The following is a 56,885-nucleotide window of genomic DNA, read 5'->3' on the forward strand; positions in this document are numbered from 1 at the left end:
TTCACGGATGATGGCTTCGACCTTGCGGATGGTGCGCAAGCCCATGGGCATGTAGTTGTACAGACCTGCACCCAGCTTCTTGATGAAGCCCGCGCGCGTCATGAGCTTGTGGCTCACGATTTCAGCGTCAGCAGGGGCTTCCTTGAGGGTCGAGATGAAGAACTGGGAGGCTTTCATATGCGCAAAAAATACACCGCATGAATGAGGCATTGACAAACCCCACTAGGCTTAACGCCTGCACGATGCAATAATGAAACTAGTTGAAAAATTCGGAGTTGATTATGCTCGACCGGGAAGGCTTTCGTCCCAACGTCGGCATCATCCTGCTCAATCACCGGAACCAGGTATTCTGGGGCAAACGCATCCGCACCCATTCCTGGCAGTTCCCGCAAGGCGGCATCAAACATGGTGAGTCGCCAGAGCAGGCGATGTTCCGCGAGCTCCACGAAGAAGTGGGCTTGCTGCCCGACCACGTCCGCATCATCGCCCGCACACGCGATTGGCTGCGTTACGAAGTCCCTCAGCACTTCATCCGCAAGGATGCGCGAGGGCATTACAAGGGTCAGAAACAGATCTGGTTCCTGCTGCAGCTGACAGGCCGCGATTGCGACATGAACCTGCGCGCCACCAACCACCCCGAGTTCGACGCCTGGCGTTGGCACGAGTACTGGGTGCCGCTGGAGGCCGTGATCGAGTTCAAGCGCGGTGTGTATGAAATGGCGCTGTCCGAGCTGGCGCGCTTCCTGCCCAAGCCGCAAGGCCACCAGAACCGCTTCCTGCGCGGCAACATGCGTGGCAGCAATGGCCGGCGTCTGGATGGCAGCGATCTGGGTGTCGACAACCATGAAGCGGACGACACCAGCACCAGGCTGGTCCAGATCGAATTGAAATGATCATCACCAACGCAAACAGCCCCTGACGGGGCTGTTTGCTTTTGCGTGCTGCGTGCGGTGCAGCAGGTCGAGCGCGGCTTGCACCGCGCTCGCGGCAGGCATTACATGCCCATGCCGCCCATGCCACCCATGCCGCCCATGTCGGGCATGCCACCGGCAGGTGCATCGTCCTTCGGGGCTTCCGAGATCATGCACTCGGTGGTCAGCATCAGCGAAGCCACGGAAGCGGCGTTCTGCAGAGCCGTACGGGTCACCTTCGTGGGGTCCAGGATACCCATTTCGATCATGTCGCCATAGGTGTCGTTGGCAGCGTTGAAGCCGTAGGTGCCCGAACCGTTCAGCACGGCGTTGACGACCACGGAGGGTTCGCCACCGGCGTTGGACACGATTTCGCGCAGGGGGGCTTCGATGGCCTTCAGGACCAGCTTGATACCGGCGTCCTGGTCAGCGTTGTCACCCTTGATGGCGCCAGCAGCTTGCTTGGCACGCAGCAGGGCCACGCCACCACCAGCCACCACGCCTTCTTCCACCGCAGCACGGGTAGCGTGCAGGGCGTCTTCAACGCGGGCCTTCTTTTCCTTCATTTCGACTTCGGTGGCAGCACCCACCTTGATCACGGCCACGCCGCCGGCCAGCTTGGCCACGCGTTCCTGCATCTTTTCACGATCGTAGTCGCTGGTGGCTTCTTCGATCTGGATGCGGATTTGCTTGACGCGGGCTTCGATGTCGGCGGCGGCACCAGCGCCATCGATGATGGTGGTGTTTTCCTTGCCCACTTCGACGCGCTTGGCTTGGCCCAGGTCAGCCAGGGTGACCTTGTCCAGGGCCATGCCGACTTCTTCAGCGATGACCTTGCCGCCCGTCAGGATGGCGATGTCTTCCAGCATGGCCTTGCGGCGGTCGCCGAAGCCAGGAGCCTTCACAGCCACAACCTTCAGGATGCCACGGATGGTGTTCACGACCAAAGTAGCCAGGGCTTCGCCTTCGACTTCTTCAGCAATGATCAGCAGAGGACGGCCAGCCTTGGCGACTTGCTCCAGCGTGGGCAGCAGGTCACGGATGTTGGAGATCTTCTTGTCGTACAGCAGCACGAACGGGTTGTCCAACAGGGCGGCTTGCTTCTCAGGGTTGTTGATGAAGTAAGGCGACAGGTAGCCGCGGTCGAACTGCATGCCTTCGACGACGTCCAGCTCGTTGTTCAGGCTCTTGCCGTCTTCAACGGTGATCACGCCTTCCTTGCCGACCTTGTCCATGGCGTTGGCGATGATCTGGCCGACGTCCGCATCAGAGTTGGCAGAGATGGTGCCGACCTGAGCGATTTCCTTGGTGGTGGTGGTGGGCTTGGACTGCTTCTTCAGCTCGGTGATCAGGGCTGCCACAGCCTTGTCGATACCGCGCTTGAGGTCCATCGGGTTCATGCCGGCGGCCACGTACTTCATGCCTTCGCGCACGATGGCTTGAGCCAGCACGGTGGCGGTGGTGGTGCCGTCACCAGCGTTGTCAGACGTCTTGGAAGCGACTTCCTTGACCATCTGGGCGCCCATGTTCTGGAGCTTGTCCTTCAGTTCGATTTCCTTGGCCACGGACACACCGTCCTTGGTCACGGTGGGGGCGCCGAACGAGCGCTCGAGCACCACGTTGCGACCCTTGGGGCCCAGGGTGACCTTGACGGCGTTCGCCAGGATGTTCACGCCTTCAACCATGCGGTGACGGGCGTCTGCGCCAAAGATGACGTCTTTTGCTGCCATGTGAAATCTCCGAAATCAGTATGTAGGGGGTAGAAACAGCTTCCCTCAACGCTCAGTTGTGGCGGAGGAAAGCGTCGCGAGCGGTTGTCGGGCAAGGCGGACAGCGCGCAGCAACCGGAACGTACTTCTGTACGTGAGGATTGCGAGCACTGCCCAACGCAGCCCGGCGACCGCGCAGTAGCTTTACTTCGCCACAACAGCGAAGAGGTCTTCTTCGCGCATCACCAGCAGCTCTTCGCCATCGACCTTGACGGACTGGCCAGAGTACTTGCCGAACAGGACGCGGTCGCCCACAGCGACGTTCAGGGCGATGAAATCACCCTTGTCATTGCGCTTGCCAGGACCGACGGCGAGCACTTCGCCCTGGTCAGGCTTCTCGGCGGCGGCGTCGGGGAGGACGATGCCCGAAGCGGTCTTGGTTTCTTGTTCCAGGCGCTTGACGATCACGCGATCGTGCAGAGGACGCAGTTTCATGACTTCTCCTGTCTCTTGAGACATCGGTTTGACAAAGGCTCCCAAGTAAGCAATTGCTCACTTGGAAGCGGATACGGAAATTTTCGACACCCGTTGCCAGTGCCTTGTTAGCACTCATGAGTATCGAGTGCTAACGATTATAGGGACGAGATCGGAAGTTTCAAGAGGGGGGCGATAGCTGGCAGGTCAAGTGAATCCGGCGGCGCCTTATTCCCACAATGCGAAACATGCTGAACTGCGTGCTAGATTGACCTCGCTGTGCCGCCAAGGCTGCCCCACCTCGCCGCTTTGATTCGATCAAGACCTTGAGAGCAGGAGAGAAAGCATGTATGCACGAATGACGTACAACGCAGTCACGCACAACAGAAGTCGAGGCGGCTACATGCTCAGCCTCAGGCGCAATGAACCATCTCGCCGCCGGATATGGACATCCGTGACCTCGGTCAAGACCAGCGAGGACGCCGAACGGCAGGTGGCCGCAACCAAACGGTCCGTCACCAAGGATTGCTACTTCAACATCACGGACTTTGGCTCCAACGCTGGCCCGGCCAACGTGGTCGAGCAGATCAAGTTTTTCAAGTCGGTTCCCGGCATTCAGTTCAAGGACTGCAATGTCATTCTCAATGTGGCCAGCTCGGGCGACAACTGGCAGCAACGTCTGGAATTGATCGCCTCGATGTTCGATAGTGGCGACATGCCCAAGTCCTTCATGTTGGTGAAGGGCAGTCAGGGGCTCGCCTTGTCCAGCACCCCCACAGACATCCAGAAGCTGTCGGAACGCTACGCGAACATGTGCGACTGGACGCGCCGCAATGGGTTCGGCCTGACGCTCGTCGCGGACATCAGCGGGCACTCAGGCTATGTCCAGGATCAAGTACGCCGAAAGATCGACCTTGGCGCCACCACGATCAACACACACCCGACGGTGGACCCCTCCCTGGTCACGGCGCAATCGAGAAGTTATCTGGCAGAGACGATCGCCAACTCGGGCCTGGAGATCATCCTGGGGCAGTTGTGTCACACCAAGACCTTGTACACGAACTACAGCCGTGAAGGCCAAGGGCCACGCGTCAACCCAGCCAATGGCGCGGACCTCTACCCGGTCTCGCCCTTGTTGCAAGCGTGTGGCTCGACGGGTGGCTGGGATGCCTTGACTGAGCTGGGGGTTGGCAGTTCGACGGCGCTGTTGAAGCAGCTGGCGCCTCAACAAGTACCGACCAGGAGCTTTCAGTCCCGGATCGGGCTGGGTGTCGACGAGCAGGCCCTGAAGATCGTGGCGACCTTGATTGAGAACGAGCCCATCGACATCACCGAGGCCATGGACCGACTGCTGGGTGACCATGCCCCGGCGCACATTCCGCTGAGCGAGGCCATACTCAGAAGCATGGCCAGAAGGTACACCGAAGGCGCCGATGACACTGAATTCCAGTCGCCTGACAAGTTCTGAGCGCGGCCAGGCACCACGCCTGCGGTCTTTAACGCCTCACCAGCTGCAACGCCAGTTCATGCCCCACGGGCAGCTTGGGGTGCAGCACCTGGTCATAAGGCGGCTTGGGCCAGACCCAGCTTGACTCGGGAAACAGCACCCGCATGGCGTTGATGTCGCAGTGGTAAGGCGGCCCTTCGATGAGGCCTTCTTGCGTTGCAGCGGGGCGCGGCATCTGCATGAACAGGGCAAACAGGGTGCCGCCTGGCCGCACCCAGCTTGCCAGTTGCGCCGCGTAACGCAACCAGTTGTCAGGGTGGATGGCGCACAGGCAGGTCTGCTCGTAGACCGCATCAACGGGCTGTTCGGGTGTGTAGCTCAGCACGTCGGCCTGCTCGATGCGGGCTGTCACGCCGGCCAACTCGCAGTTGGCCCTGGCGCCTTCAACGGCGGCGGGTGTGTAGTCCAGCCCCGTCACGTCAAAGCCGCGTCGGGCCAGTTCGACCACTTCCCAGCCGTTGCCGCAACCGGGCACGGCGATGCGGCAGGGCTGCAGCTGGCCCTTGTCCAGCCAGGCCAGCAACTGGGCGCTCGGGGCGCCGCGATCCCAGCCTGTTTGCTTGCTTTCGAAGCGGGCTTGCCAGAACTCGGTGGTCGGGCCTGTCATGGTGCGGGGCTCCTGAAGCGGCGTTCAAGCCTTCTTGACGAACTCGGTCTTGAGCTGCATCGGGCCGAAGCCGTCGATCTTGCAGTCGATGTCGTGGTCGCCGTCGATCAGGCGGATGTTCTTGACCTTGGTGCCCACCTTCACGACCGAGGACGAGCCTTTGATCTTGAGGTCCTTGATCAGGGTGACGCTGTCGCCATCCTGCAGCACGTTGCCGTGGGCGTCCTTCCAGACGCGGGCCTCGGCGGCAGCTTCAACCGGCGCGAGGGCGCTCCACTCGTGCGCGCAATCCGGGCAGATGAACATGTCGCCGTCCTGGTAGGTGTATTCGGACTGGCATTTCGGGCAAGACGGCAGGGTGCTCATGGGAATTCCTCTTCTATGGTCGGGCGAAAGTCTAACTTGCCCCTTGCCCAGGCCGCGGCACCTGGCTTTACGCTTCTTTTCAGAGCACCCACTGAAAGGCACTTAACATTTGTCCCATGCCTGTATGGGAGAGGCAGACGCCACGCGCGTGAACAACCACACCGCCGTTTGGCCCTGTCACGATGAACCGCCAACCTTTGCCACAGGTAGCTGACCAAAGAGCCACACCGCAAAGCACACCCAGGCCCAAGTATCAGGCCCCGGTCACGCTGCTCAAGGCCACGCTCGTGGCGGCTTCCCTGACTGCGGCGCTGACCACCTGGTCGGTATGGGGGCGCGACTGGACCTACGGCATCAACACGACGGGCTCGGATCAGGTCAGTGCCGACGAATCGGACGCCCGTTTTGAAAATTACCTCAAGGCGCCCCTCGTGGTCTTGAGTCAGGTTGATCAACAAGACTGGCCAAAGGCGCTCGACAGCATGAACCTGCCCGACACACAGCGCAGGAATTTGCAGGCCGATCTGATGCCGGCGCCGCTTGCGCCACCGGCAGATGTCCAGGCCATGCCAGCCGTTCAACCAGGCCATGAAATCAAGCTCGTGTGGTTGACTTTGTGGGACACCGACAATGAAGACGGTGATGCCGTCACGGTTCAGAGCGCGGGTTACGCCAGAACCATCACCTTGACCAAGCAAGCCATCACGCTGGCCATCCCGGTGCTGCGCGACACCCCGATCAAGATCAAAGGGGTCCGCGATGGTGAAGGCGGCGGCATCACCGTGGGTGTGGCCTCCGGCAGCGCCCTGGCCTCCTTCCCCATCATGAGCACAGGGCAAGTCCTGGCTTTGCGAGCACGCCTGCCATGACGCGCGCACTGACTGCCCTGGCCACCCGCGTCATGCCACTGGCCTTCGTGGCCATGGCGATGGTCTCGGTATCGCAGTTCTGGATTCAGCATGGGCCCAAGCAAAGCACCATAGCTGCTTTTTACGACAGATCCATCGACACGATGCAGCAGCACGCCTGGGTGGTTCTGGCTTTGACAGGCCTGTTCTGGGCCGTGGCCATTGCAGGTTGGCTACATGAAAAAAACAGACCGCCCCTGCGCATCGAAAATGGAGGACTGCTGATGGATATCCTGGACAGATTGACCAATCGCCAAGTGCTTGAGAACAAGATTGCCGAAGAGCCTCAAGCCATCGTCATCGACTCCGACAAGCTGGCCAACGCGCTCAAGAGCAAGGTGATCGGCCAGGATGCAGTGTGTGAGGACATGGCCCAGCAGATCCGCCGAAGGCTGGCGCTCAAGCAGCGGGGCAAACCCGTGGGGATCTTCATGCTCGCAGGCCCGCCCGGCACGGGCAAGAGTTACTTGGCCAAGTGCCTGGCAACCGAACTGCAAAAGAAGCTGTTCCATTTCGACATGACGCAGTTCTCCTCGGGCGCCTATGCAGCAAGCCAGTTGTTTGGTGCGGCCAAGGGCTACGTCGGCTCAGACACTTATGGCAAGTTGACGGCCGCCTTGCGTGACACGCCGGATGCGGTCATCTTGCTCGATGAGTTCGAGAAGGCCCATTCCGAAGTGCACAAGAACTTCCTGACGGCGTGGAACGACGGCTTTGTCACCGAGGCCTCTGATGGCAAGCAGATTTCGTCGACCGAAGCCATCTTCGTGTTGACCACGAACGCCGCCACCGATGCCCTTCAGGCCTTGAGCGAAACCTACGCCAACGATGTGGACGAGTTGCGCCGCAGCTCCATCAACGCGCTGCACGAGGCGGGTTTCGCGCCTGAAGTACTCAACCGCATTGACCGCGTCTTTGTTTTCAAACCGCTGTCGGGTCTGGACATTGCACGGGTTACCGCACTTGAGATCGAAGTCATGATCAAAGGTTATGACCTGGACATTGCCGAAGGTGGGATCGACCCGGACATTCTGTTTGACATGATGAAGCGCCAGCAGCGCCTGGGTATGGGCGCGTCCTCACGTGACTTGCTGCGTGCAGTCGAAGAATCGATTGCCGACACGCTGATTTCGGCCAAACAGAAGGGCTACAAGACGGTCAAGCTGGTGGCCCGCGATGGCGTGGTCAAGGCAGAAGCGGCGCAGTGATGGGGCTGGTGGACCCACAAAACTTGCGCGCTTTCAAAGCGCTCTGGCGGCGCGCACCGCTGTGGCAGTTCTGCATGATGTCGGCGGCACTGGGGACCTTGCTGTGCGTGACGATACCTTTGTCGCACCCCCCATCGATCTCGCCGCCCCCAGCCAAGTTGCTGGACGACGGCAATTACACCGGAACCGGTGCGGGCCATCTGGCGTCCGCCCCACCCAGGCCCAGTGCACCGCCGGACTTGGCTTCCCCCGGTACCGTCAAGCCGCTGCCCCCCACCGCTCCCCCGCCAACACAGCACACCGTTCAGACCGCCTCACTGTCCATGGTCAAGGCCGGCCAGGACGACGCCAAACCCAATGCCTCCGGGCTCAGCGATGAACTGATGGGCCGACGCTTCAAACATGCCCTTCGTGTTGCGGGGTTCGATGTTGAACTGCCTGCGGGCGAATGGATCATGCTGGCCAATCAAGGGCTCAAGACGCCACAGGCGGCCGGGTCATCGTATTTCCTGGCACGGGTCGAACACCAGCGGCTGGCTGGCGTCGTCCGAGTCTTTGCGCTTCGCAGCAATGACAAGGCGGCGGGTGAACTCATTCCGATCAAGGGGTGCAAGGCAGACGACGCCAACTTCCTGCTCGTGTCGACCGATGATGCGCTCCCGGACGGCAACCATGGGTGCTGGAACATGTCGAACTTCTTCACGCCACCTTTGCAGCAATGGGCGGACCGATCGAACAAGATACTCCCGCTCGACCGCGCTGCTGCTGGGGACATGAGTGCCAAGGGCATCACCTATCCCCAGGACTTTGTGGCCGTCAAATTCGGCCGCTCAGAGGCCTGGGGGCTGCTGGAAGTGTCTTATCTGTTCAGCCCCGAGGTCGATGGCATCCAGTCCACCAATGCCCTGAGCTACCGCGATTCGGACTGGCACGCCTCCAACAAGCGCAAAACGCCGGCGCAAATCGCCTACCTGGACAAGATCAAGCGGTGGGGCGCAACGCATTGGCCCACCTTCAAGCAGCATTTCCAGGAAGCGCAATAGCCTGGCGGACCGACCGCGCCAGACTCACTTGGCCGGCGTCTTCATCAAGCTGTCCTTGAGCTTCTTCATGTTCTCCTGCAGCGGCGGATACGGGCCGAAGCGGTGCTGGTCGGCCGAGGCGCCGTCCACATAGGGTGGGAAGGCGGCATCCACGGGCTTGTTCCAGCGCGCAGGGAAATCACGCTCGGTGTGGGCCTTGAGCGGGCGCTCATGGCTGAGCACGAAGGCGGCCACGTCGTAGGCCTCTTCGTTGCTCAGCTTGGGCTGGTCGTACGTGGTGCCCAGCGGCATGTTGGCCTTGATGAAGGCTGCAGCGGTGAGCAGGCGGTTCATGCCAGCACCGTGGTTGAAGGAGTCCTTGCCCCACAGCGGCGGGAAGGTGTAGCCGGTGGCACTGCCCACCGCACCCGCGCGGATGCCCGCGCCTTGCTGGCCGTGACAGGCGGCGCAGTTGGCCTCGAAGATCTTGCTGCCCGCCACGGTGTCGGCGCGGCGATCGGGGGCTTTGAAGGCCGGCACGCCCTGCCCTTCCACCTTGCTGCCCACCGGGATGCCCCTGGACAGGAAGTGCATGTAGGTCACGAAGGCCTTCATCTCGACGCTGTCAAGCGGCAGGGCCTTGCCGGCCATGCTGCGCTCCATGCAGCCGTTGACGCGCTCTTCCAGCGTGCTGATCTGGTCTTCGCGGCCTCGGTATTGCGGGAAGATGGCGTGAGCGCCCACCCAGGGAATGGCGAACTTCTTGGTGCCCGAAGCCTCATGGCAGGACGCACAGGCCAGGTTGTTGCCGGCAAAGCGCATCTTCGGGTTCTTGACTTCGGGGCCGATGAAGGCAAAGGTGCGGTCGGTCAGGTCCTTGCCGTACCGGACCAGGCGGCCGTAGTCATCATCCGGCAGGCGGGAGACGTCATACGCCTCTGCGGGACCGACGCTGAACTTGGCAGGCGATGCCGCTGGCGCGGAAGCAGCGGGCGCGGACGCCGCAGACGGTGTCGAACTGGCGGTCTGGGCCTGGGTTTGAGCGTGCACGGTGCCCGCAGCCGCCAACAGGATCAGTGAAAACATCTGGGATTTCATGGGGTCTCCTCTGGGATGCGCCCTTCAAGCGCCCGGTCAGCATACCCGCCAGGGTATATAACGCACAACAGCCAGGCGAAGAACCATGCAATCTGCACGGTTTTATCGGGCGCGTGCAGGCCTCAAGCCACCGCATTGACCAGCGTCATGCCCAGGATGCGTCTGGCTTCATCCGGCGCGGCCACTGCCCTGCCGAGTTCCGCGGCGAGGCGCGCCACGCGGGCCACCAGCTGGGCATTGCTGGTCGCCAGCTCACCCTTGCGGTAATGGATGTTGTCTTCGAAGCCTACCCGCACATGCCCGCCCCACAAAATCCCCAAGGTGGCCATGGGCAATTGCGCGGAACCGATACCCGCCACCGTCCAGGTGGCACCGGCGGGCAGCTCGGACAGCAGGTACATCAAGGCCTGGGGTGTGGCCGCCATGCCGCCGGGCACGCCCATCACGAAATCAAAGTGAGCGGGGCTGGGCAACTGGCCTTTGGCCAGCCAGCGCTTGGCGGTGGCGAGCATGCCGCTGTCGAAGATCTCGAGTTCGGGTTTGACGCCTTGGGCCTGCATCTCAGCGGCGAAGCGTGCGATGTCATCGGGCAGGTTGAGGAAGACGTCTTGGCCGAAGTTGACCGAGCCCATCGAGAGCGTGGCCATCTCGGGCTTCAAGGACACGGGCGCCAGGCGCTCTTGCGGGCTCATGCCCACGGCGCCGCCGGTCGAGATCTGCACGATGACGTCGCAGCGCTTTTGCACCTCGGCCATGATCTGCTGGTAGATGGCCTTGTCTTGCGTGGGGGTGCCGTCGGGGTGGCGCGCGTGCACGTGCACGATGCTCGCGCCAGCGGCCGCGCACTCGGCTGCGGCGATGCCGATTTCTTCAGGTGTGATGGGCAGCGCGGGTTGCTGTTGGCGCGTGACTTCGGCACCGGTGAGCGCGGCGGTGATGATGAGCTTGTCCATGGTGCGGCTCCCTCCTTGGTCCTGATGGCGCCTGCTTGACCTAGTTGGCCGGGTCCGGTTTGCGCTGGCAGGCGGCCGGCACCACGCAAGTCCCCGAGGCGCGGCAGACCACCACGGGTTCGGGCAAGACATTGCACGCTGAAGGCTGGCCCGGCACATCGGCCGCGCTGATCACCTTGCGGGCTTCAAACACCATCTTGCGGGATGTCTTGCCCATGGCCACGATGCGGCCCTCGGCTTCGATGTAGTCCCCTGCCCTCACGGGCGCGAGGAACGCGACGCTTTCGTACGCCACGAACAGGCCTTCGTCGCCATCGCTGCGGATCAGGAGTTCGGTGGCCACGTCACCAAAGAGCTGCAGCATCCGGGCGCCGTCAACCAGGTGGCCGGCGTAGTGGGCATCGTGTGCGCCCATGCGCAGGCGGATCAGGCTGGTGAACGCGGTGTCTGAGATCGTTTCTGGGGTGGTGTCCATGATGGGCTCCTGCGGTTAGCGCGCATGGCGCCGGGCCCACTCTTCGACGATGAAGGAGGCCACGTTCTCGGCATAACAACCCGGGCCGAAGCCGGCGTCGTAACCCAGCTCCTTGGCCAGCTCGTGGCTGATGCGTGGGCCGCCCACCACCAGGATGAGCCGCTCGCGCAGGCCTTCGGCTTCGAGGATGTCGGACAGGCGGGTGAGGTTGTCGAGGTGGATGTTCTTTTGCGTGACCACCTGCGACACCAGGATGGCATCGGCCTGTTCTTCGATGGCGCGGGCCACCAGCGCTTCGGAGTCCACCTGCGCACCCATGTTGATGGCGCGGATCTCGTGGTAGCTCTCCAGGCCCTTGTGGCCGTTGAAGCCCTTCATGTTCATGATGGCGTCGATGCCCACGGTGTGTGCGTCGGTTTCGATGCAGGCGCCCACGACCACCAGCTTGCGCTTCATCAGGCTGGCGATCTTGGCGTTGACGGCGTCCTTGTCCAGCACCTCGAACTCGGGCCTGGCCACCTGGATGCGGCTCATGTCCACACGGTGGCGGCATTGGCCGTAGAGCACGAAGAAGGCGAAATCAGGGCCCATGGCTTCACTGTGCACCACCGATGGTTCATCCAGGCCCATCTGCAAGGCGAGCTGGCGCGCGGCCTCCTTGGCGTTGTCGCTCAGGGGCAAGGGCAAGGTGAACGACAGCTGCACGCGGCCGTCGCCCATGGTGTCGCCATAAGGCTTGACCCATTGCGGAGCAGTGGTGGCATGGTTCAGGGCATCGCTCATGATGTGTGCTCCTGCTTCGCACCAGGCAGCATGCGTGCCGGGAAGGGGTTGAAGTAGCCAGGCGCTTTCGGGATCACACCGTCCAGGCCCTTGCCGCCGGTGAGCGTGCGCGAGATGTCTGCGAAAGTGCCTTGGGCAATGGCGGCAGGCAAGCCGTCTTGTTCGATCTGGCCAAGCAGGGCCTCGGTTTCGGCCAGAACCTGCTGGGCGCGTTGTTCGATGCGGCCACCGGGCGTGAACTGGATCTCTTCATGAAGATCGCGCAGGTTGCCAAACACATAGCGTGCGTTCTGAATGGCCAGGAAGCGATCCTGCATCAAGGGGGTGTGGATGGCCTCGGTCATCATGCCCAGCAGGTGGATGTTCTGCTGTGTGAGCACGCTGGCAACGTTGAACAAGGCGTCCTGGATGTGGCCTTTGAAGATGTTGCCCGTCATGTGCTTGGTGGGCGGCATGTACTTCAGGCAGGCCTCGGGGAAGACCTGGCGCACCAGTTGCGCGTGAGCCAGCTCCCACAGGAAGCCGTTTTCCAGCGTGGGGTTGATCTCGAAGGCGTGGCCCAGGCCCATCTGGTCGGGCTGCAGGCCGCTGAGGTAGGCGAACTGCTCGTTGATCAGCTGCGAGGCCAGCACGGTGTGCGCGGCATCGTAGGCATCGGCGGTGGTGAGGTAGTTGTCTTCGCCGGTGTTGATGATGATGCCGGCATACGCGTTGACCATGCGCGAGAAGAACTGGTCCACGAAGGTGCGCTGCATGTTGATGTCGCGGAAGATGATGCCGTACATCGAGTCGTTGAGCATCATGTCCAGGCGCTCCATGGCGCCCATGGCCGCGATCTCGGGCATGCACAGGCCCGAGCAGTAATTGGTCAGGCGGATGTAGCGGCCGATTTTTTGCCCGACCTCGTCCAGCGCCGCGCGCATGAGCCGGAAGTTTTCTTGCGTGGCGTAGGTGCCGCCAAAGCCTTCGGTGGTGGCGCCATAGGGCACGTAGTCCAGCAGGCTCTGGCCGGTGGAACGGATCACGGCGATGACGTCGGCGCCTTGCTCGGCTGCGGCGCGGGCCTGCACGATGTCCTCGTGGATATTGCCCGTGGCCACGATGAGGTAGAGCCAGGGGGCGCGGGCTTCGCCGCAGCGGGCGATGGCGGCGTCGCGTGTAGCGCGGTTGGCGGCGATGCGCTCGCAGGTGCGGGCAGCCAGTTCATTGGCGGTGCGGCGTGCGGTGGCCTCATTGGCACGACTGGCGCTGCTGGAATGGCTGGAGCTGGTCAATGGGCTTTGCAGGCTAAGCTGACCGGCAGCCACGGCCTGGGCCACTTGCTGGATGCTCAGGCCGTGCTCGGCCATGGCGGCGGCCACGGGCAAGGCCGCACCCTGCTGCAGCAGGCCTTGCGCTTGCAAGTGGCTCACCAGCCGGTTGGGCAGCGGCACCTGGTTCTCGTCGACGCCGTCCACGCCCATGAGGCGCAGGGTGGCACGCTCCACCGAGGTGGTGGTGAAGCGCTGCATGTCATCGTAGACCTGGTGCGCAATGCGGCGCGCCATGTTGCGAGCCCGATCAATCTGGGCCTGGTCCAGCGTGAGGTGGCTCATGATCCCTCCTGACACAAAAACACGTCGGTGACGATGTGTTCATACAAGGCGGCGCGGGCTTCATGCAAGAAGGCGCGTGCGTCGAAGCTTCCACCAAAGGGCGAGAACGGGTTGAGGGTGACGCCCAGCAGGCGGATGTCGCGCATGGCCAGCAAGCGGCCTCCTCGCCGCTCGAAGGCAGTCACATCAGCCGCGTCGATAAAGAGCTTGGTGCCATCGGCCACGACCAGGGTCAGGCCCGGGTACTGATCCAGCAAGGTCAACACGGCACGCCAAAGCATCTGGCCCACGGCGCCGGAGACGGCGATCACAGCCATATTGGCCGGCCCGTCCCATGCTGGCCTGTCGACGCCTTCATGTGCGTGGCCATCGGTGCTGGGGCCGGCCTTGCCATGCGCCCCACCCTCCATCTTGGCCTGCAAAGCCAGCAAGGCCGAGCCCGCATTGAGGCTGGCAATCGGCTTGTTGAACAGGCACTGGCCACGGCGGTTCCACACGCCCACGCCACATTGCACGAAGGTGGCTTGAACCTGCTCAGCCATATCAGCAGGGGCTGGCGCAATGCCCAGGATGGCGAGGCGGTCCCGCGTCTTGCGCAGCACGTCGCCCATGCCGCCACCCAAGGCCGCACCGGTGGCCAGGATCACGCCGTCCGCGATGGCAGGCGAGGCATGCTGGCTGCGGCCCAGTGCACCATCCAGCAAGACCAGTTCGGCGCCGCATTGCTGGAGCAACGCGATCACGCGTTGTTGATCATGGCTGCGCGAAGGTCCGGCCACTTCCATGGCGCCCGCGTCCAGTGCCTTGACCAGCAGGATCTCGCCCATCGGGCTGAGGATGCCGGTACCGCCAATCTGCCGGGTACGCACCTTGGCGCGCACCAAGGTGTCTCGCGCGGTGGCGACCAGGCAACCTGGCGTGACATGCACAGGTGGCTTGGGGATGGCGAACACCTCGTCGCGCTCTTCGCCATCGCGGCCAATGGACGTGAGCCCCACCGCCACCTGGTCTTGCTGCGCTTGTTGCAGCAGGTGGTTAAGGCACACCGTCTTGCCCGTGTTCTTGCTCATGCCCATCACGGCCACGGTCTGCACGCCGCGCGTGCGCAGGCCTTGCCACAGTGGACAAGCACCAGTCACAGCTGTGTGATGCTGATGGGGAGTGGCAAAGGCGGTTTGCATGGCGGCCTCGCGCTTCACACGTACAAGGTCTCGAACAGATGCCGCAGCGCCGGCGACTCACGCAGCAGCGACAAGGCGTACTCGGCATTGCCACAGGCGTAGCCATTGCCCATCAGCATGTCCACGTCCTTGCCCACGCCTTCGGCGCCCAATGAGGCCGCGGTGAAACTGGTGGCCATGGAGAAGAAGTAGATGCGGCCCCGGTCCTTCGTGGCCAGGATGCTGCCCATCTCGGTGTGCGGCAGGTTCACGCAGTTGATCACCACATCGGCCAGGCGGCCCTGCGTGACCTCAGCTACGGCCTGCATCATGGCCACGGCATGGGTGGCGTCGACCTGCAAGGCATGGTCGGCCCAGCCCAGTTCACGCATGCGCTGGCAATCCTTCTCCAGCGGCGACACGCCGATCACGCAGCCCGTGGGGCCGGCGCGCTTCTTGGCCTCGTACACGCACAAGGTGCCGGACTTGCCACCACCGCCCACCACCACCACGGTGTCACCCTGCTGCACCAGTCGCGCGGTCTGCGCAGGTGCGCCCGCCACATCCAGAATCGCCAGCGCCACCTTCTCGGGGATGTCATCGGGCAGCCGGGCGTACAGGCCGCTTTCAAACAGGATGGCCTGGCCGCTGATGTCGACCTGGTCCTGGTCCACATGGATGCGGTGGATCGCGTCGATGCGCAAGGGCGTCAAGGACAGGGACACCATGGTCGCCACCCTGTCGCCAACGGCGAGATCGGTTTTGCCAAACAAGGCCGAGCCGATGGCCGCCACCCGCCCGATCAGCATGCCGCCTGAGCCGGTCACCGGATTGTGCAGCTTGCCGCGCTGGGCCACGATGTCCAGGATGCTGGCGGCGATGCGGTCGATGTCACCGCGCGCGGACTGCTTGATCTGCGTGAAGCTGGCCGCGTCCACATTGAGCGCATCCACATCGATGAGGATCTCGTTGTCGCAGATGACCATGGTGTTGTCGACCTGCCAGGCCGGTTGCGGCAGCACGCCTGGCGGCTGGATGACGCGGTGCGTGCCATAGGGACAGCCATGCTGACCCGGCTGCACTGGCGTTGAAGGCGCAGTTGCATGGGCCTTCCAAGCCGGCGCAAGAAGCTGGTCAACAGGATGCGCGTGAGCAGACATGGCGCGGCCCTCCTTCAATTGCTTTGCGAAGGCAGGCTGAAGTTCTGGCCCAGGCCCGGCATCTCCACGGTCTTGCCCGCGTAGTTGCGGCATTGGATGGTGGTGCCGCTGCCATCGGGCAAGGCCTCTTCACGCACATAGCTGGGGATGATGGGCAGCTTGCCCAGGCCGCCCATGCCATCGACGATGAAGGTGGGCACGGCGGGCCCGCTGATCCAGCCCCGCAGGCCTTCGTACAGTTCCAGCATGCGCCGGTGCGGCACGATGAAGTGGTGCGCACCCTCGACCATGTCGGTCGAGTACACGTAGTACGGCCGCACGCCCATCTCGATGGCCTGCATGAACAGCTCGCGCATGACCTCCACGCTGTCGTTCACACCCTTGAGGCACACGCTCTGCAGGCCCATCATGATCCCAGCCTTCTGGATCATCTTGACGCGCTGGCGCAGCAGGGGCGTGATCTCCTTGTGGTGGTTGATGTGGATGTTGAGCATCTGCACGCGGTGCTTTTCCAGCACGGCGCAAAGTTCAGGCGTGATGCGGGTGGGCAGCTGCACCACCATGCGCGAGCCAATGCGCAGGAAGCGCACATGCGGCGCCCGCGAGCGGATGGCACCCAGGATCTCGTCGAGCCGCTCATCGGTGAAGGTCAGCGGGTCACCACCCGAGAGCAGCACATCCTCGATGTGCTTGTTGCTGGCGATGTAGTCGATGGAGGCTTCGATTTCATCCTTGTGCACCGAGCCCGTGGGCTGCGACACCATGCGCTTGCGCGTGCAGAAGCGGCACAGCGTGGCGCAGGTGTTGCTGACCAGGAAGAGCACACGCCGCGGGTAGCGGTGCACCACACTGGTCCCGGGGATGGTGTCCTTTTCTTCGCCCAGCTCGTCGAGCATGGTGGCAAAGCCGGGGCGCGTCTGCTCATGGAAGGACGGCAGGTATTGCAGGCGGATGGGGCAGTTCGGGTCGTCGCGGTCCATCAGCTGCGCCATGTAAGGCGTCACAGCAATGGCGAACTTGGCGTAGACCGTGTCGTCCACATCCTCGACCTTGTGCAGCACACCCATCAGCTCGCGATGGTGGGTGTAGCGGCGGGCAAACTGCTTTTGCCAGGGCTCGCTTTCGGGGTCGTAGGCTTGCAGCTCGTCCCAGCTCAGCAGTTTTTTCGGGGAGCTCGAACAGGGCGACGCGGCCGGGGGCTCGATCGCGAGGTTGAGCGCGCCGTCGAGGGCGCTGCGTGTCAGCGGGGCTTCGATGATCTGCAGCATGTTGGCACTCCTGCATCCGGAAGGCCAGGGCGTGCGCCCTCCATGTAGTCAGTATCGGCAGCACCCTCGCCGATGAAAACGCGCAAAGTGACTGATTTCAGTGCTTTCAATCAGTCAGATTGATGGCCATAATGGCTTTATGCCCAAAGCCCTTGCCAAGCCCGCCACCAAGCCGCCGGTGAAGCCCAATCTGGACGCCATGGACCACCAGCTCATCGAGCTGCTCAAGGTCAATGCGCGCCTGCCGCTGGTCAACATCGCCAAGGCCCTGGGTTGTGCGCGCAGCACGGCGCAGTTGCGCTTGAAGGCCCTGGAGGACGCGGGCGTGATCACCGGCTACACGGTGAGCGTGAGCAGCACACGCGGGCCGCATGTGATCCGCGCCATGGTGCTAATCTCGATCGAATCGCGGCACGAGTCCACGGTGATGCGCGAGCTGGCCAAGCGCCACGAGATCACCAAGCTGTACTCCGTCAGCGGCCGTTATGACCTGTGTGCCATGCTGCTGACCGACTCCACGCAAGAGCTCGATGCCGTGATCGACCGCATCCGCAATGTACAGGGCGTGATCGACACCTTCTCGACCATCATGCTGTCCACCAAGCTGGACCGGCCCGAGTAAGGCGCCGCGGTACCCGATATGGCTGACGCCCTCATCCCCCTGCGCGAAGACGAGATGGACTTCAGCGCCATCCGTGCCCAGGGCGCGGGCGGGCAGAACGTCAACAAGGTGTCCAACGCGGTGCACCTGCGGTTTGACATTCCGGCTTCGTCGCTGCCCGATGTCATCAAGGAACGGCTGCTGGCCTTGAGCGACCAGCGCATCACGGCTGAAGGCGTGGTCGTGATCAAGGCCCAGGGCAGCCGCAGCCTGGAGCAGAACAAGGCCGAAGCCATCGCGCGGCTGCAAGCGCTGGTGGACAGCGTGGCCGTGCTGCCCAAGGCGCGCAAGGCCACCAAGCCCACGCGCAGCTCACAACGCAAGCGCCTGGAAGGCAAGGCAGCCAAGGGCGATGTGAAGCGCTTGCGCGGGCGGGTCAGCGGGCACGACTAGGCCACACCAGGCCAGTCTAGGCCGGCATGCCGGGCTCCACCGCGAGCTGCGGCAAGGCGCCATCAAGCAGCCAGCCTTGCGTCACCCGCACCCTGACCAGGCGCTGCGCGCCTTCGAATCGGACGATCTCGGGGCTGTCGAGCAACACCTCGGCGTGGCCTGCCAGGTGCAGCGTGACACCTGATTGAAAGTCCACGAACAGCAAGCCGACCCGGGGCTGCAGCAGGATGTTGCCCAGCGTGTTGAACATGAAGTTGCCCACGTAATCCGGGATGGTGAGCGTGGTGTGCGGGCCGTGCGCGCCGCTGACCACCTGATCCAGCCTGGCGAAGCCCACCGGGCCACCGCGGTGTGAGACGTCCACGCCACCGCTGCGGGCCTGATCAGGCTGGCCTGCGTCAGGCGAGGCCGAGGCGATGAACAAGGTATCGGCCTGCGCCACCATGGCACGCGCGCGCTCGGACAGCACCGCGCCCTCCTCGCTCACTCGGGGGGCAGCGCCGCTGCCTTCACGTGCCCGCCACACCACCTTGCGCGGGTGGATGTACTTGGGGCAGTTGCCAAAGCTCTGCCGCACGGCCACCCGCATGCCTTGCGCATCGGCCTGCTCAAGCTGGCCGTTCATGCGGTTGCGCCGCCGCGTGTGCGGCTCGATGCCCAGCAGACCAACAGGTGCGCCTGGCTGCCACATGCCGCCCAACGGGTCCCCCGGCTGGCTCGCACGATGGATTTGCAGATGCTGCGCGTCCGGGGTCTGCATGAAGCCGGGCTCGCCCGTCAGGATCGTGGCCCAGGGCTGCCCTTGCCCATCCAGCCCGCCGGCGATCACAAAGGGCAGTTGAGCAAAGAAAGCCCGGTGTTGATCCGGCATGTGGTCGCGGATGAAGTTGCGCCCCAACTGCGCCATGCGCTCCTGCACGCCGGTGAGGGCCTGCAGTTGCAGCTCGCCCGCGTGGAAGGGGGCGGTGTCATCGCGCGGCGCGTTCATGCTGCACCCGCTGCTGGCGCCACCGGCGACTTGGGCATGCCCACAAAACCCGGCAAGGCTTCGATGTCGGCCAGCCAGCGTTGCACATGCGGGTACGGCGTCAGCGCGATGCCACCTTCGGGCGCATGCGCCGTGTAGGTGTAGAGCGCCACATCGGCGATGGTGGGCGCCGAGGTCGACGCCAGGAAGCGCTGCGATGCCAGTTGCGCGTCCATCACCTTGAACAGGCCCTCGGCCAGGGTGTAGGCCCGCGCCTCGATCGGGCGCTTGAAGAGCACCCCCGCGCGTGCATGCGATGGGCCGAATGCCAGCAGGCCTGCTGCGGCGCTCAACCAGCGCTGCACCTGCGCCTCCTCCACCGGGTCGCGGGGCAGCCACTGGCCGCTGGGGTCATAACGGCGCGCCAGGTAGACCAGGATGGCGTTGCTGTCCGCCAGGGTGACGTCACCGTCCTGGATCACGGGCACCTGGCCGAAGGGGTTCATGGCCAGGAAAGCCGGGGTTTTTTGCTCGCCACGCCGCAGGTCGACCAGGATGACCTCGGTGGGCAGGTTCAGCAGAGAGAGAAAGAGTTGCACCCGGTGCGAATGCCCCGAGAGCGCGAAGTGATAGAGCTTGATGGGCTGGGCAGGGGCGGCGGCGTGGGTGGTCATGAGGGGTGTCCTTGAGGTTTGAAGTCAGGCGATCGGGCTTGTCGACACCTTATTCACGCATCAGGAAGATGTGAATACCCGCCACAGACAAATGCTTGTTGCATCCATTGCAATAATCAGGCATGGACCGTTTTGAATCGATGCGCATCTTCGTGGCCGTGGCCGAGGCCCAGGGCTTTGCCGCGGCCGCCCGCCAGTTGCGCCTCTCCGGCCCCATGGTGACTCGCGCAGTGGCCGCCCTGGAGGTGCACATCGGCGCCCGCCTGCTGCACCGGACGACGCGCCAGGTTCGTGTCACAGAAACGGGCCAGCGCTACCTGCTCGATTGCAAACGCATCCTGGCCGAGATGGATGAGGCCGACGCCCTGGCCGGCGGCGCGCACGTGGTCCCCCAGGGCCACCTGATCGTCACGGCACCCGTGCTGTTTGGGCGCATCCACGTGGCGCCCTTGCTGTTGTCGTTTCTGCAGGCGCACCCTCAGGTCACGGCCCGCGCCTTCTTTGTAGACCGTGTGGTCAACCTGATGGAAGAAGGTGTGGACGTGGCACTGCGCATCGCCCACCTGCCCGACTCGTCGTTGACCGCCGTGAAGGTGGGCGCTGTGCGGCGCGTGATCGTGGCCTCACCGGATTACCTCGCACGATACGGCGAGCCCTCGTGCCCGGCAGATCTGGGCCAGCACGACGCCCTGGGCTCGTCAACCACCGGCGGGCCGGCCAGTCCCTGGTTGCTGGCCGCTCAGCCAGGCCAGGGCGACAAGCTGGTGCAGGGCCCGCAGCCCCGCATCCAGTTGACGTTCAATGGTGTCGAGGTGGGCATTGACGCAGCCAAGGCGGGCCATGGCCTGGCTCGCGTGCTGTCCTACCAGGTCAGGGATGCGGTCGCGGCGGGGCACTTGCGCATCGTGCTGACGGCCTACGAACCAGCGCCCATCCCTGTCTACCTGGTGTACTCGGAAGGCCGCAGTGCGGCCGCCAAGGTGCGGGCCTTTGTGGACTTCGCCGCGCGGCAGCTGCGCGCGCACCCGGCCCTGAACCCGCACGCAGACTGATACCGCGCCCTCAGGCCCGGCGCCGTGCGACCGCCAGCAAACCCAGGCCCAGCATGAAGCTCCAGACCGTGGCAGGCTCGGGCACGGCCGCAGCAAAGGCCTCGCCCAACAAGGCATGGGCCGCCGCAGTCGGGTGCACACCATCCCAGAACAAGTAGGTATCGGGGTTGGCGCACACCGTCTTGGCGGTGCTGTTGAAACAGGCATCGGTGGTGTTGTAGCCCTGGCCGGCCATCAGCGCGGCCTGCGTGGCCATGAACGAGACCGTGTCGAACGACTGGATCTGCACGCCAGCCAGGCTGCCCGAGAAGCTGGCCAGGCCCGTGGTGAGCAACTGGTTGTATTCAGCCGTGCGCTGGGACGCCGCATCCTTGTAGCCGGGGGTGGTGGCCTCTGCGGCCGTGGAAGCCGGCGTCAGGCCCAGATTGGGCATCAGCGGCACAAAGAACTGGCGCGCGCCCAGCTGGTACAGGCTGTTGATGTCATTGAGCAGGTTGGTGGACGCGGTGGTGGACGTGCTGCTGCTCAGCATGTTGGCACCGGCGAAGAAGTCATTCGGCCCGGCCCAGACCACATACAGCGCATTGGCGTCTGCGCTGGCACCGCCCAGCGTATCGGCAAACATGCCGACCTGGCCCTGCACACCCGTGCCATTGAGCTTGGCGCTACCGTAGTTGCCCAAGCCGGTTTGCGCACCACCGTAGGCGTAATCCACCAGAGGCAGGCTCAACTGGCTGGCCATGGTTTCCACCGCCACCGGGCCATTGGAAAAACGCCCATCCACGTAAGGCGCCCCGGGCTGACCGGTGCCGGTGACGGCCTGGGTGAGCGCAAACAGGTTGCCGTTGTCAGACAAGCTGTCGCCAAACACAACAAGTTGGGAATAGGCAAGGGCCTGCCCCGACAGCACGGTCGTCAACAGGATGCCCGTCAGGGTGGTGCGGTACTTCACGGCGAGGCCTTTCTGATTCGTGAGGGAAATCACGGGCATTTTTTACGTCACAAACGGCCCCCTGTAAACAAGGTGAATTGCTGATGTGGCCGCATCCGCCGCATGCCAGTTCGGGATTTCCGTGAAGAGACGGGGAAAAGACCATGCTGATAAGCTGCCTCCTGAATACATCTTATGCCGACGCCCTTCGCGGCCTGATCCCCTCACCGCCCTCCCATGCAGCCCTCCTCCACCGAGCAGACCACCTCTCTTCACTGGTTGCGCCAGTCGCACTCCTGGTCCACCTGGTTTCGCGCCTTCCTGCCCGCGCCGATTGCCGTTGATGCCCGAGAGCGGGCGAGGGCAATCGCGGGTGCGCTGATCGGCGTCTTGCTCACAGCCGGCATCTGCCACCTGCTCAACGGCAGCACGGTCGTGGGAGCCTGGCTGGTCGCACCGCTGGGCGCCAGCACGGTGCTGGTGTTCGCGGCGCCCGCCAGCCCCTTGGCCCAGCCCTGGTCCGTGGTGGGCGGCAACGTGATCTCGGCGCTGATCGGTACGGCCTGTGCGGCCCTCGTCGGTGATGTGGTGCTGGCGAGCGCGCTGGCCGTGGCCCTGGCCATCACCGCCATGTTCCTGCTGCGCTGCCTGCACCCGCCCGGTGGCGCCATGGCCTTGTCGGCGGTGCTGGTGCACGCCAGCCATGGGCACTTCGCCATTGAAGCCGCCCTGCTCAACTCGCTGCTGCTGGTGAGCGTCGGGGTGTTCTACAACGCCTTGACGGGCCGCCCCTACCCGCACATGCAGGTGCCCCCGCGCGATGCCATCCACCCCGGCCAGGCCCGCTTCATGTCGCAAGACCTGGACAAGGTGCTGGCACGCTACAACCAGGTGCTGGACGTCAGCCGTGATGACCTGGAGACCCTGCTGCAAGAAGCCGAGGTCGAGGGCATGCGCCGGCGCGCCAGCGAGGTGAGCTGCAAGGACGTGATGACCCGCGATGTGGTGACGGTGGAGTTCGGCTCCCCGTTGGCCGAGGCCTGGGATCTCATGCGCGAGCACAGCATCAAGGCCCTGCCTGTGGTGGACCGCTCACAGCGCATCGTGGGCATCATCACCATGGCCGACTTCCTGCGTGGCGCGGGCCTCAACGAGCACCAGGGCATCGGGCAACGCCTGCGCGCCTTTCTGCTGCCCGATGGCCTGCTCGAATCCGACAAGCCCGAAGTCGTGGGCCAGATCATGACGCGGCAGGTGCGTGTGACCAGCGAGGACCGGCATGTGGTCGAGTTGCTGCCCCTGTTCACTGAGGCGGGGCACCACCACATCCCCGTGATCGATGAGGACAAGCGCGTGGTGGGCATCATCACCCAGTCCGACTTCGTGCGGGCGCTGCACCGCATCGAAGGCTGACCCAGCAGGCTCGCACCATGCAACTGACGCATTTCACGGACCTGGGCCTGCGCGTGCTCATGTACCTCACGCACACCGCCTCGCCTGCGCCCGTCACCATCAGCGAGATCGCGGAGCGTTATGCCGTCTCTCGCCACCATCTGGTCAAGGTGGTGCACTTCATGGGGCAGCAAGGCTGGATCATCACCACGCGCGGCAAGGGCGGCGGGCTGGCGCTGGCGCATGCACCCACGCACTACCGGCTGGGGCAGGTCATCCGCACGCTGGAGCACAGCAAGGACCTGATCGATTGCGCCGATCCACCCTGCGGCCTGCGCACCAACTGCCAGCTCAAGGGCATCCTGGACATCGCGCTGGATGCCTTCTTCGCCGCGCTGGACCGCCACACGCTGGCCGATGCCGTGGCCTCACCCACGGGCGAGGCCATCGTCATGCTGCATCAGCTCAGGCGTCCGGCACGATCTTGGTGATGTAACGGCGGCCCTGCGAATCCTCGGCGATCAACCACAAGGCGTATTCCGATGGGCTGGCTGGTACAGCGGTCGCCGGGATCGTCAAATGGGTGGGCGCCAGGGGCAGGATGGTGAAGACCTGTTTGGACGGCGCTTGCGGAGCGGGCTGCATGATGACCGCCCGCACTTCGACCATGCGCATGCCCGGATGGGCTGCAGCCCAGGTGCTCCAGCTGATGGTGGTCCCGCCCGTGATATCGGCCTGATACAGCCGGTTTGTCGGCGACACGCCATCAAGCCTGGGGTAGGCCGTCAGGTCTGTCAAAGAGGGTTGCTCAGCCATCAACACGCGTGCATTGACCTCGGGCGTGATGGCGGTGGTGGACATCTGGAAACGTGTGCCACGGCGGGTGTCAGAGCCCGCCAGCGGCGAGGTACCACTGGTGAGAATCTGATCGAGCACCAGGTCGCCGGTTTCATAACCATTGCCCGCACTGTTCTGCAGGCACAGCGGGTCACCGGCCGAGGTAAGGCACGAGTAAAGCCGCACGCTGCTGTTGGAAGCAGTCAGGTCGGCACGCAGTGGCGACAGGGCGTCGGCGGCATGAATCACAAACTGGATGCCCCGAGCCGGATTGGCACCCGAAGCCGCCGAAGCCATTGGCGTTCCGTCACCATTGAGGTAGTACCACGTGACAGGGAAAAGCGCCCAGGGCGTGATCCGGTCATTGCCCGTCAATGACCAACTGCTGGTGGCGCTGACGTAGCTGACCACATTCTCGAAAACCGACTGGATATGGCCTGCGCGATCACGGATCAGCGCGCCCACCTTGATCTGCGAACATCGCGGCGTCGCGGCCACCACGGTATCCAGGCAGCCCTGAATGGAAAACGACGACATCAGATAGTCGCTTGTCCCATAGCCCGCCAGAACGCCCGCCACATCACTCGCGGTCATCCCATCGAAATGGCCAAACGTGGATGCAAACACCGGCTTGCCTGCAGAGATCTCCATCGTCAAGAAGTCGTTGGCCGTTACCAATGCTGTCAGGTTGTCTTTGATCGTGTTGCGCAGGGACTCCAAGCCCGCCACATTGGCCATGACGGCCGTGGTGCTGGTGGTGGTCTTCCTGGGGCTCGACAAAATGTCGTTGGCCGTGGAAACCGTTGGGGTCGTGGCACTGAGGCTCGCCATGGCACTGGGCAGGCTCACCACCACCTCCGGGCTGCCGGGATTGATGGGTGAACTGGTGTTGCAGGCCCCCACTGACGGGTCACACGGTGGCAACAGGCGGTTGGACAACTGCATCACCTCGATGCCGCCGGTGATGCTGCTGAACTGGATGTCCAACTCCTCGATCGCAGCGTCCATGCCCGTCTTGCTGGTCGAAAAGCCGGTATCACTGAAGTGATTGACCAGATTGACGCTGCCTTGCTTGGCGTCGTTCAAGTTGGCTGCAATCACGGTCTTGAGGAAAGCACTGGCTGCCGAGCGTGCCGCGCTGTTGCCCAGCAAGTTCCAGCGATTGGCGCGCACGGTGGCGCTGCCGGAGGCAGAAGCTTTACCCCCCAGAAAAACCGGTGCCGGGTCACCGCCCACCAGCAAGGCCACGATGGCGTTCGTCAATGAGGTGATGTTGACGCGGTTACCCGGGCCTGTGCCCGTCGTCACCGTCGTCACCAGCGAGTGCAGCACCACCGGGGTACCCGCCGCGTCCACGCCTGCCGCCTGGACGAACAAGGGCAAAGTGGGCGAGGTGCAAGTCAGGGTGAAATTGCTGAACAAACCATCTGCAATGCCGGCCGTCGTGGAGCCGCAATCCGCCCCATTGGCATCCAGGACCGAGATCGTCGCCCCAGGCAGTGGCGCGCCTGTCGCGGCCACCCCCTCCAGCACAATCGCCGCACCCGATCCGGAGCCAGAGCCGGACCCGGGGCTGCCCCCCGACGAACCCCCTCCGCCCCCACCGCCACAGGCGGCCAGCACAAACACGAGGGCAACGCCACACAGCCAGGCTCTGCTTGGCGAGCGCTTGCGGTTCAATCGTGTCTGCATGGCAAATAACCTCAGGGGAAAATGGACGCACCCGTAGCCAGGGTCCACGTCATTGTCCTGGGGTCACTCGATCCGGAAGCCTCGATAAAGAGGCGCAAGGGCTTCCAAATTGCCCCGCATCCGCCCCTTGGCTCGCCGTCAGCGCCCGGCCATCACCTTGGCCATTTCCTGCTGGGATTGCGCCAGGCCGCTGCCCGGCACCGTCTCATTGGCCTGCGCATTGATGCGTGCAAATTGCGCGGCCAGTTGCTCGGGCGCATCCGGCCCCGAGCCGATCAGCACACCATCGGTCAGCGTCACGTGCGAGGCGGCAAACACCCCCGCTCCCGCACACAGGATGGCGCGCGTGGGCGCCTGCTCGCTGGCCAGGAACAGCAGGCCGGGCGTGACGCTTTCGGGCGTCAGCAGCTTGAGCACCTCGGGCGGCATGATGTCTTCGGTCATGCGGGTGGCCGCGGTCGGCGCCAGGCAGTTGACGCGCACGTTGTACTTCTCGCCCTCCAGCGCCAGGGTCTGCATCAGGCCGACCAGGGCCATCTTGGCCGCGCCGTAGTTGGCCTGACCAAAGTTGCCGAACAGGCCCGAGGACGAGGTCGTGAAGATGATGCGGCCGTAACCCTGCGCCTTCATCGCCTCCCAGACGGCCTTGGTGCCGTAGACGGCGCCCATCAGGTGCACGTCCACCAGCAGGCGGAAGTCGTCGAGCGACATCTTCGAAAAACTCTTGTCACGCAGGATGCCGGCGTTGTTCACCAGGATGTCCACCCGGCCCCAGGCCGCCATCGCCTGGTCGACCATGGCCTGCACGGCCACGGGGTCGGTGACCGAACCGGTGTTGGCCAGGGCCTCGCCGCCGGCCGCCCGGATCTCGGCCACCACCCGGTCGGCCGCCGATTCACCCGCCGCAGCGTTGACCGAGCCGTCGCGCGCCGCGCCCAGGTCATTGACCAGCACCTTGGCCCCGCGTGCCGCCAGTTGCAGTGCGTGGCTGCGGCCCAGGCCGCCACCGGCGCCCGTCACGATGGCCACACGGCCATCAAATCGAATGTCTGCGCTCATGTCCGTCAATTCCAAGGTTGCACAACAGAGCCCACATCATGCGCGATGCACCAGCTGCGTAGAAACCCTGAAATGCGTTCCGTGAGGATTTCGCGATGGCTTCCCGCACTGTCGCCACGGATGCCTTCGTGTCGCCTTGACGTATACGTCAACCACCCACCTTCTTCGTAAACTGGTATCAAACAGTTACCGAGAAGACAACCTCCATGAGCGACTACAAAGACAACGCCCCCGGCGAGATCGTTCCCCGCGAAAAGCTGGACTTCCAGCTCGATGAAAAGACCCCGCGCTGGTGGTTTGGCGGCAAGGCCTTCCAGACCCGCCTGTTCGATGGCATGCAAGCCGCCTTCCCGGATGGTGAGCGCTACTTCATCACGAGCGTGCGCGCTTTCCGCGAGCAGATCACCGACCCCAAGATGGCCGAGGACGTGAAGAACTTCATCCGCCAGGAAGGCCAGCACGGCATTGCCCACACGCACTACAACGACCTGCTGCGCAAGCAGGGTGTGGACGTGGACAAGATCCTGGTGGACGCCAAGGCCCTGTTCGACAAGTACAACAAGGTCTATTCACGCGAATACAACCTCGCCCTGACCGCGGCCTTCGAACACTTCACGGCCATGATGGCCCAGATGCTGTTCGAGACCAAGGACGTGATGGCCCCCGCCGACGAGAACGTGCGCGCCATGTGGGCCTGGCACGCCATCGAAGAAATGGAGCACAAGGCCGTGGCCTTCGACGTGATGCAGCAAGTGGCCAAGGTGGGTTACTTCAAGCGCTGCGCCGCCATGACACACGCGCTGTACAAGGTCGTGGTCGACAGCATGCGCCTGACCAACCTGCTGCTCAAGGGCGATGGTTTCTCGTTTGGCCAGCGCATGGTGATGTGCGTCAAGGGCGCGTGGTGGCTGTATGGCCCGGGCGGCCTGTTCGCCCGCAACACGCTCAAGCTGATGGAGTACTACAAGCCCGGCTTCCACCCATGGCAGCACAAGGTCATCCACAGCTACCCCGTGTGGATCAAGACCTACGAGACCACCGGTGACCCGATGCGTGCCGGCCAGGCGCTATTCAACGCGGCTTACTGATGATCTGGCCGCGCGCGTGCAATCTGCCACGCCCGCGGCCCATCCATGTGATGCACTAGGGCGAACCCCGTCTTGCTGCGCTGACGCGATCAGCGCCAAGATGGCCTCATCCTGACCCGATCAGGATGGGAGCCCTTCATGGCTGTCTCGGTATTCGATCTGTTCAAGGTGGGCATCGGCCCATCGAGTTCGCACACGGTGGGCCCCATGCGGGCCGCCAGGCTGTTCGTGATGCGCCTGCAAGCGGCCAGCCTGCTGGACGCCACCCATCGCGTGGTGGTGGACCTGTACGGCTCGCTGGGTGCCACCGGCAAAGGCCACGGCAGCGACAAGGCCGTGATGCTGGGCCTGATGGGCCATGAGCCCGACACCGTTCCCGTGGATGACATCGCGCAGCTCGTCGCGCAAGTGCATGAACGCCGTGTCATCACGCTGGCCGGCACGCATGAACAGGCTTTCGACCCCACACACGACATCTGCTTTCGCTTCAGCGAGACCCTGCCCTTCCACCCCAATGGCATGCGTTTTTCAGCACTGAGTGAAGCCAGGCAGCCCTTGCTGCAAGGCGTGTACTACTCGGTGGGCGGCGGCTTCGTGCTCAGCCAGGAAGCGGTGGACGACACCACCCGGCAAGCCAGCATCGCACCCGATGCCACCGTGTTGCCCCTGCCTTTCCACAGCGCAGCGGATCTGCTCGCGCTGACCGCACAGCATGGCATCAGCATGGCCGAACTCATGCGCCGCAACGAACGGCACTGGCGCAACGATGCCGACATCGACGCGGGCCTCATGCGCATCTGGCAAGCCATGCAGGCCTGCGTGCAAAGAGGTTGCGTGCACACCGGCGTGCTGCCTGGTGGTTTTCAGGTCACACGCCGTGCACCCGGCCTGTACCAGCGCCTGGCTGCGGTCACCACGCCCACCGACCCGCTGCATGTGATGGACTGGGTCAACCTGTACGCGCTCGCGGTCAATGAAGAAAACGCCGCGGGCGGCCGCGTGGTCACGGCGCCCACGAACGGTGCGGCCGGCATCGTGCCGGCGGTGCTGCACTACTACCGCCACTTCGTGCCCGGCGCCACCGATCAAGGCGTGATGGACTTCCTGCTCACCTCGGCCTCCATCGGCCTGCTGTACAAGGAGAACGCCTCGATCTCGGGCGCCGAGGTGGGTTGCCAGGGCGAAGTCGGCGTGGCCTGCTCCATGGCCGCGGCGGGCCTGTGCGCCGTGCTGGGCGGCACACCGGCCCAGATCGAGAACGCCGCCGAGATCGGCATGGAACACCACCTGGGCCTGACCTGCGACCCGGTGGGCGGCCTGGTCCAGATCCCCTGCATCGAGCGCAATGCCATTGCCGCCGTCAAGGCCATCAACGCGGCGCGGCTGGCTCTGCATGGTGATGGATCACACCGTGTCAGCCTGGACAAGGTGATCCAGACCATGCGCGAAACCGGTGCCGACATGAAGGACAAATACAAGGAGACGGCGCGCGGTGGCCTGGCCGTCAACATCGTGGCGTGTTAAATCAAGCACCAGGCAGTCGCCACAGAAAATGCGCCCTGAGTTCGTCAGGATGTCATGCACTCGCCCTGTGTGACCTTGGTCCTGCACACGAAGGGGATCGGGCTCCCTACAATGGCGCCAGCACAGCGATCCATCAAGAACAACAATGAGCGACTCGGACCTCTTCGTAGCCCACGTGCCCGGCATCCAGTACGGTGTGCTGGACTCCCTGATGGGTTATGCCATTCGACGTGCCCAGATCAGGACGTACGAAAACTTCATCGCTGCACTCGAACCCTGGGGCATCACGCCGCCACGCTTTTCGGCCATGGTGATCGTGTCGCTCAACCCGGGCCTCAAGCTCACGCAACTGGCCAAGATCATGGGCATCGCGCGCTCTGGCGCCGTCATCCTGGTGGATGCCTTGGAAGAGCTCGGCTACATGCAGCGCCTGCCCGCACCTGAAGACCGCCGCGCCTTCAGCCTGGCCTTGACCGACAAGGGCAAGGCCGACCTGGTCCAGATCACACACGCGGTCCAGACGCAGGATCAGCAGGTCACGCAAACACTGAGCGCCACGGAGCAAACCGAATTGCACCGCCTGCTGCTCAAGCTGTGCGACATCCCTCCGGCCTGAAGCAGGCTTGAAGCCCCACGACGGGGCTTCGCTTCAGACCCGCTCCAGCAGCCACTGACTGCGCCATGCGGCCCCGCCCAACAGGCACTGCAACTGCCGGGCGTCCTTCATGCGCTGAGCCTGCGGGCAAGCACTGGCGTAGCCCTGTGCGCCCATGATCTGCACCCCGTCCACCGTCAAAGCCGCGGCCTGGCGGCCCACGTGCAGCGCGTTGTACAGTGCCTCCTGGCCGGGGCTGCCGCCCGAGAGCGCAGCCCACAAGAGGCCCTGCATGCTGCTGAGGCGCTCCTGCATGCCTGACAGGATGCGGCGCACCTCGCCCCAGCCCAGCAGGCTGCCACCACCCTGTTGCCGCGACGCGGCCTGCTCGATGGCGTCGCGCAAACTGGCACGAGACAGGCCGCACTGCATGGCCATCACCGCCGGTGCCAACTCGGCCGACAAGCGCCTGAACAGGCTGGCGCCCTGCCCGCCCAGCACCGTGCAAGGCACGCCACCAAACTCGACATCGTTGATGCCGGCGTTCGGCAGCCCCAGCGTGCGGAGGGGTTCGCCACGGATGACGGCCGGATGGGTCAGGTCCACCACGGCCAGTTGCATGCCTTGATCGCGCCCCTGCACCGGCAACACCGCCCAACGCGCGTGCGTGCCCAGCAGCAGCATGTCGACCTGGCCACGCAGATAACCTTGTGCGTCCACCGCCGGCCAGAGTTGGTCGTGGATGTCGTGGCAGGCCGGCCAGGCCAGCCATTCACTCGACAGGTCCTGCATCAGCGACTGTTCATCCAGCGAAGGCTGTGCGGCGTTCAAAGCCAGATGGGCTGCGGCGCTGCCGTACACCGCCGCAGCCGCGCTCGCGTCCACGCCTGACAAGGCTTCCAGCACACGGCACAGCGATCCCACCGGTTGCCCTTGTGCGCCCCATTCGCGGTCACCACACAGGTTGGCCCAACCCAGGCCGTGCATATGGTCCAGCGCGGCCACGCCCGGCAAGGCGGGCAATTGCTCGTCGGCAAAGCGCTGGGCCACTTCCAGCCAATCGTTGCACGGGGCGTGCGGCCAGCGCATGGCCGGCTCCGCCAGTCCCCAGACCTCGGACTCGCGCACGAACACACGCACGCTCGGGTCCTGGCGCACACGGCACTTGAACAGGTTCACGCGGTTGAGCTGATCGGTGCCTTCATACAGTTGCAGCACCTTGGCATCGCGCAGGCGCTTCTCGATGCCCAGCTCATGGCGCAGGCCATCGGCCCCGGTCAGGTCCAGCGCGAGGTTGGCGTTGGTCATCGCGAACTCGCTGCCGGCGAACTTGGCCATCGAGGCCAGGCCCGAGATCAGGTTCTGCCACTCGCGCGGCTGGGCATCCAGAAAGCGCTGCTGGAACCACTGCGTCGCATCGGGCGATTGCAACACGCGCCGCGCCGCAAAGCGCCACACGCTCGCTGGCGCCAGCTTGTCGGCCCAGTACAGCGGCCTGAAAAACATCATGCGGAACAAGCCGCCCATGCCATTGGCCAGGGCCGACTCCAGGTAAGCCTGGCGCGCCAGCGAGGCGTTCTTGCTCATCTCGGCCAGTGTGGCCTGTGCCCATTGCTGCTCGATCAGGCGGCCAGCGGGCAGCACCTTGCGCGCCGCGTAATCACGCGCTGCTTCACAGGCGCCCCGCGCCGTGCCCGCCGCAAAAGCGCCCACGCCTGCACGCGTGCAAGACAAGACGTAGTCCAGCAAGGTCTGCGCGATATCGCGGTAAGCCCGCTTGAGCCCCTTGGCACGATGGCGGTCGATGGCCACACCGGCAGCGGGCACGCGGCATGACTCGAACAGCAACTCCGACGCCACACAAGCCTTCTGCCCGACCTTGTCGACCAACTCGCCAAGCCGCACGCCAGGTGAATCGGCCCGCACGGCCAGCACCACCATCGTGTCGGCAGGCTGGCTCAGGTCCTCATACGCGACCACCATGTGCCAGCTCGACACATGGCCATTGGAGATATAGGTCTTGCGGCCCGTCAGCACATAACTGCCATCGGGCTGCGCCGTGGCTTGCGTACCGAGTTGGGCCTGAGGCAGCAACTGGGTGTCGACGGTGTCGGTGCCGGCCAGGGCTTCGTTGAGTGCCAGGCTGAGCAAGCAAGGCTCACCACGACGCTCGCCCGCACACACGTCACCGAACACGCGGGCGGCCAGGCGCAGGTTCCAGCTGGCCGTCAGCGTGGCCACGCCCATGTAGTGCACGCCGATCATGGCCGATACGCCCACGCAGGCCGAGGCCACTTCTTCCAGGAAGGCGTACAGCGACAGGAAGTTCCAGCCCCGGCCGCCAAACAGGGTGGGCAGCCACAGGGTGAACAGACCCCACTCGCCCGCCAGGCGGATCACATCACGCGGGATGTGCTGGGGGTCGTCCAGGCATTGCCGATCGATCTGCAGGGCCATGGGCCGCACGACTTCGGCATTGAAGCGCCGGGCCAGCTCCAAGGCGTCGACCACGTCCTGACGAACCGATGAGGGCAGATCGCTGACCGCAGCCAGCGCGGCCGACCAGTCGGCCACCGACTCGCGCAGCCGCTCGGCGTCAACCGTGAGGTTGCGTTCCTTGATGGAAGGCAGGAAGGCGTCGTCCGGATGGGTCATTGTTCAACTACGTTCGCGGTTTCAGAAGAGGGCATCACCAGGGTTATGCAGTTTGTCTGCTGACGCCGCCCCCGATACGATCAAAGGTACGAAAAGTACCCATCGGGTATATTTTAGAAACGAATGCCGATCAGCACCGAACGTGCGCCCAGATCGCATCGAAGACAAATTCACCAGGGAGCATGGCCATGCCAGATCACATCACGCGCAAACGAAACAAAACACCTTGGAAATGGGCTGCCGGCGCAGCCTGGGCTCTGATGGCCTCGGCCGCGATGGCCGATGCGCCAGCCTTGCAGGTGTTGACGCCCAACGGCAACTGGAACTGGGACGGCGTGCTCGGCATGCAGGACGGCGGCACCAGCACGCTGTCGCTGTCCAGCGAGCTCTGGTCGATCAAGGCCACCCCTTACGGCACGGCGTCCAACCCCGTCGGGACACCGGGCGGCAGCACCGCCATCAACACACCGGTCATCACGCAGAACACCTACAGCGTGGTCAGCGCGCCGGACAATGCCATCTATGAAATCGGCTCGACCGGTGGCGTGACCCTCACGGCCAGCTATGCCAGCGGCTCGCTCACCATCACCGACCTGTCCGTCAACTTCGGCACCAGGCTCATTTCCGCCACCTTGATCGGCGGCAACGGCCTGGGGCAGATTCAGAACGTGCCGCTCTGGAACGTGGACAACATCAGCAGCACCGTGCTGGGCTGCCCGGACAACGGTGGCATGTGCGATGCGGGCGGGCTGAGCGCAGCGCAACAACCCCAACACAGGCTCGACACCGTGTTGACCGGCCTGCACCTGACGGCCGAAGGCAACTCGGCATTCAAGCAGGCCATGGGCTGGCAACAGGACATCGCATCGTCCTTTGACTTTGGCACCTTGTCGACATCCACGATGTTCCTTTCCGGCCCCGCGCTGCATGCGGTACCGGAGCCTGGCACATGGGCCTTGATGGGCCTGGGCCTGGTCGGCTTGTTTGGCGCAACACGCCGCCGCGCCTGAAGGCCGCTGGTTGCAGGCTGATCGCCTGGCGACCTGCCTCAACCCCGCACGATCGCCATGATCGTGCGCCAGATCAGCCGCACGTCCATCCACACCGAAGCCTGGTCCACATAGCTGGCAGCCAGGGCCAGCTTGTGCGGCAACACCTCGTGGATGTAGGCCTGCTCGGGGTCGGTGGCACGCGCCAGCACACTGCTTTCATCGCGGTATTCGATGGAAGCGATGTCGGTGATGCCGGGCCTGACTGACAGCACCTTGTCACGCATGGCCGCCGGGTAGTGCGCCACATAACGCGGCACCTCGGGGCGCGGCCCCACCAGGCTCATCGAACCCACCCACACGTTGATCAGTTGCGGCAGTTCGTCCAGCTTGCTGCGGCGCAGGAAGCTGCCAACGCGCGTGATGCGGCTGTCGGCACCCACGGTGATCTGCAAGCCCTGGCCGCCCTGGTCGTGGCACATGGTGCGGAACTTGTGGATGCGAAACGGCACGCCAAAACGCCCCACCCGCTCTTGCCGGAAGAACACTGGCCCAGGCGAATCCAGCTTGACGGCCAGCGCGATGAGCAGCAACACCGGTGCCAGCACCAGCAGGCCCAGTGAAGACAGCAGGATGTCGAACAGCCGCTTGCTCATGTCAGACCGAATAAACCGAACTGCTTGCTTGCCACATCACCGACCAAAGGCCTTGCGCACGGCCTTGATCACGCGTTCGACATCGTCGTCCGTCATCCTGGTGTACAGCGGCAAGGTCACCATGCGCTCGTAGGCCTTCTGGCTGTGCGGGAACTGCTCGGGCTTGAGGTCGTAGCGTTCCTTCCAGTAGGGGTGCAGGTGCAGCGGGATGTAGTGCACGCTCACGCCGATGCCATCGGCAAACAAGCTGTCGATCAACTGGTCGCGGTTGATGCTGGCCTCGTCCTTCAGGCGCACCACATACAGGTGCCAGGAATGCAGGTCACCGGCATGCTGCGGGCGCGGCGGCAGGATCAGGGGCAGATCGGCCAGGGCCTCGTCAAAGCGCGAGGCGATCTGCTCGCGGCGCACCTGGAAGCCGGTCACGCGTTGCAGCTGATGCAGGCCCAGCGCGGCGGCGATGTCGGTCAGGTTGTACTTGAAGCCAGGCGCCACGATCTCGTAGTACCAACTGGGCACCTTGGCGGTGAAGCGGTCGAAGGCATCGCGGTTGATGCCGTGCAGGCGCATGACCTTGGCACGCGCCGCCAGTTGCGCGTCCCGCGTGACCAGCATGCCGCCCTCACCCGTGGTCATGGTCTTGTTGGCATAGAAGCTGAAGACCACGGCGTCGCTTTGCAGGGTGCCGATCAGCTGCTTCTTCCAGGTCGTGGGCAGGGCGTGTGCCGCGTCTTCCACGATCTTCAAGTTGTGTTTCTTCGCGATGGCGAAGATGGCGTCCATGTCCACCGACAGGCCGGCGTAGTGCACCGGCATGATGGCCTTGGTGCGCGGCGTGATCGCGGCTTCGATCGCGGCCGGGTCGATGTTGAGCGTGGCCGGGTCGATGTCCACCAGCTTCACGTCGGCACCCAGGTAGCGCACCACTTCGGCGGTGGCGGTGAAGGTGTGCGTGGTGGTGATGACTTCGTCGCCAGGGCCGATGCCCAGGGCTTCCAGCGCCAGGTGCAGGCCCGCGGTGGCCGAGTTCACGGCGATGGATTGCAGGCTGTCGTCGCCGAGGTAAGCCGTGAAAGCCTGCTCGAACTTGCGCGCCTTGGGGCCGGTGGTGACCCAGCCCGAACGCAGGGTGTCGACCACCTCGGCGATTTCTTCCTCGCCGATTTCAGGCAAGGCAAAAGGCAGGAAGGGCAGCTTGTCGTTGGAGGAACTCATGCGGGTCTCTTTCGATATCAAGGGCGTGTGAGGCGACCGAATGCGGGGTCGGGGCGGCCGCGCACGATGGCATCCCACCAGCCGCGCAGCGAACCCAGGCCATAGCCAAAGTGATAGGCCGCGATCACGTCGGGCAAATGCTTGAACAGTTCGCGTCCCTGTTGGCGGGCGATGCTGAAGCTGATGGCGTAAACGGCCACGCCATAGGCCACAGCCAGGGCCAGCAAGCCACCGGCGCTCAACAAGGTGGCCCAGATCGACACGGTGCGGAACGCACCCAACGGCATGGCGCCCACAGACAAGCTGCCAACCAGCGTCAACAAGGCCAGCAGCATCAAGGCGCCCACGAACAAGCCAGGGATGAGGTGACGCAGCGCCGCCGCCTGCCCATGCTTCTTCATGACGAAGGGCTTCCAGTAGCCGTACTGGCGGTACTGGCGGAACACGTCCATTTTGCTGGCACGCGGGAAGTAGGTGGAGCGGATGCCGGCCGATTGCCAGATGCGCCCGCCGCCTTTGTGGATGCGCAGGTTGTGCTCGTCGTCCTGGTTGCGCACCAGGGTTTCGTCGAAGCCACCGAAGCGCTCGAAGGTCTGGCGCGGCCAGGAACCGAGGTAGACCGTATCGACCTCGCCCTCATAAGCCAGGTCACGCGACAAGGCGCCACCGGCCACCAGCCGCGATTGAAACGCCGCCGCGATGGCGCGCTGCACCGTGCCCTGCGGCCCTTGCGCGCCTTGCGCCTTCCACGGCCCGCCCACGTTGTCAGCCCCCGTGCGCTGCCAGGTGGCCAGGCATTGGGCGATGTAGTCGTCGGCGTACACGGTGTGCACGTCCAGGCGCACGATGAACGCACCACGCGCCTGCTCGATGCAGCGGTTCAGCCCGCAGGACACGATGCGCCCGGGGTTGTCGATCATCACGAAGCGGGCGTCCTGCGCGCAGAAGGCGGCCAGGCGTTCGCGCGTGCCATCGTCGCTCAGGCCATCGGCGATCAACACTTCCAGCGCCCAGCCCCCGGGCACGGTTTGCGCGGCCACACTGCGGCAGAAAGCCTCGATGAAATCCCGCTCGTTGCGGCATGGCACGATGACCGAGATCGTCTGGGTAGAGCCTGACATGCGCTTCACCAATCCGATCAACGCGCGGAAGCACGCGGGCGCTGCATGCGCGGCACGCAGGGGTGCAGCAGCTTCTGGTAGAGGCGCCACATGGCATCCATCTGCCCGCGGCGTGAGGCGTCGCGCTCGATGCGATCACGGTTGTGCTGGCCCATCTGCGCCGCCTGCTCGGGGTGGTCATAAGCATGGACCAGGGCCTGCGTGACGGCGTCCACATCGCGCACGGGCACGATCCAGCCACCACGCTCATCGATCCACTGGCAGTTGGCCGGCAGGTCGGTGGCGATGATGGGCAGGCCACAGGCCATGGATTCGAGCACCGACACCGAGGTCGCGTCGCTGGTGGGCACCGACACGCTCACGCGGCTGCGCTGGATGGCGTTGACCATCTCCACATCCCCCACCCGGCCGTGGAAGCGCACTTGCTGCAGCAGGCGCAGCTCCTGCACGCGGGCTTCCAGCGTGGCCTGCATGCTGCCACCACCCAGCAGGTGCAGGCGGGCGTGCGATTGCGGGCGCAGCATCAGGAAGCGCGAAAACGCTTCGAGGATCAGGTCGATGTTGTAGTTGGGCTCCCAGCTGCGCAGGCTGATGACATCGAAGTCTTCACCCGGGTCACCGGGCACGAACTTGTCCGTGTCGGCACCCCACAGGATCTGATGGCAGGGCGCAGAAGGGTGATAGCGCGCGATCTCGGCCAGCATGTCCATCGAGTCTGCCGTGATCAGGTCGGCGTGGCGCAAGGACCAGCCCACCACGGCCCGCATCAGGCGACTTTCGCGCGGCGTGACCAGGATGTCGCTGCCCCAGGCCGTGAGCACGGTGGGCAGCTTGAGGCCGCACATCGCGGCCCACAGGCCGTAAGACGTCACGTAATGGCCATGCACCAGCGTGGGCCTGAAGCGCTTGGCCACCTCGCGGGCCACACGGCGTACCTGGGGCAAGGCCTTGAACCAGCTGAGCTTGTCGTTGCCCGGCGCAATGGCGATCACTTCTCGTGCACCGGGCACCTCGGCAGGTTGACGCGTGATGACGATGGCCTCGGCCCCGCGCTCCACCGCGGCGGCCACCCAGCGGCGCGTGTGCACGCTGTCCGCATCGGCGAAAAACAGGATGCGCGCGGGCGCGTCATCGGGGCGGCGGCTCATGCGGGCTCCTGGTCAGAAGCGGCATCGGGTGCAGCCGCATGCCCATCGACATGCCCATTGAGCGCACGGCGCAGGTTGTCCTTGCCCGCCCATTGGGCATACAGCGCGTGCAATTCAGGGTGGCGCTGCAGCAGCGCGCGGTCGATCTCGCGTGTATCCCCCATCACGGCAGCCGGCCGGCCATGCGCCTGCGGCCCGACGATGGCGAAGTCCGGCACCACGCCCGATACGAAGCTGTAGCCCTGCACGATCACGCCCTTGCCGATCTGCGCGCCGGGCGCGATCACGCTGTGCGGGCCGATGAAGCTGTAGGCCCCGATGCGGGTGGACTTGCGCACATAGCCGGCCGGGTTGGGGTCGTTCACATAACGGCGCCCCATCACCCGCACCGACTTGTGGCTGGAGTGGCTGAGGATGGACGCGTAATTGGTGACCTGCACGCCCTCTTCGATCAACAAGCCATTGGAGCCATCGATGCGGTTGAAGTGGCCGATGAAGACATGGTCACCCAGCTTCAGGCCTTCCAGCCCTTCGAAGCAGGTGTGCGTGCTCACGCGGGTATGGGCGCACCAGGAGCCATCGGCATTGGCCCAGCCGTACACGATGCGCGGGCCGGTGAAAGCCGCCAGCACGCGCACCACGGGTTGCTTGAGTCTCTGGATCAGGGCCGACATGTCTGGAGAGGAAAAACGTACACGCCGCAGGTCAAACCTGGGGGCGAAACCCCGTATTGTCCCTGATCCGATCCGCTGCCCCGAAACGCCACACAGGTAAACCGCTGGCCAGCCCCATGAACCAGTGGGTCAGCGGGGGTCAGGCGCCCGAATCCACCCTGGTCAAACCAGACTGCCACAGCGCCCGCACCGGCAGCCCCGCGTGCTTGAGAAACACCCCATACGCCGCCACGATGGCCAGGATGTAGCCCGCGCTCGACGAGATGCCCGCGCCCAGAGGCCCCCACAGCGGCACCAGGAACCAGCCCAGGCAGAAGCTGATCGTCAGCGACATGCCCGCGATGGCGCCCGACAACTGTGGCCGCCCCAGGTGGTTGGTGTAAAACGCCGACAGGCTGGACGCCGCCGCATACGCCGCCACGCCCGGCAACAAGGCCGCCAGCGGCAGCAGCGAGGCCTCGTAAGCCGGCCCCATCACCCAGGGCAGACCCCACCAGGCCAGGCCCAGCAGCACCGGCGCGGCCAGCAAGGTAGACAGCACATTGATGCGCACCGCCTGCACCGTCATGGCGGCGGCGATCTTCGTGTCCGGGTGCCCGATGCGCGAATACACCGACACCGTCACCGACGACGACAGCAACCACAGCAGCTCGGCCGCCGTCACTGCCACTGAATACACACCCGCCGTGCTCAGCCCATGGAAGCGCTCGACCAGGAACAGCGAGGCGCGATAGTTCAGCAGCCCGATCACATTGGTGACGCCGATGGTGGCAATGAAAGGCCACTGCGCCAGCCAGCTCGGTTGCGGCAGGTGAAACGCCGTCAGGCGGGATGCGCTCATGCGTTCGGCCAGGGCCTCGTCGCGGTGCCGCGCATTGCGCAAGGCGTAAAACGCCGTGACCACCGCTACCAGCGATTTGCCACTCACCCAGGCCACCAGCACCAGCAAGACGGTGGACTTGCTGCCCTGCCCGGCCTGCCCACCCTCCGTGATCCACCAGGCTGCCGCCAGGCCCGCCAGCACCGAAGCGGGTGCCGACACCTGGGCCACATTGATGGGCCACATGCGCCCCTCACCCAGCCACAAACCCGTGGCCGTGGGCACCAGCAGCAAAAACGGCGCGGCCAAGGCCAACAGCCACAGATAGGTATACGGCATGCTGCTCGCCCACCAGGACACGGCCACCAGCACGCCCGAGGCCAGCAGCCCCAGCGCCACCGCCGCACGCAGCACGCCTCGCAGCATGGGCAATGCTTTGGCCTGCCGGCCATCGGTCTGCTGCGAAATCTGGCGCGCCAGCCACAAGCCCAGGCCGGAAAACAGCGTCAGCAAGGCCGACTCGACCGCGACGAACAGCGCAAACGCGCCCTGCACCTTGGGCCCATGGCGCGCCACCGTCACCGTGATGGCCAGGCCCAGGCCCACCATCATCAGCTTGGCGATCAAATTGCCCAGCGCCGCCTTGGGCAGCGCCTGCAAGGCCTGGCGCAGGGCCGCCAGCCGCCCGGCAGGGGCTTGCGCGCCAGATGAATCCCCCTGAACAGCTGGGGGGCGGTGATCTTGAACAGACATGGCCGCCATTGTCGCCCAGGGTTTCATACAATCTAGGGTTTGGCCCGATCAGGCCCCACCTCCCGCCCCCAGCTTTCCAGCCATGACCACGCACCAACACCCCACGCAAGAGCCCGTTCCCGCAGAGCTGATGGTCGACACCAACAAACTGGTGGCCGAACGCCGCGAGAAACTGGCTGCCATCCGTGCCCAGGGCGTGGCCTTCCCCAACGACTTCAAGCCCGCTGACCGCGCCGCCGCCCTGCACGCGGCGCACGACGGCACCGAAGCCGAGCCGCTGGAAGCGCAAGCCGTCAAGGCCAGCGTCGGTGGCCGCCTGATGCTCAAGCGCGTGATGGGCAAGGCCTGTTTCGGCACCCTGCAGGACGCCACCGGCCGCATCCAGGTCTACGTGACGCTGGACGCCGTGGGCGCCGAAGCCCTGGCCGCCTTCAAGCACTGGGACCTGGGCGACATCCTGGGCGCCGAAGGCACCCTGTTCAAGACCAAGACCGGCGAGCTGTCCATCAAGGTCACCAGCATCCGCCTGCTGACCAAGGCCCTGCGCCCGCTGCCCGACAAGTTCCACGGCATGACCGACCAGGAACAGAAGTACCGCCAGCGCTATGTGGACCTGATCGTCGACGAAGAATCGCGCGCCCGCTTCATCGCCCGCTCCAAGGCCGTGGCCTCGATCCGCAGCTTCATGGTGGACAACGGCTTCCTGGAAGTCGAGACGCCGATGATGCACCCCATCCCCGGTGGTGCCAACGCCAAGCCCTTCACCACGCACCACAACGCGCTGGATCAGGAGATGTTCCTGCGCATCGCGCCCGAGCTGTACCTCAAGCGCCTGGTGGTGGGCGGCTTCGAGCGCGTGTTCGAAATCAACCGCAACTTCCGCAACGAGGGTGTTTCGGTCCGCCACAACCCCGAGTTCACGATGATGGAGTTCTACGCGGCCTGGTGGAACCACCGCGACCTGATGGACTTCACCGAGTCCATCCTGCGCCATGCGGCCCAAGCCGCCGTGGGCACCGCCAAGCTGACCTATGGCGGCAAGGAAGTCGACCTCGAATCGCCCTTTGCCCGCCTGACCGTGCGCGAATCCCTCATCCAGATCGCCGGCCTGACGCCTGAAGAAGCCGACAGCAGCGAAGCCCTGCACGCCAAGCTCAAGGCCCTGGGTGAAGAGCCGCCCGCACGCTGGAGCCTGGCCGAGCTGCAATTTGGCATGTTCGAAGCCGCCGTGGAAGAAAAGCTGTGGCAGCCCACCTTCATCATCGACTACCCCGTCGAGGTCTCGCCACTGGCCCGCGCATCGGATGCCGACCCCAGCATCACCGAACGCTTCGAGCTGTTCATCACCGGCCGCGAATACGGCAACGGCTTCAGCGAGTTGAACGACCCCGAAGAGCAGGCCGCCCGCTTTGCCGCCCAGGCCAGCGCCAAGGATGCCGGTGACGAAGAGGCCATGTACTTCGACGCCGACTACATCCGCGCACTGGAATACGGCCTGCCCCCCACCGGCGGCTGCGGTATCGGCATCGACCGCCTGATGATGCTGCTGACCGACGCGCCCAACATCCGCGACGTGATCCTCTTCCCGGCCCTGCGCCGAGAAGCGTAAACACCCCGTCGTATCCAGGCGGCACCCCAGAGCCCCCGCTCTGGCCAGACCAGCCCAGCTTCCAGTAAGCTGGGCTTTTTTATTTCCGGGCCTTGAACGCCCCGGTCAGCGTGCCCCCACAGCCCAGCCCTGCCACGCCGCCAAGCGGCCACAAGGCAAACCATCCCGCGCACCCCGCCCATTGGCCCGCCCCCGTGCTCAACGGCATCAGTGTGGGCCTGGGTCTGGCCTGCCTGACCGCCATCGTGGGCGCCCTGGCCGGCATGCCTGCCGCCATCACGGCGGCCTCCGGCGCCTCCACCGCCAGCGTGGCCGACACGGTATGCGCCCCCCAGGCCAAGCCGCAACAGATGCTGCCCGCCGTGGTCAGCACCCTGCTGGTCACCACCCTGGTGGCGCTGAGCCACGCATCGCCGCTGTGCTTGACCCTGGTCGTGCTGCTGACCACCTTCAGCTCCATCTTCTGGATGGCCTGGGGCAAACGCGGCGGCCCGCAAACCTTCGTCATGATCCTGACGCTGGTCTTCCAGATGGCCGCCTTCAGCCAGCAGCCCATGAGCCTGGCGCAAGCAGGCCAGCACATCCTGTGGGTTGGGCTTGGCGCTGTGGGCATGGCGCTGTGGTCCATGCTCAGCATCCGCGTGCTGGCGCGCCGCTACCGCACGCTGGCCCTGGCCGACAGCCTCCAGGCCCTGGCGGGGATGATGCGCTCGCAAGCGCAATGGACGCGCTCGCATCAACAAGGCCACATCGACGGCCAACGCGAAGCCCTGCTCGCCTTGATCGCCCAACAGGCCGGCATCGCCGACGTCTTTCAAAGTGCGCGCGACCTGCTCTACAGCCAGGCCGGCACCTCGGGCTGCACCACACTCACACGCCGACAGATCGAGGGTCTGATCCACACCGTCAACCTGCGGGACGTGGTGCAGTCTTGCCAGCTCGACCTGGATCGCCTGCCCGATCACGCCGAGGCCCAACAAGTCGTCGCCCGCGTAGCCGGGCAATTGCTGACGCTGGCCGATCAACTCGACCGCATGGCGCTTTGCTGGCGCACGAACCGCGCCTGGACGCCACCCACCTCACCCGACATCACATGGCCAGACGCCCTCGACACGCACCCCGTGCTGGCCTCACTGGGCCGCCGCTGCCGTCACATGCAAGCCCTGGTCGCGCTCATCGCACAAAGCCATGACGACACCCACCAGGCCGCCCATCACCCCGAGCAGGACACCATCTTGCTCACCCTGGTGTCGCCCACGCAGTGGACATGGTCGCCCCTGAAAGCCCAGCTGCAGCGGTCCTCGCCTGTCTTGCGTTACGCCCTGCGGGCCACGCTGGCCATGGCTTGCGCCGACGGCCTGGCCCACGTGCTGCCCTGGACCAGCCACCCGCACTGGCTGCTGATGACCGTGGCCGTGGTCATGCGCGGCAACCTCGAACAGACCCTGGCGCGCCGCGATGCACGCGTGCAAGGCACCTTGGTCGGCTGCCTGATCGCATCGGCCTTGCTCAGCAGTGCGGGCCACACCGCCTGGCTCTTTCTGGCACTGGCCATCGCCTTGAGCCTGGCGCATGGCTTCGTGCTCATCAACTACCGCGTGACCGCTGCGGCTGGCGCGGTGCTGGCCCTGGTGCAAGGCCACCTGTTCAGCCCCACCAGCCACCCTGCCCTGCTGGATGCCGCCGAGCGCCTGGGCGACACCTTGATCGGCGCTGCCTTGGCCTGGGCCTTCAGCTATGTGCTGCCCTCATGGGAGCGCCAGCAACTGCCCCGCCTGGCACAGCGCCTGATGCAGGCCCAGACGCACTACACGCACCACGCCTTGCGCTGGCACCTGGCCCATCCGCGCTCATCGCGGCGCAGCCTGGCCCGGCGCGAGGTCTACGACGTGCTGTGGCTGCTCAGCCAGTCGCTGCAACGCATGGGCAAGGAGCCCCGCCGCAACCAGGCCTGGGCCCCGGCGCTGGAAGCATTGCTCGTGCACAGCAACCGCCTGATCAGCCAGTTGTCGGCCATCAAGGGCCTGCTGACTGTGCGATATCAGGAGCTGGACGAAGCCATCGTGGCGCCCGCCTTGCAACAGGCCGAAGCGCAGATCCGTGCATCGCTGCAAGGCGAGGCCACGCCAGCCATCCCAAGCCCGGCCCAACCCACAAGCACGGCCCGTCATCCTGCGCAGGTCACCACATCCCTGCCCGACGACACCAGCCCCATCCCCGAAGCCGATTCACCCCGACTCACCGGCGACCTGAACCACTGGCTGCTGCTGCGCCTGGCCCAGACAGTCGAAGAAGCACGGCAACTCAACCTGGCTGTGGCAAGCCTGCGTTCAGATCACGAAACGCTGTGACAAGGTGACACCATTCAGTGGGCATGCGTCCCCCCGCACAGGGGAAGACGCGGCTTGTGCCGTGTGAAAAAATCGCGGCCACAACACATCGTCACCTGCGCACCAGCGCGTGACGTCACAAACATCAGGGAGGCACCTCGCGTGCCAATTTGAGCCAGCCTCGCGCAAACCGCAACAGGGGCTGGCTGCTGTGGCTTCACGCGTGCGCGATACACACACGTTCAACTCGCATGCTGAAGTCCAGAAGCTCTCTGGTGGCCGTCAGTGCCGCCCTCGTCACCACTTTTGCCGCGCCTGTGGTCACCCACGCGGCATGCTCCGCTTACGTCACGTCCATCCCGACCCCACCTGGGGACCCGTCTCAGATGGGCAGCGTCACCACGACGCTGCGAGCTGCAACGGTCAGCGGCACCACCGCAGCGCGCCGAAGCCAGGCCGCGGCCGTGCCGCCAGGATGGCCCGAGAGCGCACCCGACGCTGTTATCACTGAAGGACCACCCGACACCGTGGTCATCCTGCCCTCGTCGGTGGCGGGCAGCGAACCGGCCTGCGCCTCGGACGCCTTCGGCGCGCCCATCACCGCGCAAAGCATGCGCCACGCACGTGACCGGCTCGTCCAGACGCAAAACAAGCTGGTCCAGTTGCGCACCCTGCACCAGCAAGCCGGCGGCATGCAGTTCCACCTGACCGGCAGCGACCAGTCACGCCGTGAAGGTGGTGATGCCGATGCCGGCACGCTGGCCCTGCGTGTCAGCCGCGTCGACGTGAACATGGGCGCCGACTACCGCTTCAATGACCAATGGGTCGCAGGCGGCAGCTTCGGCCTGGGCAACCCGCGCATGCGCTGGGACGGCAACCCCGCCCGCGTCGACGGCCAAAGCGGCAACCTGACGGCCTACGGCATGTGGAGCCCCTCGCCTGCCAGCTTCATCTCGGCAGCCTTCAGCATGGAGAACACGCATTACGCCCTGCACACCGAAGACGACATCGAGCACGAAACCACCGGCGTCAACATGGGCCTGAGCCTGTCGGCCGGTTATGACTTCCAGCAAGGCAGCTGGACGATTTCGCCTTATGTGCGCGCCGACGAAGTGGCCGCACGCATCGGCAGCTTCGGCAGCGAAAGTGGCCGCACACGTGGTCGCACCGGTTCGGTCAGCGCCGGCTCTCAGGTGCAGACCACCGTGCCCACCAGCTGGGGCCTGGTTGCACCGCATGCCCGCCTGGAGTTCACGCAGATCACCGGCTGGCACATCCAGGGTGATTCGGCTGCCGCGTATGCCGCCGGCATCAGCGTGCTGCCCACGCCCAACCCCTTGGCGCTGGACCGCCAGTTCGGCACGTTCGGCATCGGCGCCTCGGCCGTGCTGCAACGTGGCCTGACCCTGTTCACGGACTACGACACCGGCTTTGCCCAGAAGGCCGTCAGCACCTGGCGTCTGACCTTCGGGTTGCGCAGCGAGCTGTGATCAAGCCCTGATCACATCGGCGCGAGCACGAAGTCACCGGCTTCGTGCCCGGCAAAGCCGATGGGCGCGTACTGCGGTTGCTGGGCAATGCTCAAGCGCCGCGCCAGGTGCGCAAAGCGCGCCTGCACCCCCTGGAACAACTCTTGCGCCGACACCGGCGCGTTGACCTGGCCCAGCATGTCGAGCAGGCTGCGTGCAAACAGCGAGTGGTCCACGCTGCCGCCGTCCACAACAGGCTCCAGGCCACCCGAGGTCATGGCCACGCGCACACGCTGTTTGGCCAGGTGGCTCAAAGGCCCTTGCCGTTGTGCCGCACTCAAGGCCTGGTCCACCTGCGGGATCAGCGATCGGGTCAAGGTGCCGGAATAACACGAGTCCGCAATGACCATCACATGGCGCGCCTGCATGGCTGCCAACTGGTCGGTCACATCGATCACCGACACCCACTGGGCGATGTCCTTGTCATCACCGTCCACCGGGATCCAGTAGCCACGCGCGGTGACCGGGTCCATCTGGCCATGGCCGGCGTAATACACCACCACCTGGTCCTCCGGGCCGGCCTGCATGCGCAGGCGGCTGAGCGCGGCCAGCAATTGCTGACGCGTGGCGTTCTGCAGCAAGGTCACGTCAAAGCCAAAATGCTGGTGCAAGGCTTCCGACACCGACTGCGCATCGGCCATGGGTGTATCCAGCCGAGGCCAGTGCTGGTAGGCCTGGTTGGCCACCACCAGTGCCAGCCGGCGCCCCTTGAGCAAGGCCGCTGAAGGTGTGCGTGCAGAAGCATCCGTGGATGCGGCCTTGGCCTCCGGATGGGCCGAGCGCTGCACCATGGCCAGTTGGGCCTGCGCCACCACGCCATCGCGGTCCTGCGCCTGCACGGTCACCTCGGCCTGCCCCTCGCCCACCGTGACGGGGATGCTCAGGAAGCCCTGTTCATCGGGTGTTTGCGCCTGCCCATTGACCTTGACGGACGCCAAGCCAGCGGGTGCCACCACGCGCGCGATCACCGTGGCCGGGCCGGCGTCGGCCTCCACCACCACCCGGCCATCAGCCGGGCGCGGCAAGGGTGCGGCGGCGGTGGGCGTGACAAAGGCCACCTGGGGGCGCTCGCGGTTGCTGTAAGCCAGGCCGGCCACGGCACCACCGCCGGCCGCGGTCAGCAACTCGGTCACCCGCGCGGCATTACGCGGCACGCCCAGCCCCCTGTCCAGCAAGGCCGCCAGGCCAAATTGCGCACGCGCCAGGCCTTGTGCAGCGGCCTTTTCATACCAGGCCTTGGCCAGGCCATACTGGCCCTGGCGCTCGTACAACTCGCCCACCGTGGCCTGCGCTTCGGGCACACCATCGGCAGCCAGCGGCAACCAGACCTTGGTCGCGGCACTGCTGGTGTCTTGCGCTTCGATGTACTCGCCGCCGCCGGCGGCGCAGTCCTTGGGCGCCACGCGGGCCGCACGGCGCGGTGTCACGCTGGTGGCGAACGCCCCCAGGCGCCGCACCTGCCCCGGAAACAGGCAATGCACCAGGCCATCGGCGGCCTGTGCATCATCTTGCTGGCTGCGGTCCAGCGAGTCAGCCCATGAAGCAGGCACAACCAACAGGCAAGCCATCCCCACTGCGGCGCTCACCAGCCGCATGCGCATCACGCCCGTCATGTGCGATCAACCTGCGCGGAACTGCACGCGGCGGTTGCGCGGGCTGAAGGGATCGGCCTTGTCCAGCGGCTTGTGTGCGCCCTTGCCTTCCACCACCAGCAACTTGACGGGCAGCTTGCGCTCTTGCACCAGGTAATCGCGCACGGCGGCTGCACGACGCAGCGACAGCTTGTCGTTGTAGCTGGGGCGGCCCTTGGCATCGGTGTGGCCTTCGATCACGACCTTGACCGTGCCTTCGGTCAGCTTGATGCCATCGGCAATGGCGTTGAGTTGCTGGCGCGACTGCGGCGTCAACTCGGACGAGTCAAAACCGAACTGCACGGGCACCGACAAGGCACTGGCTTCACGCACCGTGTTGACGGGCTTTTGCTCCAGTGCAGCGAAGGGCGAGCCCATGCCACCAGCGGCGTTCAGGCCACGTTGCTTGACGTTCTCGCTGGCGCCACGCGACAGAATGTCGGCCACGTCTTGCGCGCTCGGGGTCTGGCCTTCGGTGTAGACCATGACGTTCTGGGCAAGCGCAGCCTGGGCGGCGCAACCGAGGGCGGCAGCGGCAAACAGATGGGCGCAGGCGGTCGCAGCGCGACGCACCGCATGGAAGCGATGAGTGCTCATTGGAAACTCCCTTTTGAATTTGGATGCTGGTACAGCGTGAAGCGCCGATTTTCAGGCAAGGCCTGCGCATCTCTGCGCAAGCCAGCCCACCACGATGGGTGGAGAATGTAAGCAATCGCATACGGCATTTCGCCATATCCGCTAGCATCATGGCCACCTTCACTTCCTCATGGCCGCCATGTCGAACGCCCCCACCGCCCACGCGCCTGCCCACGATGACACCCCGGTGGAGACGCGCCACGGCGTGTGCAACCTGTGCGAGGCCATCTGCGGGCTGACCTTCCAGGTGCAGGGCAAGCGGATCATCTCGATCAAGGGCAACGATGCCGACCCGCTGTCGCGCGGCCACATCTGCCCCAAGGCCGTCGCCCTGAAGGACTTGCACGAGGACCCGGACAGGCTTCGCCAGCCCATCAAACGCATCACAGAAAACGGCCAGACACGCTGGGAAGCCATCACCTGGGACGAAGCCTTTGACCTCGTGGTCGAAGGCCTGGCCCGCGTGCGCGAACAGCACGGCAGCAATGCGGTGGCCGTCTACCAGGGCAACCCCAGCGTGCACAACTGGGGCAACATCACCCACGGCCCGATGTTCTTCGGCCAGCTCAAGACACGCAGCCGCTTCTCGGCCACCTCGGTGGACCAACTGCCGCACCACCTGGTCTCGCACTGGCTGTACGGGCACCAGTTGGCCATCCCGATTCCGGACATTGACCACACCCGCTTCATGCTGATCCTGGGCGGCAACCCGCTGGCGTCCAACGGCAGCCTGATGACCGTGCCCGATGTGCGCGCCCGCTTCAAGGCCCTGCGCGAGCGCGGTGGCAAGCTGATCGTGATCGACCCGCGCCGCACCGAGACCGCTGCTGCCGCCGACGAGCACCATTTCATCGACCCGGGCACCGATGCGGCCTGGCTGCTGTCCGTCATCCACACCTTGTTTGACGAAGAGCTGGTGCGCCCCCAGCACCTCGAGCCCTTGCTGGACAACATCAAGGCCGTGCGTGATGCCGTGGCCCCGTTCAGCCCCGAAGCCATGGCGGCCCACACCGGCATCGACGCGGCCAGCACCCGCCGCCTGGCACGCGAGATGGCGCAAGCCAATGGCGCCGTCGTTTATGGCCGCATGGGCCTGTCCACCCAGGCGCATGGCGTGGTCTGCCAATGGGCGATCCAGGTCATCAACCTGCTGACCGGCAATGTGGACCGCGAAGGCGGCGCCCTGCTTACCAGCCCGGCCATCAACCTCATCCAGACCAGGTTGATGAGCCCTGGCCACTTCGATGCCTGGCGCAGCCGCGTGCGGGGCGCGCCCGAGTTCGGCGGCGAGCTGCCCGTGTCGGTCATGGCCGAAGAGATGCTGACGCCCGGCAAGGGCCAGCTGCGCGCGCTGGTCACGTCCTGCGGCAACCCGGTGCTGTCCACACCCAATGGACGGCAGCTGGATGAGGCCTTGCGCGGGCTGGACTTCATGGTCTCCATCGACTTCTACCTCAACGAGACCACCCGCCACGCGCACGTGATCCTGCCGCCCACCTGCGGCGTCGAGCACGACCACTACGACCTCGTCTTCCTGCACCTGGCCGTGCGCAACATCGCGCGCTACAGCGAAGCCATCGTGCCGCCGGCAGGCGGTGCGCTGCACGACTGGCAGATCTACATGGAACTGGCGCGCCGTTATGCCCGCCGCATCTGGTCGCTGGAGCGCGCCAGCGTTCGCCAGCGCCTCACGGGCATGGTCACGCGCGGCATCATGGGCCAGCTGACACCCCGTCGCCTGTTGGCCATCGGACTGAACCGCGCCAGCAAGACCAAGGGCGCCACCCAGATCCCAACCATGAAGCAGTTGCTGGCCCACCCGCAAGGCGTGGACCTGGGCCCGCTGCAGCCCTCGCTGGTGGAAGGCCTGCGCCAACGCGGCCGCCGCATCGACCTGCTGCCGCTGGCCATCCGCCAGGAGTTGCCCAATCTGGTGAACACCTTCCCGGCCCATGTGGCCACGACTGGCCACGACACGGAACCCGCCACCCGCCCCACCCTCAAGCTGATCGGCCGCCGCGATGTGCGCAGCAACAACTCGTGGATGCACAACAGCGCCCGCCTGGTGTCCGGCAAACCGCGCTGCACCCTGTGGATCCACCCGCGTGATGCGGCCTCGCGCCAGCTGCAGGACGGCCAGACCGTGACCGTGGCCTCCCGTGTGGGCCAGGTGCGCGTGCCCGTGCACGTCACCGAGGACATCCGCCCCGGCGTGGTCAGCCTGCCGCACGGCTGGGGACACGACCGCGCGGGCATCGACATGAAGGTGGCCCAGGCCCACGCCGGTGCCAGCATCAACGACCTGACGGACGACCGCCTGACCGAACGCATCAGTGCCAACGCGGCTTTCAGCGCCGTGCCGGTCTGGGTCGAAGCGGCCTGAACGACAATGCCCGCATGAGCCAAGCCAGCGCTGAAATCGCCGCCACCGCCGCCCGCATCGTCGTAGAAGAGGGTATGGAATATGGCCCCGCCAAACGCCGGGCCGCCAAGCAGCTGGGCCTGACCGGCCGCGGCGACCTGCCGGACAACACCGAGGTGGAAGAAGCCGTCTTCGAGTACCTGGCCCTGTTCTGCGCCGACACCCAGCCCACCGAGCTGCGCGCCCTGCGCGAACTGGCCGCCGTCTGGATGGAGCGCCTGGCCGAGTTCCGCCCCCACCTCACCGGGGCCGTGTGGCGCGGCACGGCCACGCGCCTGAACGACATCCACCTGCAGCTGTATTGCGACGACAGCAAGTCCGCCGAGATCGCGCTGCTCAACCAGGGCCTGGAGTACGACGTGGGCAGCGTGCCCGGCCCCCGCGGCGACAGCGTGGACCGCCTGAGCATGACGATTCCCTGCCGCGCACTGAATGAACCCATCGGCCTGCACCTGACCATCCTGGATGCCGATGACCTGCGCGGCGCACTCAAGCCCGATGCGCGCGGCCGCACCGAGCGCGGTGACCTGACAGCACTCAAAAAGCTGCTGGCATCCGCCGACTGAACCCGACCGACCGCACCGGGGCCCGACCAACGCCTCACCAGCGCCCCCCTTCGACCCACCACGCCCGCCGAGCCCGCCATGCCCCAGAAGCCAGCCACCCCGCCAAGCAGCCGCGCTCAAACGCCACCACCCGCACAAAGCGGCCAGGCCAACCGGCGCGTGCTGGTCCTGGCGGGATTGGTGGCGGCGGCCGGCGGCGCCCTGCTTGCGCTCAAGCGCAAGACAGACTCGATCAAGCCAGCCGGCGTGCCCGGCTCACCCGCCTCCGCGGCCCAGGCTGCAACCGAGGCCAGCCCAACAGCCAGCGCCCCCCTGATCACGGGCGACCAGCTGGCCCCGGCCTTCTGGCAACAGGCGTTCGACACCCCCAAAGGCCAGCCGCTGAACCTGGGCATCGCCCAGGGCAAGCCCACGCTGCTCAACTTCTGGGCAACCTGGTGCCCCCCTTGCGTCAAGGAGATGCCCGAGCTGGACCGCTTCCACCGTGAATTCGGCCCCAAAGGCTGGAAGGTGATCGGCCTGGCCATCGACGGCCCGACCCCGGTGAAGGAATTTCTGGCCAAAGTCGGGGTAGGATTCGACATCGGGCTGGCCGGATTCGGCGGCACCGAACTCGCCCAGGCACTGGGCAACACATCGGGCGGCCTGCCGTTTTCCGTGCTGATCGACGCCAAAGGGCGCGTGATGCACCGCAAGATGGGCGCCACGCACTACGATGAACTGGCCGCCTGGGCCAGCAAGATGGCCTGAACTTGCGCCAAAGCAGCCAAACCGGACAGATTTCAATGAAATGATGGATTTGCGCGCATTTGCGTCTAAAATCCGCCTACTTTCATTTTCTTGGTCTAGCTTGCACGCGCAATGCAACCCTTGTACGGGCAGGCAGACCAGAGACGCATGCAGATTCTTGTCCTCCATGGCCCCAATCTGAACCTGCTCGGCACCCGCGAGCCCGAGGTTTACGGTGCCACCACCCTGGAGCAGATCAACACTGGTCTGGTCAGCCATGCCGCCGCGCGTGGCGCCAGCCTGTCGGCCTTTCAGAGCAACCACGAAGGGGCCCTGATCGACCGTGTGCACGCCGCACGCACCGACGGCACCCAGTTCATCATCATCAACCCCGGGGCCTACACGCACACCAGCGTGGCCCTGCGTGACGCCTTCGCCGGCGTGGCCTTGCCCTTCATCGAGGTGCATCTGTCCAACGTGCACCGGCGCGAGCCCTTCCGCCACCATTCCTATTTCTCCGACCTCGCCGAAGGCGTGATCGTGGGCCTGGGGGCATCGGGCTACCGGCTGGCGCTGGACGCCGCGCTGGAAAAACTGAGCACGCCGACATCCGGCACATCTGGCGGCTGACCCGGCCTCATCCCGGCCGGCGTTCACCCGCACCACCTTTTGAGCGTCACCCGCTCTCACCGCATTCCTGGAGAACTCACCATCATGGACCTGCGCAAACTCAAAACCCTGATCGACCTCGTGTCCGAGTCCAACGTTTCCGAACTCGAAATCACCGAAGCCGACGGCAAAGTCCGCATCGTCAAGGCTGGCGCCACACCCGTGGTCATGGCCGCCCCCATGATGCAGCAAGCCATGCCCATGGCCCAGGCTGCCCCGGTGGCCGCCGCAGCGGGCGCACCCGCCGCCGCTGAAGCCGCCCCGGCCGAAGAAACCGGCCACGTGGTGAAGTCGCCCATGGTGGGCACCTTCTACCGCTCGTCCAGCCCTGGTGCCAAGGCCTTTGCCGAAGTCGGCGACCAGGTCAAGGCCGGCCAGCCTGTGTGCATCATCGAAGCCATGAAGATCATGAACGAGATCGAGGCTGACAAGGATGGCACCGTCACCAAGATCCTGGTCGAAAACGGCCAGCCAGTTGAATACGGCCAGCCTTTGTTCATCATTGAATAAAGGGGTCTTGCCATGTTCAAGAAGATCCTGATCGCCAATCGTGGCGAGATCGCGTTGCGCATCCAGCGGGCGTGCCGTGAAATGGGCATCCAGTCCGTGGTCGTCTACTCCGAGGCCGACCGCGACGCCAAGTACGTGAAGCTGGCCGACGAGGCCGTGTGCATCGGCCCGGCCCCCTCGGCGCAGAGCTACCTGCACATGCCGGCCATCATCTCGGCCGCTGAAGTGACCGACGCCGAAGCCATCCACCCCGGCTACGGCTTCCTGTCCGAGAACGCCGACTTCGCCGAGCGCGTCGAACAGAGCGGCTTCACCTTCATCGGCCCGACGCCCGAGTCCATCCGCATCATGGGTGACAAGGTCTCGGCCAAGCAGGCCATGATCAAGTCTGGCGTGCCTTGCGTGCCCGGCTCCGAAGGCGCTTTGCCGGATGATCCGAAAGAGATCATCAAGATCGCCCGCACCGTGGGCTACCCGGTCATCATCAAGGCCGCAGGCGGCGGCGGTGGCCGTGGCATGCGCGTGGTGCACACCGAAGCCGCGCTGATCCACGCCGTGCAGACCACCAAGGCCGAAGCGGGTGCCGCCTTCGGCAACCCCGAGGTCTACATGGAGAAGTTCCTGGAGCACCCACGCCATGTGGAGATCCAGATCCTGGCCGACACGCACAAGAACGCCGTGTGGCTGGGCGAGCGCGACTGCTCCATGCAGCGCCGCCACCAGAAGATCATCGAAGAAGCACCGGCGCCCGGCATCAACCGCCGCGTCATCGAGAAGGTGGGCGAGCGCTGTGCCGCGGCCTGCAAGAAGATCGGCTACCGTGGCGCAGGCACCTTCGAGTTCCTGTACGAGAACGGCGAGTTCTACTTCATCGAGATGAACACCCGCGTGCAGGTGGAGCACCCCGTCACCGAGATGACCAGCGGCATCGACATCGTGCAGATGCAGATCCGCGTGGCCGCTGGCGAAAAGCTGCCCTTCACGCAACGCCAGGTCGAGTTGCGCGGCCATGCCATCGAGTGCCGCATCAACGCCGAAGACCCGGTGAAGTTCATCCCCTCGCCTGGCCGCATCACGACCTGGCACGCACCCGGCGGCCCCGGCGTGCGCGTGGACTCGCATGCCTACACGAACTACTACGTGCCGCCCAACTACGACTCCATGATCGGCAAGATCATCGTGCACGGCGACACCCGCGAGCAGGCCCTGGCCCGCATGCGCACCGCCTTGTCCGAGACGGTGGTCGAAGGCATCCAGACCAACATCCCGCTGCACCGCGAGCTGATGGTCGACGCCAAGTTCGTCGAAGGCGGCACCGACATCCATTACCTTGAAAGCTGGATGGCCGCGCGCAAGCGCTGAGCCCGACCAGGCCACAGACATGCCTTTGTTTGAACTCACCCTGCTGGCCAAGGAGGCCGAAGTCGAGACCCTGAGCGATGCGCTCATGGAGATCGATGCCTTGTCCGTGTCGGTTGAAGACGCTGATGCCGATACCGAACACGAAGAAGCCCTGTGGGGTGAGCCCGGCATGCCTGTGGCGCGCGAAGCCTGGCAACGCTCGACCATCAAGAGCCTGTTCCCCAGCGAAGCCGAAGCCCTGGAAGCCGTGACCCTGATCCTTGCGCAGGACTGGGCCAGCGACATCCACGTGCAAGGTATCCAGCCGGTCGATGAGCAGGACTGGGTGCGGCTGACACAGTCGCAGTTCCAGCCCGTGCCCATCACCGACAGCTTCTACATCGTGCCCACCTGGCACGAGGTGCCCGCCGCGGCCAAGACCGTGATGCGCCTGGACCCGGGCCTGGCCTTTGGCACCGGCACCCACCCCACCACCCGCATGTGCCTGAAGTGGATCGCGCAAAACAGCGCGGCCTACCAGGGCCAGCGTGTGCTGGACTACGGCTGCGGCTCGGGCATCCTGGCCATCGGTGCCGCGCTGCATGGCTCGGGCGTGGTAGATGCGGTCGACATCGACCCGGCCGCGGTGGAATCCACCCACGCCAATGCCGAGGCCAACCTGTCGCACCTGAAGTCCGCCGAGGGCAAGCTGCCCATCAACGCGGGCCTGCCGGATCTGGTGGGTGAAGCGGCACAGGTCTACCCCGTCGTGCTGGCCAACATCCTGGCCACGCCTTTGAAGATGCTGGCCCCGCTGCTGGCCGGTCATGTGGCGCCCGGTGGCCACCTCGTGCTCGCCGGCATCCTGGCTCGCCAGGAGCAGGAGTTGAAGGACGCCTACGCGGAAGTTGGCCTGCAACTGCAGGTGGCCAACAGCGAAGAAGGCTGGATCCTGATGACGGCGCAAAAGTCCGTCTGATCGGGCCAGCCCGATCCGGACCGGCCTTTGCCCAACGCAAGCCCGGGTTCACACGCAGTTGCAAGCCGCCAACGAAGCGGCAGGCTCGATCCTGAGGGCGCTGCCGAAGCACCCCTCACGGTGACATAAACTCGCGCCATGAGCCTGGCCACGCGTTGTTCCCACTGCGGCACGATCTTCAAAGTCGTCCAAGACCAATTGAAGGTCTCGGAAGGCTGGGTGCGCTGTGGCCGCTGCAACGAGGTGTTCAACGCACTGCCTGCGCTGTTTGACCTCGACAAGGACCCGCCGCCACCTCGGCCTGCTCAAGTCAGCGCCCCAGCGGTGAGCACCCCAGAGGCCCGTACCCCGCCACAACCGACACCGGCCCCCGAGCCCGCCCCCGTCGCCTCGTCACCAGGCGCCATGACGGGTGGCATGGCCCATGACGTGGCCCACAACATTGCCGATACCACGGCGAACGACCTGGGCTCACAAGCGCTGCTGTCCGACGAAGAACTGAACCTGGGCATCGAGTCCCAGCCGCCCGATGGCTGGGAGCGCACCCAGCCGGCCAACTTCGCCTCGTCCCGCCTGCCGCCATCGCCCGAACCCACGCGCGCGCCCCTGCAGGAAGACGACCTGGCGCTGGACCCCACGCCCATCGAAGGCACCACCGATTTCGAGCTGGACACGGCCATCGCCGTGGACGACAACACGCCGCTGGAAGTCGTGCTGGCCGCCACCTCGCGTGGCCGCGTGCCGCCTGCACCCGCGGCCTTTGCAACGCCGCAGCCCATGGCCGAGCCCGAGTTCGAATCCGAACCGGCGGCCTACGCGCAGCCTGCCCCATCGGAGCCTGCACCGCAGCCCTGGCTGGACGAGCCCCCCGAAGACGTGCCCAGCACCGACGAGGCCGATGCGCTGGACTCGCGCTACCTCATGCCCTCGGAGCGCGAGCGCCGCGCGCCGCACCGCCGTGGGCGCGGCCCCGAGTTCGCCGACGCCCAGTTCCCCAGCGACGCCATGATCGACGCCGAGGAAGACTGGGCCTCGGACTTCGGCCCCTCATCGTTGCACGACGAGCCCCCCGCCGCGCCGGCCCAGACCCCGGCACCCGCCCCGCTGCCCAAGCCTGGCGCCGCGCCGACATCGGCCCTGCGCGCGCCCGCTGCGGCCCCCACCACCTCGCTCGCCCCCCAGCGCGAATCCGAAGACGATCTGTCGACCCAGCCCTCGCGCTTTGCCGACGAGCAGGAAAACGAACTGGCCCTGCCCCCGCCCAGCGCACGCCCCGGCAAGTCCGGCACACGCGGCCGCGCGCCCGGCGACCAGACACCCGAGTTCCTCAAACGCGCGCAACGCAAGGCCTTCTGGCGCCATCCCGCCGTGCGCGGTGTGTTGTCGCTGATGGCCTTGAGCCTGCTGCTGACCCTGGGCCTGCAGATGGTCCACCAGTTCCGTGATCTGGTCGCCGCCTACCACCCCGCCAGCCGCCCCCTGCTCACGCAATGGTGCGACATGGTGGGCTGCAAGCTGGCCCCGCCGCTGCGCCTGGAAGCCCTGCAGGTCGACAACCTGGAGCTGGTGCGCACCACCTCCGAAGGCCCGGACATCTACCGCCTCACCGTGGTCGTGCACAACCAGGCCGGCATCGACCTGGCCTGGCCCCATGTGGACCTCACCCTGACCGATGACAGCGGCGCCGTGATCGCGCGCCGCGTGTTCTCTCCGCACGATGCGCAATGGCTGGACACGGCCGACGCGAAGGCCGATGCCGCCCGCGCCGCCGCCCCTGCCGCCAGCATCCCCACGGCCGCCCCCAGCCAGCGCAGCACCACGCTGCAATGGCGTC

52 protein-coding genes (2 of these 52 cut by a window edge) are annotated in these 56,885 nt (G+C 65.2%); 25 read left to right on the forward strand and 27 right to left on the reverse strand.

The genetic code is table 11. From position 1 onward, the window contains the following. Positions 1–177, reverse strand: partial view of a proline--tRNA ligase gene (locus JY96_RS07070; RefSeq protein WP_035036148.1) — the 5' end (the start) only. Its footprint begins 1,587 nt before the window's first position; only the first 177 of its 1,764 coding nucleotides appear in the window; its start codon is at positions 175–177; the stop codon falls past the left edge of the window. Between the two features lie 104 nt (positions 178–281). On the opposite strand from JY96_RS07070, the gene JY96_RS07075 reads away from it, so the two are divergent. Further along, on the forward strand, positions 282–893 hold the full coding sequence (locus JY96_RS07075; protein WP_052162234.1) for an RNA pyrophosphohydrolase: 612 nt from the start codon (positions 282–284) through the stop codon (positions 891–893). Positions 894–994: 101 nt separating this feature from the next. Here JY96_RS07075 and groL read toward each other — a convergent pair whose 3' ends face one another. After that, the gene (groL, locus tag JY96_RS07080) at positions 995–2,641 is read right to left on the reverse strand and encodes a chaperonin GroEL (protein WP_035036150.1); all 1,647 of its coding nucleotides are present in this window, start codon (positions 2,639–2,641) and stop codon (positions 995–997) included. 183 nt (positions 2,642–2,824) lie between these two features. After that, a complete protein-coding gene (gene groES / locus JY96_RS07085) occupies positions 2,825–3,115 on the reverse strand; it encodes a co-chaperone GroES (RefSeq protein WP_035036152.1) in 291 nt (96 codons plus the stop codon). A gap of 325 nt (positions 3,116–3,440) precedes the next feature. On the opposite strand from groES, the gene JY96_RS07090 reads away from it, so the two are divergent. Beyond that, on the forward strand, positions 3,441–4,562 hold the full coding sequence (locus JY96_RS07090) for a hypothetical protein (RefSeq protein ID WP_152606389.1): 1,122 nt from the start codon (positions 3,441–3,443) through the stop codon (positions 4,560–4,562). 28 nt (positions 4,563–4,590) lie between these two features. On the opposite strand, the gene JY96_RS07095 is transcribed toward JY96_RS07090, so the two are convergent. Together JY96_RS07095 and JY96_RS07100 are read right to left on the reverse strand one after the other, a co-directional pair. Further along, positions 4,591–5,208 carry a cyclopropane-fatty-acyl-phospholipid synthase family protein gene (locus JY96_RS07095; RefSeq protein WP_035036155.1) on the reverse strand — a complete coding sequence of 206 codons (618 nt, stop codon included), beginning with the start codon at positions 5,206–5,208 and terminating at the stop codon, positions 4,591–4,593. Positions 5,209–5,232: 24 nt separating this feature from the next. Then, the gene (locus JY96_RS07100; RefSeq protein ID WP_035036157.1) at positions 5,233–5,574 is read right to left on the reverse strand and encodes a zinc ribbon domain-containing protein YjdM; all 342 of its coding nucleotides are present in this window, start codon (positions 5,572–5,574) and stop codon (positions 5,233–5,235) included. A gap of 182 nt (positions 5,575–5,756) precedes the next feature. Here JY96_RS07100 and JY96_RS07105 point away from each other — a divergent pair, with 182 nt between their 5' ends. Genes JY96_RS07105 through JY96_RS07115 form a run of 3 tightly spaced genes read left to right on the forward strand, consistent with a single transcriptional unit; the run spans position 5,757 to position 8,733 of the window. After that, entirely contained in the window at positions 5,757–6,443 is a 687-nt protein-coding gene (locus JY96_RS07105) for a hypothetical protein (protein ID WP_035036159.1), read from the forward strand. After that, entirely contained in the window at positions 6,440–7,690 is a 1,251-nt protein-coding gene (locus JY96_RS07110; RefSeq protein WP_035036160.1) for an AAA family ATPase, read from the forward strand. The genes JY96_RS07105 and JY96_RS07110 overlap by 4 nt, the downstream gene beginning before the upstream one ends. 23 nt (positions 7,691–7,713) lie before the next feature. Next, entirely contained in the window at positions 7,714–8,733 is a 1,020-nt protein-coding gene (locus JY96_RS07115) for a hypothetical protein (protein ID WP_152606390.1), read from the forward strand. A gap of 24 nt (positions 8,734–8,757) precedes the next feature. Here JY96_RS07115 and JY96_RS07120 read toward each other — a convergent pair whose 3' ends face one another. The 8 genes from JY96_RS07120 to JY96_RS07155 all read right to left on the reverse strand — a co-directional run bounded on the left by JY96_RS07120 (position 8,758) and on the right by JY96_RS07155 (position 17,204). Next, positions 8,758–9,810, reverse strand: coding sequence for a c-type cytochrome (locus JY96_RS07120; protein ID WP_035036165.1), 1,053 nt, complete (start codon positions 9,808–9,810; stop codon positions 8,758–8,760). 122 nt (positions 9,811–9,932) lie between these two features. Then, complete coding sequence (locus tag JY96_RS07125) at positions 9,933–10,763, reverse strand: 3-keto-5-aminohexanoate cleavage protein (RefSeq protein WP_035036166.1); 831 nt, start codon at positions 10,761–10,763, stop codon at positions 9,933–9,935. Positions 10,764–10,803: 40 nt separating this feature from the next. Beyond that, positions 10,804–11,238 (reverse strand): hotdog domain-containing protein, encoded by a 435-nt coding sequence (locus JY96_RS07130; RefSeq protein ID WP_052162235.1) that lies wholly within the window; start codon positions 11,236–11,238, stop codon positions 10,804–10,806. A 15-nt stretch (positions 11,239–11,253) separates the two neighbouring features. Continuing rightward, on the reverse strand, positions 11,254–12,021 hold the full coding sequence (locus JY96_RS07135) for an OAM dimerization domain-containing protein (protein WP_035036168.1): 768 nt from the start codon (positions 12,019–12,021) through the stop codon (positions 11,254–11,256). Then, a complete protein-coding gene (locus tag JY96_RS07140) occupies positions 12,018–13,616 on the reverse strand; it encodes a lysine 5,6-aminomutase subunit alpha (RefSeq protein ID WP_035036170.1) in 1,599 nt (532 codons plus the stop codon). The genes JY96_RS07135 and JY96_RS07140 overlap by 4 nt, the downstream gene beginning before the upstream one ends. Next, positions 13,613–14,797 (reverse strand): hypothetical protein, encoded by a 1,185-nt coding sequence (locus JY96_RS07145; RefSeq protein WP_052162913.1) that lies wholly within the window; start codon positions 14,795–14,797, stop codon positions 13,613–13,615. Before JY96_RS07145 ends, JY96_RS07140 begins: the two co-directional genes overlap by 4 nt. Positions 14,798–14,811: 14 nt before the next feature. Then, entirely contained in the window at positions 14,812–15,936 is a 1,125-nt protein-coding gene (locus JY96_RS07150; RefSeq protein ID WP_081961594.1) for a zinc-binding dehydrogenase, read from the reverse strand. A gap of 14 nt (positions 15,937–15,950) precedes the next feature. Beyond that, entirely contained in the window at positions 15,951–17,204 is a 1,254-nt protein-coding gene (locus tag JY96_RS07155; protein WP_081961107.1) for a KamA family radical SAM protein, read from the reverse strand. A 139-nt stretch (positions 17,205–17,343) separates the two neighbouring features. Between JY96_RS07155 and JY96_RS07160 the strand changes: the two genes are divergently transcribed. Both JY96_RS07160 and arfB read left to right on the forward strand, forming a co-directional pair. Next, positions 17,344–17,826 (forward strand): Lrp/AsnC family transcriptional regulator, encoded by a 483-nt coding sequence (locus JY96_RS07160; RefSeq protein ID WP_235333873.1) that lies wholly within the window; start codon positions 17,344–17,346, stop codon positions 17,824–17,826. Between the two features lie 18 nt (positions 17,827–17,844). Continuing rightward, a complete protein-coding gene (gene arfB / locus JY96_RS07165; protein WP_035036174.1) occupies positions 17,845–18,258 on the forward strand; it encodes an alternative ribosome rescue aminoacyl-tRNA hydrolase ArfB in 414 nt (137 codons plus the stop codon). A 16-nt stretch (positions 18,259–18,274) separates the two neighbouring features. Here arfB and JY96_RS07170 read toward each other — a convergent pair whose 3' ends face one another. After that, complete coding sequence (locus JY96_RS07170; protein WP_035036176.1) at positions 18,275–19,246, reverse strand: pyridoxamine 5'-phosphate oxidase family protein; 972 nt, start codon at positions 19,244–19,246, stop codon at positions 18,275–18,277. After that, positions 19,243–19,899: a glutathione S-transferase family protein gene (locus JY96_RS07175; protein ID WP_052162236.1), complete on the reverse strand. Its 657-nt coding sequence runs from the start codon at positions 19,897–19,899 to the stop codon at positions 19,243–19,245. The genes JY96_RS07170 and JY96_RS07175 overlap by 4 nt, the downstream gene beginning before the upstream one ends. Before the next feature lie 122 nt (positions 19,900–20,021). Here JY96_RS07175 and JY96_RS07180 point away from each other — a divergent pair, with 122 nt between their 5' ends. Then, positions 20,022–20,951 carry a LysR family transcriptional regulator gene (locus tag JY96_RS07180; protein ID WP_035036178.1) on the forward strand — a complete coding sequence of 310 codons (930 nt, stop codon included), beginning with the start codon at positions 20,022–20,024 and terminating at the stop codon, positions 20,949–20,951. A 10-nt stretch (positions 20,952–20,961) separates the two neighbouring features. Here the strand turns inward: JY96_RS07180 and JY96_RS07185 are convergent, their stop codons facing one another. After that, positions 20,962–21,942, reverse strand: a complete 981-nt coding sequence (locus JY96_RS07185) for an SGNH/GDSL hydrolase family protein (protein ID WP_052162237.1) — start codon at positions 21,940–21,942, stop codon at positions 20,962–20,964. Positions 21,943–22,119: 177 nt separating this feature from the next. On the opposite strand from JY96_RS07185, the gene JY96_RS07190 reads away from it, so the two are divergent. Both JY96_RS07190 and JY96_RS07195 read left to right on the forward strand, forming a co-directional pair. Further along, entirely contained in the window at positions 22,120–23,295 is a 1,176-nt protein-coding gene (locus JY96_RS07190) for an HPP family protein (RefSeq protein WP_081961108.1), read from the forward strand. A gap of 17 nt (positions 23,296–23,312) precedes the next feature. Next, positions 23,313–23,765, forward strand: coding sequence for an Rrf2 family transcriptional regulator (locus tag JY96_RS07195; protein ID WP_035036180.1), 453 nt, complete (start codon positions 23,313–23,315; stop codon positions 23,763–23,765). Here JY96_RS07195 and JY96_RS07200 read toward each other — a convergent pair. Next, positions 23,740–25,803 carry a hypothetical protein gene (locus JY96_RS07200; RefSeq protein WP_152606391.1) on the reverse strand — a complete coding sequence of 688 codons (2,064 nt, stop codon included), beginning with the start codon at positions 25,801–25,803 and terminating at the stop codon, positions 23,740–23,742. The genes JY96_RS07195 and JY96_RS07200 overlap by 26 nt on opposite strands. Positions 25,804–25,941: 138 nt before the next feature. Continuing rightward, a complete protein-coding gene (locus tag JY96_RS07205; RefSeq protein ID WP_035036183.1) occupies positions 25,942–26,862 on the reverse strand; it encodes an SDR family NAD(P)-dependent oxidoreductase in 921 nt (306 codons plus the stop codon). Positions 26,863–27,068: 206 nt separating this feature from the next. On the opposite strand from JY96_RS07205, the gene JY96_RS07210 reads away from it, so the two are divergent. From JY96_RS07210 to JY96_RS07220, 3 genes are all read left to right on the forward strand, one after another. Continuing rightward, on the forward strand, positions 27,069–27,950 hold the full coding sequence (locus JY96_RS07210) for a metal-dependent hydrolase (RefSeq protein ID WP_035036186.1): 882 nt from the start codon (positions 27,069–27,071) through the stop codon (positions 27,948–27,950). Between the two features lie 138 nt (positions 27,951–28,088). Then, the gene (locus JY96_RS07215) at positions 28,089–29,474 is read left to right on the forward strand and encodes an L-serine ammonia-lyase (protein ID WP_035036189.1); all 1,386 of its coding nucleotides are present in this window, start codon (positions 28,089–28,091) and stop codon (positions 29,472–29,474) included. A 145-nt stretch (positions 29,475–29,619) separates the two neighbouring features. Then, positions 29,620–30,090, forward strand: a complete 471-nt coding sequence (locus JY96_RS07220) for a MarR family winged helix-turn-helix transcriptional regulator (protein WP_035036190.1) — start codon at positions 29,620–29,622, stop codon at positions 30,088–30,090. Positions 30,091–30,123: 33 nt separating this feature from the next. Here JY96_RS07220 and JY96_RS22065 read toward each other — a convergent pair whose 3' ends face one another. Then, positions 30,124–32,724, reverse strand: a complete 2,601-nt coding sequence (locus tag JY96_RS22065) for an acyl-CoA dehydrogenase family protein (protein ID WP_052162238.1) — start codon at positions 32,722–32,724, stop codon at positions 30,124–30,126. Positions 32,725–32,912: 188 nt separating this feature from the next. On the opposite strand from JY96_RS22065, the gene JY96_RS07230 reads away from it, so the two are divergent. Beyond that, positions 32,913–33,734 (forward strand): PEP-CTERM sorting domain-containing protein, encoded by an 822-nt coding sequence (locus JY96_RS07230; protein ID WP_161784256.1) that lies wholly within the window; start codon positions 32,913–32,915, stop codon positions 33,732–33,734. Between the two features lie 38 nt (positions 33,735–33,772). On the opposite strand, the gene JY96_RS07235 is transcribed toward JY96_RS07230, so the two are convergent. From JY96_RS07235 to JY96_RS07260, 6 genes are all read right to left on the reverse strand, one after another. Further along, entirely contained in the window at positions 33,773–34,369 is a 597-nt protein-coding gene (locus JY96_RS07235) for a sugar transferase (protein WP_035036196.1), read from the reverse strand. Between the two features lie 36 nt (positions 34,370–34,405). Further along, complete coding sequence (locus JY96_RS07240; protein ID WP_035036199.1) at positions 34,406–35,584, reverse strand: DegT/DnrJ/EryC1/StrS aminotransferase family protein; 1,179 nt, start codon at positions 35,582–35,584, stop codon at positions 34,406–34,408. A gap of 17 nt (positions 35,585–35,601) precedes the next feature. Beyond that, positions 35,602–36,705, reverse strand: a complete 1,104-nt coding sequence (locus tag JY96_RS07245; RefSeq protein WP_035041610.1) for a glycosyltransferase family 2 protein — start codon at positions 36,703–36,705, stop codon at positions 35,602–35,604. 17 nt (positions 36,706–36,722) lie between these two features. Then, positions 36,723–37,853 carry a glycosyltransferase gene (locus tag JY96_RS07250; RefSeq protein ID WP_052162239.1) on the reverse strand — a complete coding sequence of 377 codons (1,131 nt, stop codon included), beginning with the start codon at positions 37,851–37,853 and terminating at the stop codon, positions 36,723–36,725. After that, the gene (locus JY96_RS07255; protein WP_081961109.1) at positions 37,850–38,527 is read right to left on the reverse strand and encodes an acyltransferase; all 678 of its coding nucleotides are present in this window, start codon (positions 38,525–38,527) and stop codon (positions 37,850–37,852) included. Before JY96_RS07255 ends, JY96_RS07250 begins: the two co-directional genes overlap by 4 nt. Positions 38,528–38,666: 139 nt before the next feature. Further along, the gene (locus JY96_RS07260; RefSeq protein WP_152606392.1) at positions 38,667–40,100 is read right to left on the reverse strand and encodes a lipopolysaccharide biosynthesis protein; all 1,434 of its coding nucleotides are present in this window, start codon (positions 40,098–40,100) and stop codon (positions 38,667–38,669) included. An 82-nt stretch (positions 40,101–40,182) separates the two neighbouring features. On the opposite strand from JY96_RS07260, the gene lysS reads away from it, so the two are divergent. From lysS to JY96_RS07275, 3 genes are all read left to right on the forward strand, one after another. Next, positions 40,183–41,709, forward strand: coding sequence for a lysine--tRNA ligase (gene lysS / locus JY96_RS07265; protein WP_035036202.1), 1,527 nt, complete (start codon positions 40,183–40,185; stop codon positions 41,707–41,709). A 194-nt stretch (positions 41,710–41,903) separates the two neighbouring features. Then, complete coding sequence (locus tag JY96_RS07270) at positions 41,904–44,060, forward strand: FUSC family protein (protein ID WP_152606393.1); 2,157 nt, start codon at positions 41,904–41,906, stop codon at positions 44,058–44,060. 230 nt (positions 44,061–44,290) lie between these two features. Continuing rightward, positions 44,291–45,529 carry an autotransporter outer membrane beta-barrel domain-containing protein gene (locus JY96_RS07275; RefSeq protein ID WP_035036208.1) on the forward strand — a complete coding sequence of 413 codons (1,239 nt, stop codon included), beginning with the start codon at positions 44,291–44,293 and terminating at the stop codon, positions 45,527–45,529. 11 nt (positions 45,530–45,540) lie between these two features. Here the strand turns inward: JY96_RS07275 and JY96_RS07280 are convergent, their stop codons facing one another. Both JY96_RS07280 and JY96_RS22070 read right to left on the reverse strand, forming a co-directional pair. Beyond that, the gene (locus tag JY96_RS07280; RefSeq protein WP_035036210.1) at positions 45,541–47,181 is read right to left on the reverse strand and encodes a caspase family protein; all 1,641 of its coding nucleotides are present in this window, start codon (positions 47,179–47,181) and stop codon (positions 45,541–45,543) included. A gap of 6 nt (positions 47,182–47,187) precedes the next feature. Then, positions 47,188–47,796: an OmpA family protein gene (locus JY96_RS22070; protein WP_052162241.1), complete on the reverse strand. Its 609-nt coding sequence runs from the start codon at positions 47,794–47,796 to the stop codon at positions 47,188–47,190. Positions 47,797–47,965: 169 nt separating this feature from the next. Between JY96_RS22070 and JY96_RS07290 the strand changes: the two genes are divergently transcribed. The 8 genes from JY96_RS07290 to JY96_RS07325 all read left to right on the forward strand — a co-directional run. Then, positions 47,966–50,218 carry a molybdopterin-dependent oxidoreductase gene (locus tag JY96_RS07290; protein WP_200883442.1) on the forward strand — a complete coding sequence of 751 codons (2,253 nt, stop codon included), beginning with the start codon at positions 47,966–47,968 and terminating at the stop codon, positions 50,216–50,218. A 14-nt stretch (positions 50,219–50,232) separates the two neighbouring features. Beyond that, positions 50,233–50,823, forward strand: a complete 591-nt coding sequence (locus JY96_RS07295) for a hypothetical protein (protein WP_035036212.1) — start codon at positions 50,233–50,235, stop codon at positions 50,821–50,823. Positions 50,824–50,901: 78 nt separating this feature from the next. Next, positions 50,902–51,573 (forward strand): TlpA disulfide reductase family protein, encoded by a 672-nt coding sequence (locus tag JY96_RS07300; RefSeq protein WP_052162242.1) that lies wholly within the window; start codon positions 50,902–50,904, stop codon positions 51,571–51,573. A gap of 147 nt (positions 51,574–51,720) precedes the next feature. Beyond that, entirely contained in the window at positions 51,721–52,182 is a 462-nt protein-coding gene (aroQ, locus tag JY96_RS07305) for a type II 3-dehydroquinate dehydratase (RefSeq protein WP_035041620.1), read from the forward strand. An 84-nt stretch (positions 52,183–52,266) separates the two neighbouring features. Then, positions 52,267–52,731: an acetyl-CoA carboxylase biotin carboxyl carrier protein gene (gene accB / locus JY96_RS07310; protein ID WP_035036214.1), complete on the forward strand. Its 465-nt coding sequence runs from the start codon at positions 52,267–52,269 to the stop codon at positions 52,729–52,731. 12 nt (positions 52,732–52,743) lie between these two features. Continuing rightward, positions 52,744–54,093: an acetyl-CoA carboxylase biotin carboxylase subunit gene (accC, locus tag JY96_RS07315; RefSeq protein ID WP_035036215.1), complete on the forward strand. Its 1,350-nt coding sequence runs from the start codon at positions 52,744–52,746 to the stop codon at positions 54,091–54,093. A 25-nt stretch (positions 54,094–54,118) separates the two neighbouring features. Then, the gene (gene prmA / locus JY96_RS07320; RefSeq protein WP_035041621.1) at positions 54,119–55,051 is read left to right on the forward strand and encodes a 50S ribosomal protein L11 methyltransferase; all 933 of its coding nucleotides are present in this window, start codon (positions 54,119–54,121) and stop codon (positions 55,049–55,051) included. Between the two features lie 138 nt (positions 55,052–55,189). After that, positions 55,190–56,885, forward strand: the 5' portion of a protein-coding gene (locus JY96_RS07325) for a zinc-ribbon and DUF3426 domain-containing protein (RefSeq protein WP_035036217.1). Its footprint extends 56 nt past the window's final position; the window shows 1,696 of its 1,752 coding nt (coding positions 1–1,696); its start codon is at positions 55,190–55,192; its stop codon lies beyond the right edge, outside the window.

Origin of the sequence: Aquabacterium sp. NJ1, from assembly GCF_000768065.1 — a bacterium.
Taxonomy (GTDB): Bacteria; Pseudomonadota; Gammaproteobacteria; order Burkholderiales; family Burkholderiaceae_C; genus Aquabacterium.

Excerpts from the sequence above, each read along its gene's own strand:
- JY96_RS07075 (WP_052162234.1), top strand. The coding sequence starts at position 282 with ATGCTCGACCGGGAAGGCTTTCGTCCCAACGTCGGCATCATCCTGCTC.
- groL (WP_035036150.1), bottom strand. The coding sequence starts at position 2,641 with ATGGCAGCAAAAGACGTCATCTTTGGCGCAGACGCCCGTCACCGCATG.
- groES (WP_035036152.1), bottom strand. The coding sequence starts at position 3,115 with ATGAAACTGCGTCCTCTGCACGATCGCGTGATCGTCAAGCGCCTGGAA.
- JY96_RS07090 (WP_152606389.1), top strand. The coding sequence starts at position 3,441 with ATGTATGCACGAATGACGTACAACGCAGTCACGCACAACAGAAGTCGA.
- JY96_RS07095 (WP_035036155.1), bottom strand. The coding sequence starts at position 5,208 with ATGACAGGCCCGACCACCGAGTTCTGGCAAGCCCGCTTCGAAAGCAAG.
- JY96_RS07100 (WP_035036157.1), bottom strand. The coding sequence starts at position 5,574 with ATGAGCACCCTGCCGTCTTGCCCGAAATGCCAGTCCGAATACACCTAC.
- JY96_RS07105 (WP_035036159.1), top strand. The coding sequence starts at position 5,757 with ATGAACCGCCAACCTTTGCCACAGGTAGCTGACCAAAGAGCCACACCG.
- JY96_RS07110 (WP_035036160.1), top strand. The coding sequence starts at position 6,440 with ATGACGCGCGCACTGACTGCCCTGGCCACCCGCGTCATGCCACTGGCC.
- JY96_RS07120 (WP_035036165.1), bottom strand. The coding sequence starts at position 9,810 with ATGAAATCCCAGATGTTTTCACTGATCCTGTTGGCGGCTGCGGGCACC.
- JY96_RS07125 (WP_035036166.1), bottom strand. The coding sequence starts at position 10,763 with ATGGACAAGCTCATCATCACCGCCGCGCTCACCGGTGCCGAAGTCACG.
- JY96_RS07130 (WP_052162235.1), bottom strand. The coding sequence starts at position 11,238 with ATGGACACCACCCCAGAAACGATCTCAGACACCGCGTTCACCAGCCTG.
- JY96_RS07135 (WP_035036168.1), bottom strand. The coding sequence starts at position 12,021 with ATGAGCGATGCCCTGAACCATGCCACCACTGCTCCGCAATGGGTCAAG.
- JY96_RS07140 (WP_035036170.1), bottom strand. The coding sequence starts at position 13,616 with ATGAGCCACCTCACGCTGGACCAGGCCCAGATTGATCGGGCTCGCAAC.
- JY96_RS07145 (WP_052162913.1), bottom strand. The coding sequence starts at position 14,797 with ATGCAAACCGCCTTTGCCACTCCCCATCAGCATCACACAGCTGTGACT.
- JY96_RS07150 (WP_081961594.1), bottom strand. The coding sequence starts at position 15,936 with ATGTCTGCTCACGCGCATCCTGTTGACCAGCTTCTTGCGCCGGCTTGG.
- JY96_RS07155 (WP_081961107.1), bottom strand. The coding sequence starts at position 17,204 with ATGCTGCAGATCATCGAAGCCCCGCTGACACGCAGCGCCCTCGACGGC.
- JY96_RS07160 (WP_235333873.1), top strand. The coding sequence starts at position 17,344 with ATGCCCAAAGCCCTTGCCAAGCCCGCCACCAAGCCGCCGGTGAAGCCC.
- arfB (WP_035036174.1), top strand. The coding sequence starts at position 17,845 with ATGGCTGACGCCCTCATCCCCCTGCGCGAAGACGAGATGGACTTCAGC.
- JY96_RS07170 (WP_035036176.1), bottom strand. The coding sequence starts at position 19,246 with ATGAACGCGCCGCGCGATGACACCGCCCCCTTCCACGCGGGCGAGCTG.
- JY96_RS07175 (WP_052162236.1), bottom strand. The coding sequence starts at position 19,899 with ATGACCACCCACGCCGCCGCCCCTGCCCAGCCCATCAAGCTCTATCAC.
- JY96_RS07180 (WP_035036178.1), top strand. The coding sequence starts at position 20,022 with ATGGACCGTTTTGAATCGATGCGCATCTTCGTGGCCGTGGCCGAGGCC.
- JY96_RS07185 (WP_052162237.1), bottom strand. The coding sequence starts at position 21,942 with ATGCCCGTGATTTCCCTCACGAATCAGAAAGGCCTCGCCGTGAAGTAC.
- JY96_RS07190 (WP_081961108.1), top strand. The coding sequence starts at position 22,120 with ATGCAGCCCTCCTCCACCGAGCAGACCACCTCTCTTCACTGGTTGCGC.
- JY96_RS07195 (WP_035036180.1), top strand. The coding sequence starts at position 23,313 with ATGCAACTGACGCATTTCACGGACCTGGGCCTGCGCGTGCTCATGTAC.
- JY96_RS07200 (WP_152606391.1), bottom strand. The coding sequence starts at position 25,803 with ATGCAGACACGATTGAACCGCAAGCGCTCGCCAAGCAGAGCCTGGCTG.
- JY96_RS07205 (WP_035036183.1), bottom strand. The coding sequence starts at position 26,862 with ATGAGCGCAGACATTCGATTTGATGGCCGTGTGGCCATCGTGACGGGC.
- JY96_RS07210 (WP_035036186.1), top strand. The coding sequence starts at position 27,069 with ATGAGCGACTACAAAGACAACGCCCCCGGCGAGATCGTTCCCCGCGAA.
- JY96_RS07215 (WP_035036189.1), top strand. The coding sequence starts at position 28,089 with ATGGCTGTCTCGGTATTCGATCTGTTCAAGGTGGGCATCGGCCCATCG.
- JY96_RS07220 (WP_035036190.1), top strand. The coding sequence starts at position 29,620 with ATGAGCGACTCGGACCTCTTCGTAGCCCACGTGCCCGGCATCCAGTAC.
- JY96_RS22065 (WP_052162238.1), bottom strand. The coding sequence starts at position 32,724 with ATGACCCATCCGGACGACGCCTTCCTGCCTTCCATCAAGGAACGCAAC.
- JY96_RS07230 (WP_161784256.1), top strand. The coding sequence starts at position 32,913 with ATGCCAGATCACATCACGCGCAAACGAAACAAAACACCTTGGAAATGG.
- JY96_RS07235 (WP_035036196.1), bottom strand. The coding sequence starts at position 34,369 with ATGAGCAAGCGGCTGTTCGACATCCTGCTGTCTTCACTGGGCCTGCTG.
- JY96_RS07240 (WP_035036199.1), bottom strand. The coding sequence starts at position 35,584 with ATGAGTTCCTCCAACGACAAGCTGCCCTTCCTGCCTTTTGCCTTGCCT.
- JY96_RS07245 (WP_035041610.1), bottom strand. The coding sequence starts at position 36,705 with ATGTCAGGCTCTACCCAGACGATCTCGGTCATCGTGCCATGCCGCAAC.
- JY96_RS07250 (WP_052162239.1), bottom strand. The coding sequence starts at position 37,853 with ATGAGCCGCCGCCCCGATGACGCGCCCGCGCGCATCCTGTTTTTCGCC.
- JY96_RS07255 (WP_081961109.1), bottom strand. The coding sequence starts at position 38,527 with ATGTCGGCCCTGATCCAGAGACTCAAGCAACCCGTGGTGCGCGTGCTG.
- JY96_RS07260 (WP_152606392.1), bottom strand. The coding sequence starts at position 40,100 with ATGTCTGTTCAAGATCACCGCCCCCCAGCTGTTCAGGGGGATTCATCT.
- lysS (WP_035036202.1), top strand. The coding sequence starts at position 40,183 with ATGACCACGCACCAACACCCCACGCAAGAGCCCGTTCCCGCAGAGCTG.
- JY96_RS07275 (WP_035036208.1), top strand. The coding sequence starts at position 44,291 with ATGCTGAAGTCCAGAAGCTCTCTGGTGGCCGTCAGTGCCGCCCTCGTC.
- JY96_RS07280 (WP_035036210.1), bottom strand. The coding sequence starts at position 47,181 with ATGACGGGCGTGATGCGCATGCGGCTGGTGAGCGCCGCAGTGGGGATG.
- JY96_RS22070 (WP_052162241.1), bottom strand. The coding sequence starts at position 47,796 with ATGAGCACTCATCGCTTCCATGCGGTGCGTCGCGCTGCGACCGCCTGC.
- JY96_RS07290 (WP_200883442.1), top strand. The coding sequence starts at position 47,966 with ATGGCCGCCATGTCGAACGCCCCCACCGCCCACGCGCCTGCCCACGAT.
- JY96_RS07295 (WP_035036212.1), top strand. The coding sequence starts at position 50,233 with ATGAGCCAAGCCAGCGCTGAAATCGCCGCCACCGCCGCCCGCATCGTC.
- JY96_RS07300 (WP_052162242.1), top strand. The coding sequence starts at position 50,902 with ATGCCCCAGAAGCCAGCCACCCCGCCAAGCAGCCGCGCTCAAACGCCA.
- aroQ (WP_035041620.1), top strand. The coding sequence starts at position 51,721 with ATGCAGATTCTTGTCCTCCATGGCCCCAATCTGAACCTGCTCGGCACC.
- accB (WP_035036214.1), top strand. The coding sequence starts at position 52,267 with ATGGACCTGCGCAAACTCAAAACCCTGATCGACCTCGTGTCCGAGTCC.
- accC (WP_035036215.1), top strand. The coding sequence starts at position 52,744 with ATGTTCAAGAAGATCCTGATCGCCAATCGTGGCGAGATCGCGTTGCGC.